Source organism: Pseudoalteromonas sp. SMS1 (genome assembly GCF_021530565.1).
In the GTDB taxonomy this organism is placed as follows: Bacteria; Pseudomonadota; Gammaproteobacteria; order Enterobacterales; family Alteromonadaceae; genus Pseudoalteromonas.
The window spans coordinates 1-57,671 of sequence record NZ_JAKGBI010000023.1 but is presented as its reverse complement, the minus strand read 5'-3'; the positions used below and the strand labels follow the sequence as shown (position 1 = coordinate 57,671).

39 protein-coding genes (1 of these 39 running past the window's edge) are annotated in these 57,671 nt (G+C 42.6%); 17 read left to right on the top strand and 22 right to left on the bottom strand.

Annotation, left to right across the window (positions count from 1 at the left end):
- From L1286_RS20490 to L1286_RS20475, 4 genes are all read right to left on the bottom strand, one after another.
- A protein-coding gene (locus tag L1286_RS20490; protein ID WP_235408879.1) for a TonB-dependent receptor crosses the window boundary here: on the bottom strand, positions 1-616 show its beginning. 1,946 nt of this gene lie to the left of the window's left edge; the window shows 616 of its 2,562 coding nt (coding positions 1-616); it begins with the start codon at positions 614-616; its stop codon lies beyond the left edge, outside the window.
- 578 nt (positions 617-1,194) lie between these two features.
- Entirely contained in the window at positions 1,195-2,421 is a 1,227-nt protein-coding gene (locus tag L1286_RS20485) for a threonine/serine ThrE exporter family protein (protein ID WP_235408878.1), read from the bottom strand.
- A gap of 288 nt (positions 2,422-2,709) precedes the next feature.
- Complete coding sequence (locus L1286_RS20480; RefSeq protein ID WP_235408877.1) at positions 2,710-3,945, bottom strand: glycosyltransferase family 4 protein; 1,236 nt, start codon at positions 3,943-3,945, stop codon at positions 2,710-2,712.
- Positions 3,946-4,959 (bottom strand): LacI family DNA-binding transcriptional regulator, encoded by a 1,014-nt coding sequence (locus L1286_RS20475; protein WP_235408876.1) that lies wholly within the window; start codon positions 4,957-4,959, stop codon positions 3,946-3,948.
- Positions 4,960-5,234: 275 nt separating this feature from the next.
- Here L1286_RS20475 and L1286_RS20470 point away from each other — a divergent pair, with 275 nt between their 5' ends.
- On the top strand, positions 5,235-7,658 hold the full coding sequence (locus L1286_RS20470; RefSeq protein ID WP_235408875.1) for a S9 family peptidase: 2,424 nt from the start codon (positions 5,235-5,237) through the stop codon (positions 7,656-7,658).
- A gap of 56 nt (positions 7,659-7,714) precedes the next feature.
- On the opposite strand, the gene L1286_RS20465 is transcribed toward L1286_RS20470, so the two are convergent.
- The 5 genes from L1286_RS20465 to L1286_RS20445 all read right to left on the bottom strand — a co-directional run bounded on the left by L1286_RS20465 (position 7,715) and on the right by L1286_RS20445 (position 12,525).
- The gene (locus tag L1286_RS20465; RefSeq protein ID WP_235408874.1) at positions 7,715-8,563 is read right to left on the bottom strand and encodes an EamA family transporter; all 849 of its coding nucleotides are present in this window, start codon (positions 8,561-8,563) and stop codon (positions 7,715-7,717) included.
- A 213-nt stretch (positions 8,564-8,776) separates the two neighbouring features.
- Positions 8,777-9,568 carry a class I SAM-dependent methyltransferase gene (locus L1286_RS20460; RefSeq protein WP_235408873.1) on the bottom strand — a complete coding sequence of 264 codons (792 nt, stop codon included), beginning with the start codon at positions 9,566-9,568 and terminating at the stop codon, positions 8,777-8,779.
- A gap of 99 nt (positions 9,569-9,667) precedes the next feature.
- A complete protein-coding gene (locus tag L1286_RS20455; RefSeq protein WP_235408872.1) occupies positions 9,668-10,753 on the bottom strand; it encodes a methyl-accepting chemotaxis protein in 1,086 nt (361 codons plus the stop codon).
- Between the two features lie 208 nt (positions 10,754-10,961).
- Positions 10,962-11,804 carry a GGDEF domain-containing protein gene (locus tag L1286_RS20450; RefSeq protein ID WP_235408871.1) on the bottom strand — a complete coding sequence of 281 codons (843 nt, stop codon included), beginning with the start codon at positions 11,802-11,804 and terminating at the stop codon, positions 10,962-10,964.
- 298 nt (positions 11,805-12,102) lie between these two features.
- Complete coding sequence (locus tag L1286_RS20445; RefSeq protein WP_235408870.1) at positions 12,103-12,525, bottom strand: DUF3429 domain-containing protein; 423 nt, start codon at positions 12,523-12,525, stop codon at positions 12,103-12,105.
- A 268-nt stretch (positions 12,526-12,793) separates the two neighbouring features.
- Between L1286_RS20445 and ahpC the strand changes: the two genes are divergently transcribed.
- Together ahpC and ahpF are read left to right on the top strand one after the other, a co-directional pair.
- A complete protein-coding gene (ahpC, locus tag L1286_RS20440; RefSeq protein WP_235408869.1) occupies positions 12,794-13,363 on the top strand; it encodes an alkyl hydroperoxide reductase subunit C in 570 nt (189 codons plus the stop codon).
- 108 nt (positions 13,364-13,471) lie between these two features.
- Positions 13,472-15,043, top strand: a complete 1,572-nt coding sequence (gene ahpF / locus L1286_RS20435) for an alkyl hydroperoxide reductase subunit F (protein ID WP_235408868.1) — start codon at positions 13,472-13,474, stop codon at positions 15,041-15,043.
- Positions 15,044-15,391: 348 nt separating this feature from the next.
- Here the strand turns inward: ahpF and L1286_RS20430 are convergent, their stop codons facing one another.
- Positions 15,392-15,859, bottom strand: a complete 468-nt coding sequence (locus L1286_RS20430; RefSeq protein ID WP_235408867.1) for a DM13 domain-containing protein — start codon at positions 15,857-15,859, stop codon at positions 15,392-15,394.
- A 662-nt stretch (positions 15,860-16,521) separates the two neighbouring features.
- Between L1286_RS20430 and L1286_RS20425 the strand changes: the two genes are divergently transcribed.
- The 4 genes from L1286_RS20425 (at position 16,522) to L1286_RS20410 (ending at position 26,889) form a co-directional block, all read left to right on the top strand.
- Positions 16,522-19,692 carry a glycosyl hydrolase family 18 protein gene (locus tag L1286_RS20425; RefSeq protein WP_235408866.1) on the top strand — a complete coding sequence of 1,057 codons (3,171 nt, stop codon included), beginning with the start codon at positions 16,522-16,524 and terminating at the stop codon, positions 19,690-19,692.
- A gap of 66 nt (positions 19,693-19,758) precedes the next feature.
- Positions 19,759-21,369 carry a lytic polysaccharide monooxygenase gene (locus L1286_RS20420; RefSeq protein WP_235408865.1) on the top strand — a complete coding sequence of 537 codons (1,611 nt, stop codon included), beginning with the start codon at positions 19,759-19,761 and terminating at the stop codon, positions 21,367-21,369.
- Between the two features lie 24 nt (positions 21,370-21,393).
- Positions 21,394-24,036 carry a glycosyl hydrolase family 18 protein gene (locus L1286_RS20415; RefSeq protein ID WP_235408864.1) on the top strand — a complete coding sequence of 881 codons (2,643 nt, stop codon included), beginning with the start codon at positions 21,394-21,396 and terminating at the stop codon, positions 24,034-24,036.
- Between the two features lie 84 nt (positions 24,037-24,120).
- Positions 24,121-26,889: an Ig-like domain-containing protein gene (locus L1286_RS20410; protein WP_235408863.1), complete on the top strand. Its 2,769-nt coding sequence runs from the start codon at positions 24,121-24,123 to the stop codon at positions 26,887-26,889.
- 75 nt (positions 26,890-26,964) lie between these two features.
- Here L1286_RS20410 and L1286_RS20405 read toward each other — a convergent pair whose 3' ends face one another.
- Entirely contained in the window at positions 26,965-28,155 is a 1,191-nt protein-coding gene (locus L1286_RS20405; protein ID WP_235408862.1) for a DUF418 domain-containing protein, read from the bottom strand.
- 611 nt (positions 28,156-28,766) lie between these two features.
- Here L1286_RS20405 and L1286_RS20400 point away from each other — a divergent pair.
- Entirely contained in the window at positions 28,767-29,162 is a 396-nt protein-coding gene (locus tag L1286_RS20400; RefSeq protein WP_235408861.1) for a hypothetical protein, read from the top strand.
- Entirely contained in the window at positions 29,162-29,449 is a 288-nt protein-coding gene (locus tag L1286_RS20395) for a hypothetical protein (RefSeq protein ID WP_235408860.1), read from the top strand. The genes L1286_RS20400 and L1286_RS20395 overlap by 1 nt, the downstream gene beginning before the upstream one ends.
- Before the next feature lie 84 nt (positions 29,450-29,533).
- Here the strand turns inward: L1286_RS20395 and L1286_RS20390 are convergent, their stop codons facing one another.
- Positions 29,534-30,484: a LysR family transcriptional regulator gene (locus L1286_RS20390; RefSeq protein WP_235408859.1), complete on the bottom strand. Its 951-nt coding sequence runs from the start codon at positions 30,482-30,484 to the stop codon at positions 29,534-29,536.
- A gap of 126 nt (positions 30,485-30,610) precedes the next feature.
- Between L1286_RS20390 and L1286_RS20385 the strand changes: the two genes are divergently transcribed.
- The 4 genes from L1286_RS20385 to L1286_RS20370 are packed head-to-tail and all read left to right on the top strand — an operon-like array spanning position 30,611 to position 37,388.
- Positions 30,611-31,783: an efflux RND transporter periplasmic adaptor subunit gene (locus tag L1286_RS20385; RefSeq protein WP_235408858.1), complete on the top strand. Its 1,173-nt coding sequence runs from the start codon at positions 30,611-30,613 to the stop codon at positions 31,781-31,783.
- 9 nt (positions 31,784-31,792) lie between these two features.
- Entirely contained in the window at positions 31,793-34,921 is a 3,129-nt protein-coding gene (locus L1286_RS20380; RefSeq protein WP_235408857.1) for an efflux RND transporter permease subunit, read from the top strand.
- A gap of 1 nt (position 34,922) precedes the next feature.
- Positions 34,923-36,341, top strand: a complete 1,419-nt coding sequence (locus tag L1286_RS20375; protein WP_235408856.1) for a TolC family protein — start codon at positions 34,923-34,925, stop codon at positions 36,339-36,341.
- A gap of 39 nt (positions 36,342-36,380) precedes the next feature.
- A complete protein-coding gene (locus L1286_RS20370; RefSeq protein WP_235408855.1) occupies positions 36,381-37,388 on the top strand; it encodes a zinc-binding dehydrogenase in 1,008 nt (335 codons plus the stop codon).
- 720 nt (positions 37,389-38,108) lie between these two features.
- On the opposite strand, the gene L1286_RS20365 is transcribed toward L1286_RS20370, so the two are convergent.
- Complete coding sequence (locus L1286_RS20365) at positions 38,109-38,630, bottom strand: acyloxyacyl hydrolase (RefSeq protein WP_235408854.1); 522 nt, start codon at positions 38,628-38,630, stop codon at positions 38,109-38,111.
- Positions 38,631-38,864: 234 nt separating this feature from the next.
- On the opposite strand from L1286_RS20365, the gene L1286_RS20360 reads away from it, so the two are divergent.
- Positions 38,865-39,503 (top strand): MlaC/ttg2D family ABC transporter substrate-binding protein, encoded by a 639-nt coding sequence (locus L1286_RS20360; protein WP_235408853.1) that lies wholly within the window; start codon positions 38,865-38,867, stop codon positions 39,501-39,503.
- A 59-nt stretch (positions 39,504-39,562) separates the two neighbouring features.
- On the opposite strand, the gene L1286_RS20355 is transcribed toward L1286_RS20360, so the two are convergent.
- Together L1286_RS20355 and L1286_RS20350 are read right to left on the bottom strand one after the other, a co-directional pair.
- Positions 39,563-39,745 (bottom strand): hypothetical protein, encoded by a 183-nt coding sequence (locus L1286_RS20355; protein WP_235408852.1) that lies wholly within the window; start codon positions 39,743-39,745, stop codon positions 39,563-39,565.
- A gap of 162 nt (positions 39,746-39,907) precedes the next feature.
- A complete protein-coding gene (locus tag L1286_RS20350) occupies positions 39,908-40,903 on the bottom strand; it encodes a GGDEF domain-containing protein (RefSeq protein ID WP_235408851.1) in 996 nt (331 codons plus the stop codon).
- 523 nt (positions 40,904-41,426) lie between these two features.
- On the opposite strand from L1286_RS20350, the gene L1286_RS20345 reads away from it, so the two are divergent.
- On the top strand, positions 41,427-42,164 hold the full coding sequence (locus tag L1286_RS20345; protein WP_235408850.1) for a hypothetical protein: 738 nt from the start codon (positions 41,427-41,429) through the stop codon (positions 42,162-42,164).
- A gap of 103 nt (positions 42,165-42,267) precedes the next feature.
- On the opposite strand, the gene L1286_RS20340 is transcribed toward L1286_RS20345, so the two are convergent.
- From L1286_RS20340 to L1286_RS20325, 4 genes are all read right to left on the bottom strand, one after another.
- On the bottom strand, positions 42,268-42,903 hold the full coding sequence (locus L1286_RS20340) for a hypothetical protein (protein ID WP_235408849.1): 636 nt from the start codon (positions 42,901-42,903) through the stop codon (positions 42,268-42,270).
- Positions 42,904-43,258: 355 nt separating this feature from the next.
- On the bottom strand, positions 43,259-45,274 hold the full coding sequence (locus L1286_RS20335; protein ID WP_235408848.1) for a TonB-dependent receptor domain-containing protein: 2,016 nt from the start codon (positions 45,272-45,274) through the stop codon (positions 43,259-43,261).
- A gap of 251 nt (positions 45,275-45,525) precedes the next feature.
- Positions 45,526-46,863 (bottom strand): HAMP domain-containing sensor histidine kinase, encoded by a 1,338-nt coding sequence (locus L1286_RS20330; RefSeq protein WP_235408847.1) that lies wholly within the window; start codon positions 46,861-46,863, stop codon positions 45,526-45,528.
- Complete coding sequence (locus L1286_RS20325) at positions 46,850-47,590, bottom strand: response regulator transcription factor (RefSeq protein ID WP_235408846.1); 741 nt, start codon at positions 47,588-47,590, stop codon at positions 46,850-46,852. Before L1286_RS20325 ends, L1286_RS20330 begins: the two co-directional genes overlap by 14 nt.
- A gap of 190 nt (positions 47,591-47,780) precedes the next feature.
- On the opposite strand from L1286_RS20325, the gene L1286_RS20320 reads away from it, so the two are divergent.
- Complete coding sequence (locus L1286_RS20320) at positions 47,781-48,887, top strand: SGNH/GDSL hydrolase family protein (RefSeq protein ID WP_235408845.1); 1,107 nt, start codon at positions 47,781-47,783, stop codon at positions 48,885-48,887.
- 112 nt (positions 48,888-48,999) lie between these two features.
- Here L1286_RS20320 and L1286_RS20315 read toward each other — a convergent pair whose 3' ends face one another.
- The 3 genes from L1286_RS20315 to L1286_RS20305 form a co-directional block, all read right to left on the bottom strand.
- Positions 49,000-50,034 carry a hypothetical protein gene (locus L1286_RS20315; protein ID WP_235408844.1) on the bottom strand — a complete coding sequence of 345 codons (1,035 nt, stop codon included), beginning with the start codon at positions 50,032-50,034 and terminating at the stop codon, positions 49,000-49,002.
- Positions 50,035-50,104: 70 nt separating this feature from the next.
- Entirely contained in the window at positions 50,105-51,832 is a 1,728-nt protein-coding gene (locus tag L1286_RS20310; RefSeq protein ID WP_235408843.1) for a cyclic peptide export ABC transporter, read from the bottom strand.
- A 5-nt stretch (positions 51,833-51,837) separates the two neighbouring features.
- Positions 51,838-54,291 (bottom strand): penicillin acylase family protein, encoded by a 2,454-nt coding sequence (locus tag L1286_RS20305; protein WP_235408842.1) that lies wholly within the window; start codon positions 54,289-54,291, stop codon positions 51,838-51,840.
- Positions 54,292-54,758: 467 nt separating this feature from the next.
- Here L1286_RS20305 and L1286_RS20300 point away from each other — a divergent pair.
- A partial coding sequence (locus L1286_RS20300; RefSeq protein WP_235408841.1) for an amino acid adenylation domain-containing protein occupies positions 54,759-57,671 on the top strand: 2,913 nt, incomplete at its 3' end.

Genomic DNA, 57,671 nt, shown 5'->3' with positions numbered 1-57,671 from the left:
TAATGGAAGCTTGCGGATCGGTCTCTCCAGAAACTTCACTGTATTGCGCTAAGAGGGAGCCCGCAATTTTGTTTGCTTCTACATCCAGAGGCTTTCTTGTTTTGACAATGATAGTGCCACCAATTGAACCTTCATCAATATCAGCTTCAGGAGATTTATATACTTCTAATCCTGCAACAATCTCTGAAGGTAGCATGGTATAGTTAAAACCTCGGCTAGCAGCTGAATTTGTCCACCAATCAGCAGAGCCAACGGCTTGGCCATTTAGCAGCGTTCTGTTTTGGCTTTCGCTGGTCCCACGAATGCTGACTCGTTCACCTTCTCCAAAGTTTCGAGTCAAGGAGACGCCAGTGATACGTTGAAGTGATTCTGCCACATTTTGATCAGGGAATTTTCCGATATCTTCAGCGGTTACAGCGTCAACAATGGCATCGGCATACCGCTTGGTGTTAAGAGATTTTACAACACTGCCTCTAATGCCTCTGACTTGAATCACTTCAACTTCTTTTTGTGATGCGGTGCTTTCTTCTGCATACACGATTGTCGGTGTGTATAAGGTTGAACCAAGCAGTGCCGAGCCAATGGCAGCTGCTAATTTATTTTTATGTGTGAACATCTTACATTCCCCTTGGATGTTATTTCTGCGTAATCGCCTTTAGTGCAGTAAAGATTTAACATCAGAGGAGAGTGTTAAATCTTGAATTACAGTGAAAAAATATGAAAGATTGAAATATTGTTTTTTTAATTTTTAATTAGTTGAAAAATATCGATATATTTTTACATAGTACCTTTTTTGTTCTTTTTAAATAACCTTATTTATTACTTTTTAATTATCTTTGTATTTACATTCACAACTATAAATACAATGTGGTGACTCAATGTATGCAATTAAACGGGTTAACGAAAGAATACTAGGCTTGAGGGCGGAGCAAAGAGCCACAGAAATATGACGTGTGCTTGATTGGTAGAGGGGTCGGTCTAAAGTAACGATACAGCAGATTACGGTGTTGCGAAGCGTCATGTACCAAGTTCAACAAAGCGTCGGTGATTGGTACATTCGACCAAGCGGCTACGGGGTTATATGCTGCTTTTAAAAAACAAGCGCATTGGTAAAGAGACGAGTGAAGAAAGGAAGTATAGAGGTTAAAGGGATAAAAGAGAGCAGAGCCTGCAAAAAACACAGGCTCTTACGGTTTACAAGCTTTTTTTCGGTGGGAGCGCAACATTCGCAAATATTAAACCCGCGACAAGAGACATAAAAATAAGAAACGTTTGTTGGCCAATGTGATCCGCCATGACAAAGCTTTGCCCTTCGATCAGGGAGTTTAGTCCAATGTAAGTCTTGGAGCCTGGAACTAAGACTATCAACCCTTTCATTGTCACGATTGATGCCGGTGCATTTTCTACTCTGTTAAAGATATTGCTAAATATGCCCACCGCGAAGGCGCCGGCAAATGTACCAAGTGCATAGTCAAAGTAAATGGCTGCGCTCACAGATACTGCGTAAGCAATAAACCCCGAGGTTATACACCATGGAATGTGTTTTAACTTGGTTTTAAAGATGACAACCAAGCTTAGACACAGTAAAAACACGGCTAACCAAGCTGTCCATTTGGGAATGGGCGCTGGTTGTACAAAGTCTGCTTGGCCAAAGAAATAAAACCCGATACTAATCCCTAAAAATGCTCCAAAATAAAGTTTAAATAACAACATAAATGCGTCCATGACGCGTGCAGTACCTGATACTAAGTGCCTTGCAGATAGCTCTGCAAATCCCAGGGCGAGCGCGAGCCCAGGAATAAACACGATGATTGCAGATAATACGACCAAGCGAATGTTAAGTTGGGGTTCGATATAAGCTGAAACAGCACACGCTGCCACGGCGGATGCGATTGCAACCATTGGCTCTAACATGTGTGTGACGCGTTTAGAATGCTCCGACCATAAAATAAAGAGATAAACTAAAATCGAGATAATGCCAGACCAAACCACATCACTCCAACTTGTGCCCATAAGCATAGCAAATGCACCACCCGAGATAGCAAAAGCCACTGCCATTTGCCACTTGGAATAGGGGGACTCAGCGGTTTGAATTTGATCGAGGCTCTCATCTGCTTGAGTGACAGTCAATTCGCCTGCCAGCATTTTATTAACCACATCGTCCGTATTAGCGAGAGACCCCAAGTCATGATCGCCTGGTTCAACCCTTGCCACATGAGTGTATTCCTCTTCATGGCCATCGGTCCAAATCACAAAGGTCACCGAAGTTGGAGACATGACAAACGAGGATTTTAGCCCTAGATGTGTGGCAACTTCCATCAAGTGTGCTTCTAAACGAAAAGCTGGAGTACCGTATTGGTGAAGCATTTTACCAAGTTTAACAATAAACTTGCGCTTTTGAGTAAACGTCGCTGAGTTCAACTGTGCAATACCTAATAGTTGAGTAGTTAAGGACAAAGTCCAAAAGTTTGAGCACAATACTGCTCAAACCCCAATTACACTAAAATACTATAACTTTAATGATGCAATGTTACTGCTCAATTATGTTGCAATTTTGAACAATGGAACAGCTTTAAAAACACTATTCCGGCATGTATGAATGAGCAGCGTACATTATTCTATGAAAAGTGTCCTAGGGTGACCCAGTCTCAATTACCATAAAATCAATAATAAGTTACGCCGCGCATTCTAACCAGTTTTGCTGTATTTTCAACGCATTTTATTTGCGTTTTTTTCTTCAATCCATTGTGACATATATTGGGTACTGCGCAATGTGTGGTGTTTGAGCATTTGGCCGTAAAAGTTTTGGGTTCTATGCTGTGGCAAAGCTGCTCTGATCGCTGTAATTTTGCCTTTTAAACGTGCACTTAAACTAACTTGATCATGGCGAGCATGCAATAATGCCAGCCCATTCGACTGTGCCGTATGAAAATGCTCTGCATCGGTGTACAAAGAAACCGCAGCATCAATAAAGGCCTCATCATCGTGTGCTACGCAGCCGTGCCAGGGCAATGGCCCATGCATTCCTTCTGCCCCAATTGGCGTGGTAACGCAGGGAGTTTGCGTGAGCATAGCTTCTAAAAACTTACCCTTAATCCCTGCTCCAAATCGTATCGGTGAGAGGCACACTCGGCTTTGTTTCATTACCTCAATGGCGTCATCAGCCCAGCCTTTAATTAAAAAGCCTGTTTTTGGGTTATTGAGCGCTGTCGCTTTTTTTGGTGGGTAAGAACCATAGATATGTAATTCTGCATTCGGTAAACGCTTTTTGATTGCTGGCCACAGTCTTTGCAAATACAGGACAGAATCCCAATTAGGGGCATGCCTAAAGTTACCGATAGTCATAAAGTGTTGTCGCTCGTCAAAACTTGGTAAATCATCGGGAAGCCTTGATAAATCCACCAAAAACGGCAGATGTACGAGCAGTTCTTCGCTAATATTGAAAGTGTTGCGCAACAGGTCTAGCTCGAAGTCTGACACGATAAGTGACAAATCACAGCGTAAAATTGCGGCGATTTCTCGTTTAGCAAGTTCTGAGTCTAGCAACTTTGATATTTCAAAGTCCTTGTTAGCTTTGACGGCTTCATGTCGGACCCCCCGTAAACTTTGCAAATCTTCGGTATCTAATATCTTCATGGCATTTGGAGCGTATTTATCGACACGCCAGCCAAACTGTTCTTCCATCATAAAGCGGTCGAACATCACAATATCAGGTGCAAGCTTTTGGATATATTCATCAAAGGAGGTGCAGTTGAGCGTTATCTGCTTACTTGTTACACCATACTCGCCTAAATCAACCATATGTTCGGTTGTTTGTGCTGGGCTGGCAAATTCTACTTGCCAACCTTGAGATTTATAAAACTTGAGTAAGGACAGCATATGTACGCCAGCTGCCGAAGAATTGGGCTCTGGCCATACATATCCAATAACTAAAATTTTGGTCATTTATAAAGATGATTCTCTAATTTGTAATGTGATATCTACCAGTGTCCTAACCGGCGGTTGTGATTTATTCAGAATTTCGCTAAGGGCCTGACACGTGCGTTTCCCGATATCATCGGCATCAATACGAACGGATGAGAGCGCAGGGCGCATAAGTCTTGAATCAGCTAAATCATCAAAGCCAATGACTTTAATGTCTTTTCCAGGCACCAGATTATGTTCACGCATCGCCTCAATTGCACCATATGCAATTACGTCGCTAAAACATACGATCGCCTGTGTGTTGGGTGCGACCTTGTACAACTGATTAAATGCATCTCTACCGCCTTGGCGGTTAGTTGGGGCGGTAATTTCGTATGTCTGTGACGTAGAGTTGCGTGCAGAAATGGCGGAGCGAAAACCTGCAACACGTTCATGGTAGTCAGAGATTTCGGTTGTCCCCCCTAAAAATGCCAGCTTATCTAGCCCTTTTTCTAGTAAGTGCTCAGTTGCCAAGTGCGTGCCTTTTTGGTTGTCAGGCAGAATACAGGGGGCATCGGCAAACTGTATTTCACGCATTATATTGATTACGGGGAAACCAGAATGGACTAGCTGATTGACCCACTCTTTGGTAGTGCCAGGAGCAGGGACCATGACAAATGCGGAGACGTTATACTCTTTTAATGTGTTGACAACTTGCTGTTGGCGTTGAAAGTCTTCGCCTGTATTCACCAGCATAGGGACCATACCAAGGGCATAGATGTGTTTTTCTAAACCAACAGCCAATTGTGCTGAATATGGGTTTGTTAAGTCATTGATTACCACAGCAACTAAGTTTGATTTCTTACTTCTGAGCGCTGCTGCGTCTCGATTATAAACGTATCCCAGCTTTTCAATTGCTTTTAATACTTTTTCTTTGCTTTTGTCGCTTACTTTATCGGAGTGAGTGAGTACGAGTGAAACGGTAGACTTTGAGACTTGTGCTTCTTTGGCAACATCAAAAATTGTTATTTTTTCTGGCTTTTTGTCGTTGTTCATAAGTGCCTGATCGCATACTATTGTGCTGATGACGGTTGCATAGTTTAAACTTTTAGTCTTCGACTCTGCAACTTCCAATTCAAATGTGTCCAGTTTCTCTAAAACAATAGTCTAAAAATCAGATTTTTGAACGCCAAATGTCTCTAAAATACTGCACTTAGTGCAAAATCATTATATCATGGTCTGCTATAAGAGTTAGATTAGGGTTTTCAGTAGTGATAAATTCCAGCGGTTCATCCCTGTTTGCAGCAACATTTTGTGTATGTGTACTTTTGATGTTTCAATGCTTTGATGCACAAGCATCTGGCTATAAACAACCATCAGAGTCAATCGCTGAATTCGTAAACGTGTATGATGTACCGGATGCTTTGGTTAGCCCTAAAGGCCGCTGGATGGCATTGCTCGATAATAAAGACGCTGCGCAGTTCGGCGCCGTGCAAAATCAGCATCTTCTGGGCATTGATTTCATTCCAGCTAGCAGCATGCATGCTGATATCCCACGTTACCTAGGTCTAACTTTCAAACATATCGACACCGGTGCGGTTATTAGACCCAGTGCAATCCCTGAAGGCAATATCTTACACCCGTCATGGAGTGCTAATGGCCGATACTTGGCATTTGTCTTAGAAACAGAGCAAGCCGCACACTTATGGGTGTATGATATCAAGCAGAAAAAGACCCGAATATTGTCTCAGTTTCCGTTAAATGGGTTTACGATGAATAAACCTTTTGAGTGGCTTGCGGATAGTTCGGGTCTCATTGCCAATTTCCAAGTGAATAAGCGGTTTACTACATCGCCTCGCCAAACGCAAAATTCGAAGCAACAACCCCTGGTTGTATCGGCTTCTGCTAATTTAAATCGCGTGACAGGCTCTGAGTTTGGCCCCGTGCAACAAGATGAATTCAAAGCATTTGCCCTTGGCCAGTTATACAAAGTGCCGCTGCAAGGTCGAGCAAACGCCATTGGGGAGCCTGCCTATTTTAGCGATTTTAGTGCATCGCCAGATGCGACAAATTTACTTGTTGCGATGATTGATATTGCGCAATTGCCAAACATGAATAATGCGGCATTGACTCGACAAAAGTACAGTGTATGGCAAATATGGGGAATGCGCGGAGTGCCCTTATATGAAGTCTACCGCCCACAAGAAACATTGAATATTGCAGATGTCCTCTCTAAACCATTTTCACAATCGATCATCAAAAGGGTGTTTCAATGGCGTGCTGACAAGGGGGCAACCCTCGTCTGGGCCGAATCTTCAGATGGTGATGACAGCGAAAGTTTGTACAGCATTTCGGCCCCTTTTAAACGCGCGCCGAGGTTATACGCAGAGACGGAAGGGCGTGTTTCTCATATCTTATGGGGAGATAGTCAACTTGCAATTCTAGCTATGAGGGAAGACGCGGATACGTTGTCATACCATGCATTTTCGCCACTGACGCCAGATCGCAAACGCGTGAAGTTATCTCTTTTTAATGATTTGCCTCATGACTCGACCCGCGAACTTATCTTCACAAAAAATGATATGGGTGTGGATGTGCTAAAAGTTGCTGGAGGCCGTTACTTATTTCTAAAAGGAAGTAATCGGGAGAATGGGGGGGATATTCCTTATTTGTCGAGGTTTGATACAAGAGGTAACTTATTTACATCGATTTGGCAATCCAGTGCGCCATACTTTGAGCAAGTTGTTGATGTCATATCAGATGACGGTATGCGATTTGTGACTCAAAAGCAGTCAAAAAATAACCCTGCAAACTATTTTTCTCGAAATTTAACCTTCGATACGGTGGAGCAACTGACGAAAAATAGCCACCCATATCCAAGTATGCAGAATATCAGCAAAGAACAAATGAGCTTTAACGTCGGTGGCCGTGTTATAGAGGGGGACTTTTATTTACCTAACAGCTTTAACCCTAGTAATGGTCGGATCCCAGTATTAGTGTGGTTAAATGCGCAACAGCCTCAATCAGATAGGAAGATGAAGTCTCCATTCTTGTTCACTGAATTTAATGCATTTGATGGGGCTGCGTTTGTGCATGATGGTTATGCCGTGCTAAATATCAATAACTTAGATTTACTCAGTCAGCAAGTGCACGGGGAGGCATTGACGGCGCATTTGCGCGATAGCGCACAGACCATCGTGTCTACCTTAGTTGCACAAGGTATTGCCGACAAAGATAAAATCGCTATCGGTGGTCATGGTCTTGCTGCGACAAATGTCGTCAAATTACTCGCAGAAACTGACTTATTTGTAACGGGGATTGCAAGAAGCGGCACTTACAATTTGACACTCACCCCCTTTTTCTTTGGTGAGCGTGAGCACAGCTTATGGTCAAGCCAATCTCAATACGTAGATAACTCTGTCGTTTTTCAAGCGAATGAGGTGACTGCATCTTTGCTCTTGATCCACGGTTATCAAGACAGAGAAAAAGGGAGTTACCCTGTGCAGTCTGAGCGACTATTTAGTGCAATGAATGATCTTGGTAAGTCGGTAAGGCTTGTAGTGTTACCACAGAGTGGTCATTTATACAGTGAGCAAGACGAGGTGTTGCATATGCTTTACGAGCAATCTCAGTGGCTAAAATTACATTTTGAACCGTTACCCGAAGTGGAAGTGTCGGATTCAATTCCGCAGCTGCTCAGATTTGAGTTACCTGCGCCCCAAAAGACAGTGACATACCCGTCACCTTGGGGTTAAAAAGCTGAAAGGCCAAGACAGGATAGGCCCTTCAAATCAAATTTCGGTGTATAAGGTTACTCTTTTTGTGTGATTGAGCTGCCCAGTGAAGCTGCAATCACCATAAAAATTGCAAACCACTGCCACAGTGTGAGCAACTCACCGAGTATCATGAGCCCAGCTAACGCTGCAATTGCTGGTTCTAGACTCATCATGATGCTAAAGCCTTGCGCGGGCATGTTACGCAATGCGACCATTTCTAAGCTGTAGGGCAGGGCGCTGGAAAGTAAGCCAATGGCTAAGCCTAGCGGGATCAGCTGCCAGTCAAGCAGTGCCATACCTTGTGAAATAACGCCAAAAGGTACTACCGCAAATGCCGCAACGCTCATTCCCAAGGCAACAGTGATACCACCTGACCCTTGGCCGCCACTTTTTTTACCAAAGATAATGTATCCAGCCCAACAGGCGCCCGCAATCAAAGCCAAGACTACTCCGATAGGATCTAATCCATCTACCTCGCTCATATCTGGTAAAAGCAGCAAGATGCCCGCGATGGCAAGTAACACCCATAAGTAATCTCGTTTGCGTTTTGAGGAGAATAACGCAACAGCCAAAGGGCCTGTAAACTCTAATGCAACGCCTATCCCTAGCGGAATACGCTCAATGGCGTAATAAAAGGTGAGGTTCATAATTCCTAGGGACAAGCCATAGAGTATGACTGGTCGCCAGTTTGCAGGTAGCTTTCGCCAAGGTCTAAAAACGAGGCACAGAATCAGCGCCGAAAACCCTAGGCGATAAGCCGTAGTCCCTTCCGGGCCAACATAAGGAAACAGTTGCTTTGCGATTGATGCGCCAGACTGAATAGTCACCATGGCTAAAAGGAGACAAGCAATCGCATACAAAAAGCGCTTATCTAGAATTTGCATTGATATACCTACTAGCTAAAAGAGGGCGCTAGTCTATAGCTTTCACCCTACTCACTCAATCATTTTGTATACATTATTCCTTTATTGCGGTTTTTTCATTTTTTAATGTGTACCTAATGTGTTTTTTGTACTTCTTAAGTAAAGGGCTGTTGTTTTTTTTGTGAGCTTGACTTAAACAACATAATATAGAGTAAAGATACAAGACATACGATGTTACAACGTGTTTTGATTCAAAAAGTCTTGCCACGCATTTTCGTGATTCAACATTTGCTTATGCTTTTTAGAAGAGCTGTGCGCTTGTCGATCTCGCTGTGTTAAGAATGGCCCTGCTCGGCACATACTGCAATGAGTATCGGACAAGTAATCTGGGAGTTGAAGTTCTGTTGAATGACAAGGCTGCGCCTTAGATGACCAAAAATAGCTTATGCCTTTGGTATCTTTAACATGTTTATCTCTGTCGACATTCCTTATTTTATATTCTGGAAACTGGGTAATATCAAACTCAGTTTGTCCCAGGTAAGCAATATTAAGCCCCTGATGTAAGGTTTGCTCTAAATTCCATTCGCAGTAGGGTTTCACGTCTTTAGATGTGATAATGCTTAACATTGGTCCTTGGTCATCTAGTGCCTGGGCTTGTGAATGTGCTAAAAAGCAGCGTAATAGTCGGCGGTTTAATGTATTGACCGTCAATTTGTTTTGCTTGAATGCTTGGTGTGAGGCAAATGCTGGGATCAAAGGGAATTGGAAAATTACAACATCAAACTGCTGTTGATTGAGTCTTTTCCAAGATGATGGCTTTGTGACATCAAACTCAGTCAATACTTGAGTATTAGCCTCTAAAAGTTTATCGAGAGCGTGCGCTTGATACTTTTCTCTTAAAGCCTGCTCGCTATCGTAGATACTCGCGACCAAGGCTTTAGGTTTAAGATATTTCTGGATGGAATGGGAGAAACTTAAATCACCATCTCCCACTGTTAAAATTCGCCACTCTGGATTCAGTTTCATAACATGCTACGGGTATTTCAAAATACGCGATTATACCAAACAGAACTGGTTGGTGAAGCGCAGTTTGTAGAAACTGAAAACAAATTTTTCCTCAATGAATTAGGCGCTTTTCAGTTCATCCAACAGATGCATCACATCAATACTTGCTTGTTCCATACGATTGAGCTGTTGCACTGCACCTTGTTTATCGCCCTTTTGAAATTTTGTAACCGCTTCAACGCCAGCTTTGTGAACTTCACGGTGTGGTTGTTCTAAGCGTTTATATGCCGAGTTGTCAGCATAGAGTTTGGCCCCATCACCCGCAATCCATTTACCTAATCGACAAGATGTATGATCAGCAAAGTCTGTAACTGCTTTATGGCTACTGCCAGTAATGACGTTGTAAACTTCACTTTTCCAAACCACGTGGTCTAGCTTAACCGTTTGAATAAATGTTTGGTTGGTTGCGTTTGAGATAGTATTTCTCATCGCGCCACAGCTTGTGACGATTTGCCCATATTCGTCGTTCAAATGCTCGATACTGCTAGAGAGTACTTTGTTGGACTCTTGAATGACAGACACATCTTTGACAGTTAATTGTGTTGTGTCGATAATTTTAGTAACCAGATCAGACACTTCGTTGGCTGATGCATTGGTATTGTTAGCCAAAGCACGGACTTCATCTGCAACAACACTAAACCCTCGACCAGCTTCACCAGCCCTTGCTGCTTCTATCGCCGCATTTAATGCAAGCAGGTTAGTTTGATCGGATATTTTAGAAATCGTCGTTACAAACGTGTGGATATTATCTGCCATATGCGACAACCCAGAGATGTTGTCAGTCATGCTAGACATGTTCTCAGATAACTTGCCCATACCTGTCAGGATTTTAGCCAATGATTCTTCAGAAGTTTCAAATGATTGGTTTACTTCTGCAATCGCGGCACTGTCTTGCTCAATATTTAAAAAGCTTTGTAGTACCGTTTCTCTTATCCCTTGGATCTGATTCATCCCCGACAACGCGCATTGTAGTAGCTGGTTATCGGTGTTGTCGTTCAATTGTGCTTGTGCCTCGACAAGTTGTGCTTGAAGTCGTTGGTTTTCATCTGCCAACCTTTGATTTTCTTGAACTTGTTCCGTTAGTTCTATTTTAGTGCGACGTAGCTCTTCCTTAAAATCGGTGTTAGAGAATAAGTTATTAAACACTGATTTAATCCCCTTTAAATGTGCGCTTATTATGTATAAGTGTGTGATAACACGATTCGTTGTAATGAGTAAACAATGTAGACATTGCATTGTTCGCTATTGTGACACAAATTTTTTATGAAGTATTTTATAAGCGTAAATGATTGACTATTTTTCTCGAAAATAAGACATATCAAGAAGTAAGCGTTAAGAAAAGAGGCTTTGTACTTTAGCCTTGTCTCGGTCTCGATCGTACAGATTTAAAGCTTTTATTATTATACATAGCGGCATCCGCCAAATGCAGTAATTTGTCAGGCGCTGTGTCGGTATCTGTGTCCGTGTGACCAATACTCATACCCACACCATATTCGAACACTTCTTCAAGAAGCTTGTGTCTGAGCTTCTCGTCATCATTCTGTGTTTGTGATCCAAAAGCAACAAACTCGTCCCCCCCGATTCTAAAGCAATTATCAGCACCAAATACGTCGCTTAATGCTGTTGCAATTTTTTTTAAAATCGCATCGCCGCAGTTGTGACCATATTTATCATTGGCATTTTTAAAGTCATCTAAGTCAAAATAGAAAAGCGTAGGGTGTTGCTCGCACAGTTTGGTAAATTGTGTAAAACAGGCCCTACGGTTGCCAATCTGGGTTAACTCGTCATGCGTTGCATCAAACTTTAACTTTTGTTCCAGTTTTTTTCGCTGCTGAATTTCATCGTTAAGCCGAGTGATGGTTTCCCTTTTACGCACAATCATAGTGTAAAGTGCATAACATATGAGCAAGAAGCCGATTTGTTTTAAAGAAGTATCAAAAGCAATGACTGGGAAGATATCCACCGCAATAAAGTCATCTAAAAGATCAAGTAGCAAGCCAAAACAATAAATTACCCAAGCGCAAATTAAAAAGGTGTTCTTAAGGTGTGGGGCCGAGTACACTATCATGGTTGAAGCAATACTAAACCAAAACAGCTCTTCCAGAGAATCCAGCAAATCACCTGGTTGCTCTCTCATCCAAAGATAAAATCCCAACACAAAAATCCAAATTGCCCCGTAAAGCAGCTTTTGATACATAAATTGTACTCCCCACGCTACTCTTTAATGTATAGCATCTATCGTTTTGCTTTGCTCACCTGCAAACAAATTTACCAAAATTATTCAGTCGCTTGAAATCGTTGCTCTTTAGTTTTCTAAGCACCTTGTGTATGTGTACAAGGTTATTTCAAGGCTATGGGGTGACTCAATGAGCAGAGTCACCGGTTCGCTATTGTTTCGTAATGGTAATCTATCAAATCGACAACGTGTAGCTTTTTTACATTTGATTAAACGAATAGTTAGGGGCCCGCGGCTTCATAACGCAGTAAAGTTTATTCTATCTAGTTAATTCAATTGCTTGCGAAAGCATAAATAGGTGAGAGACAAATACAACGGACGTTAAAATAAAGCGCATTTGCTTATAATCTTTGTGTGTTTCTTGCCATTTTGGCATTGCTTTTTCAGTCCACAGTACCACCCAAAAGCAAACCGCCAAATAACAAAGCATGAGTGATGGCGTCAAAAGCGATAACAGTGGAAATGGGATGACGGTGGCAACAGCCAGCATGGCATGGGATTTTGGTTGTTCTCCAGCTCTCCATAATGTACCAGCCATAAAGGCTAAAATACCCATACTGTAATAGCTAAATACCTCGATTAAGGCTATCGAGCTACCCAGCATAAGGGTTGCGGCAATACAAAGTAAAAACGGTACGAAACCTAAGTAGCCCAATTGGATATGGTTAAAATATGGATGCATAAGTACTCTTTTTAGTCATTTATTGGTGTTAGTCGGCAGTGAAATAACAAACTGTTGTGCTATATACTGGAGTTTTTACAACTTCCTATACCTACGTGTCGATTATACCTAAGGTTTAATACACTGTTCAGTTTATTCAATCAAATTATTCGATAGCAATGATAGTTTTAATCAATTTTATTTAATTCGCTCAAGCTTATATCTTTGTAACCAAGCAACGCAACGTAGGTTGCAAACAAAAAATATATACTTCTTAAAGAGGATAGTTATGAGCACTTCATTGATTAATACAAAACTGCTACCTTTCAACGCGACTGCATACCACAAAGGCGATTTTGTTGATGTTTCTGAACAAAACCTATTAGGCAAGTGGAGCATTGTTTTCTTTTACCCAGCAGATTTTACCTTCGTTTGTCCGACAGAGCTTGGTGACTTAGCTGACTACTATAGCCAGTTACAAGAAATGGGTGTTGAAGTTTTCTCAGTATCGACTGATACACATTTCACACACAAAGCTTGGCACGATGCTTCTGACACCATTAAGAAAATTGAATTCCCAATGATTGGGGACCCAACGGGCAGAATTACTCGTAATTTTGGTGTGATGATTGAAGAAGAAGGCTTGGCATTGCGTGGCACATTTGTAATCAACCCTGAAGGTGAAATTAAAGTGGTTGAAACGCACGATTTAGGAATTGGTCGCAGTGCAAAAGAGCTTGTTCGCAAAGTACAGGCTGCACAGTACATCGCAACACATGATGGTGAAGTTTGCCCAGCTTCTTGGCAGCCAGGTGAAGAGACATTAGCACCTTCACTAGATCTAGTTGGTAAAATCTAAACACGGTCTACCAACAACCTACCGGATGAATCCGGTAGGTAACCATTTGATTGCATATTGTTTAACAAGCAAGCTATATGCATTGCGTTTCAATGAGGAATTAAAAATATGTTAGATGCGCAAATGAAAAGCCAATTAGAAGAGCACTTTAAACAAATAACGTCACCTGTTGAGCTTAAAGTGGCATTGGATAATAGCAATAAATCCAACGAGTTAAACTCATTGGTTCAAGATCTTGCTTCGTTGAGCTCGCATATCACTGTGGTTGAAAACTATGATATGAACGCTAGACGTCCTTCTTTGGTTGTGTGTGCTTCAAACAGTAATACCCAGCTTGGTTTTGCTGGCGTCCCTATGGGGCACGAATTTACCAGTTTAATTCTTGCGTTACTGCACAGTGGTGGCCATCCGAGTAAACTCAGTAGTGATGAACTTGAAATCATTCAATCAATTGATAGGCCTTTAGAATTTGAAGTTTACGTGTCATTGAGTTGCCAAACCTGTCCGCAGGTTGTTCAAGCACTCAATGTGTTGGCAGCAAACAACGCGCATGTTAAATCAACCATGATTGATGGTGCTCTATTTCCAAAAGAAGTGGAAGAGCGAGACATTATGGCTGTACCCAGTGTTTATCTAAACGGCAAGTTATTTAGCCAAGGTGCCATTAGTCTATCTGATATATTGAAAAAGCTAGATAGTAACTCTACGCAAAAGGCGGTAGAGAAACTCAATAAAAAAGCCCCATTTGATGTGCTTGTGATCGGCGGAGGGCCTGCGGGTGCATCATCGGCAGTGTACGCAGCAAGGAAAGGACTAATTACTGGCGTTGTTGCTGAGCGTTTCGGTGGGCAGGTAGCGGATACCATGAGCATTGAAAACTTTATTTCTGTCAAAGAGACTCAGGGGCCTAAATTAGTTGCACAATTGGAGCAACATGTAAATGAATACAATGTAGATATCATGGCAAGCAACAAAGTCACGAATATCGTGCGTAATGAATATCTAGATATTGAGTTGGAAAACGGTGCCCAGCTGCAAGCTAAATCGGTTGTTATTTCCACTGGTGCGCGTTGGCGAAACGTAAATGTGCCAGGTGAGGCTGAATACAAAGGTCGCGGTGTCGCATACTGCCCTCATTGCGATGGCCCACTTTTCAAAGGGAAACCTGTCGCTGTTATAGGCGGTGGTAACTCCGGTATAGAAGCCGCAATTGACCTAGCGAATATTGTCGAGCATGTCACAGTATTAGAGTTTGCCAATGATCTCAAGGCAGACCAAGTATTAATCGATAAGGCAAAGAGTATGCCTAACATAGTGATTCATACCCATGTACAAACGACAGAAATTATCGGGGATGGGAAAAAAGTGACCGGCTTGAAGTACCTAGAACGAACCTCTGGTGACGAGCAATTATTGTCTATTGCTGGCGTTTTTGTCCAAATCGGGTTAGTGCCAAATTCAGAGTGGCTTAAAGAGAGTGAAGTGGCATTAAATCAATTTGGTGAAATAGAAATTGATAGTAAAGGGTCTACTAGTATGCAAGGTGTTTTCGCCGCTGGAGATGTGACCACAACGCCATTTAAACAAATCGTAATTGCTATGGGCAGTGGCGCATCTGCAAGTTTAGCTGCATTTGAGTATTTAATTCGTTCTGATAACTCAGGCAGTAAAGCTGCTTAGTTTTTCCCTTTGGTAGGTCTATGTCCCTACTAGACTTTTTATCATTGCAATACACCCATGCAATGTGTCTCCAGCCACGCGAAAGCGTGGCTTTTTTTGTTTCGAGTGATAGTAATCAATACCAAACTTTTAGTCGTTGGCGTATTGAGCTCAAAGTAAGACGCGATTAACGATTGTCTCACCCATTGTTATGGAGAATAACTCAGCCCACATGCGCATCTTAATAGCAGAAGTGCAGTCGCGTGCATGTCAAATTTGGAACAAATAAGTGCCCACAATTAGCGTCTTTTTTCTGCGGTTTTCACTAGTATGTTTCATCTTTTGAATCGCTTTGATACGAGGAGGCATTTATCGATAATTCGCCGCTGTTATAAACTCTCCAAACGATTCACACCAAATAACCACGGTAGTAAACTCATTTAAATTCACACTTTTCGGCATTTCTACAATAAAGCCATTGAAGCTTGAAACAGCAGCGACGTACTGCATTGTACTTTTGTGTTGTTCAAACTCAGCTTCGGTTTCCACAAAGGTCGGTGACAAGTAAAGACGGTAATCAGGGCCAGGTGCAAGCCTTCCTTCAAACCCAATTTTATGATCTCCGAGGAAGATGTCGCCCTCGCCAAAGTGCAAAAAGTCAGAGCCCTTAAGGTCCTTTTTAAACTGTGCTGTAAATTTGGCTTGGTTGGCTACATCCGACAGTGCGGTTTGAGTCGGTGCTGGCGGTGCCATCATTATCGGTAAAGAGTAGACTCCCGCGGCAAAGCCAAAACAAAAAACCAACACAGTAAACAATAAATTAAATAAAAAACGCATGTAGTGTTTATCTCATATTTGAAACGATTTTCTAACCTTAGCGTGATAGTAACCGGTGTCAACTTTAGAATGTTTTATTTTTGTTAAAAAAATATCGTAAAAAACAAATGTTAATACTTTTTGCTTCTCTGGCTGGTGAAAAGCGGTGTTGACAATTTTAATTTCTATTTTTGCAATTTTTTTGGCGCTGGCTTTACAAATAACACCCTGTAATTACTAGTTTATTCTTTGTTTAATACATTTGGTTCATGTTTTTATTTTTATTTTTATGGGTGGCTTTCACGTGATTCTCAAGTTATTTAAACTAAAAAAGTATTAGCAGCTAAAAAATAACCAGTTATAAAGGGTGTTTTTTCTGGTATGACCTTGTTATTTTGTAAATAAAGGTAAACAAAGGGGAGGTTAATTTTGTTAATTTTTTTGAATGTGCTTTTATTGTGATTTAATCAACATGGGTATAGGTATCAAGGGCTTATAATTTTTATGTATTTCTAATTTTGGTGATTTTCATGGTTATTTAGTGTGTGTTTTTTATTTTTAACTCATCCCTTGTGGTGATTGATTGGATCGGTACAATCGCTTTCGCTCAGTATTGCATTAGGTACATATGTTACCGAATGTAATTTTGTGAATATAAAATTAATCAAGTTAGGAAAATAATAATGAGCGTGTCCGTTTTACCCAATAAGGCACTCACGTTAAGTGCTATTACAATGGGGTTATTCAGTGCAACCGCACTGGCAAATGTTGATTGTCGTAATCTTGCCCAGTGGCAATCAGGAAAAATATACGTTGGCGGCAATAAGGTGCAACAAGATAACGTTGCATATCGTGCTAATTGGTGGAACCGGTCTTCGCCACAAACCCGTTCTGGACAATGGCAAGAATGGAGTAAGCTTGGGGAGTGTCAGGGTGCAGAGCCGATTAACTTAGCACCGTCAATTAAGCTACTTAAACCAATTGCAGATATTACTGTTATCGAAAACGAAGCCGTGATTATTGATTTTTCGGCACAAGACAGTGATGGTGAAGTGAAACATGTTGCAATTTATCATAACGATGAATTAGTTAAAGTTTTGAGCGAAGCGCCTTATCGATTCACTTGGCAAGCGAAACAAGGAAGCCATCAATTCCATGGTGTTGCACTTGACGACGATGGTGCTACCGCAAAATCAGTAAGCAGAAAAGTGCGTGTGGAAGCCCTTCCTCCTGTAGATAATAACACCGCGCCGATTGCTCGTTTAGCAGCACAGTTACCGAGTGAATTGGAAGTTGGTAGCCAAATTATATTTACGTTGATAGCCAACGACAAAGACTCTGATCAGCTTACGCAATCACTCTCTTTGAATGGCACTGAATTGGTCTCTACCTCACAAAATGAATACGAATTTGTATGGACTGCAAAAACGAAAGGTCAGCAAATATTCTCGTTGGTGGCAAAGGATGAACACGGTTTAGAGTCTGAAACAATCACACGCACATTTACAGTGAAGGCGACAGACGACACGCAAACGAGCCATGAAGATTGTCGGCCTGCGGGGTTATACCAAACGCCAGATGTGACACCGGCATACTGTGACATTTACGATAATGAAGGTCGTGAAAAAATGGGCGCTGATCACCCAAGGCGCGTAATCGGTTACTTTACCAGCTGGCGTCATGGTAAAAATGACCAACCCAGTTATTTAGTTAAAGATATTCCTTGGGACAAAATTACCCACATCAACTATGCATTTGCCCATGTAAATAGTCAAAATGAGATCAGTATTGGAAATCCGAAAGCTGAGGGTAACGCAGCGACAAATATGACATGGCCAGGTGTTGCTGGTGCAGAGATGGACCCCAATTTACCTTACAAAGGTCACTTCAACTTACTGAATAAATACAAAAAACAGTATCCACATGTAAAAACCATGATTTCTGTGGGGGGCTGGGCTGAAACCGGTGGCTACTTTGATGAGCATGGTAAACGTGTAAACAGTGGCGGTTTTTATACTATGACCACAAATGCGGATGGCACGGTTAATCAAGCTGGCATCGATCAGTTTGTTAAAAGCTCCGTGGAATTTTTAAGAACTTATGGATTTGATGGCTTGGATGTTGACTATGAATATCCTTCTTCAATGAAAGATTCTGGGCACCCAGAAGACTTCCCTGTGAGTAATGCAAGACGTGCAGGTTTAAACAAATCGTACCAAGTCTTAATGAAAAACCTGCGCGAGGCGCTTGATAAGGCGGGTGAAGAAGATGATAAGCACTACATGCTGACAATCGCGTCTCCGTCATCGGGCTACTTGCTGCGTGGTATGGAAACCTTCCAAACTGCTCAGTACTTAGATTTTGTGAATATTATGTCGTATGACTTGCACGGAGCGTGGAACGATCACGTTGGCCACAATGCGCCACTCTACGACACCGGAAAAGATACCGAACTGAAAGTTTGGAATGTCTACGGGACTAAAGAGTTCGGTGGCATTGGTTATTTGAATACAGACTGGGCGGTGAACTATTTCCGCGGCGCACTACCAGCAGGGCGTATCAACATTGGTATTCCATATTACACGCGTGGTTTCAAAGATGTACGTGGTGGTGAAAATGGTTTATGGGGTCGTGCACCTTTGCCAAACCAAAGCGATTGTCCAAAAGGCACAGGTATTGGCGAGAAGAACAAGTGCGGTAACGGCGCAATTGGTATTGATAACCTATGGCATGACATCGAAAACGGTCAAGAAGTGGCTGCTGGTTCCAACCCACTTTGGCATGCGAAAAATCTTGAGCATGGGATCAACCCAAGCTACTTAGAAGTATACGGTTTAACCCCTGAAACCGATGCAGACGACGTACTTCGCGGTGACTATGTTCGACACTACGATGAAGTTGCTGTCGCGCCTTGGTTATATAACGCCGAGAAAAAGGTTTTTCTATCAATGGAAGATACCGAGTCTATGAAAACCAAGTTGAATTATGTGGTGGATAAGGGACTTGGCGGTGTGATGTTCTGGGAGCTTGCGGGTGATTTTGACTATCACGCAGATAAAGGCGAGTACTTTATGGGCTCAACAATGACAGCGCTGGCATACAACACCTTCAACCAAAGTGGTGTCGAGTATGATTCTCATATTGGTGATGGCGAATTTGCAACACCAAGTGAAGCCGTTGATGTAGCGTTCGACGTAAAAGACTTTCCAGTGGGTGACCAAAACTACCCAATCCGCCCAACATTTGCCTTTACCAATAATTCGGAGATTGATCTGACTGGCGCCACGATCACGTTCAATGTACCAACGTCAACGTCTGCCATCTTCAAGTCAAATTGGAACGCACGTAAAAAGCTCGGTATGAAAGTGGCACATGATGCTTCTAACAGTGCTGGCAATAATATTGGTGGCTTCGAGAATGAATTTCACCGTTTCTCTATCACCTTCAAGAATGAGTGGGGCGGTCAGCTTGAGTCATTTAAGCCTGGTGAAACCATCAATGCGCAAGTGATGTACTACATGCCGATCACAGGCCCAGTCAACTTTGTCGTTGAAAAAGACGGCAAAGCGTATGCGTTTACGTCTGAATATCCTGAACTACCCGTGGCTAAAAAACACGTTCCAACCCCTGGTGATGGTGACAAAACCCCGCCAAGCGATACGCAGTGTGAGGGTGTAAAAATTGAAAACATCAACACTTATCCAAATTGGCCACGCACTAACTGGGCTGGCGACCCTAGCCATGCTGTCGGTGGCGATATGCTGATCCACAATGGTGCGGTTTACAAGGCTAAGTGGTGGACCAATGGCACTCCGAGTGACGGTGGTGCATGGCAAAAGGTATGTAGCCTGTAACTAGGTTCAATATTCCCAACCAGAGTGATCTGCGGATCACTCGTACAATCAATAAATGAGAAAACTATGAGACAACAAGTAACCTTATGCGCGTTGGGCGTAGCCATAGGCGTGGGCGTCATTGGCAAAGTAAACGCACATGGATACATGGATTTTCCAAAGGCGAGGCAGACAATTTGTCAGGAGCAGGGTGGGTTTTGGTGGCCAAAAGATGGTTCGAAAATCCCGAATGCTGCGTGCCGTGCTGCTTATGTACTATCTGAACATGTTCAGTTTATTCAAAAACATGAGTTTGCAACTAATACCGCAGACTTTCGCAATCAAGCAGCGGTAGAAGCAAATATTCCAAATGGCACATTATGTGGTGCAGGCGACAGTCAAAAAGCAGGTATGAACATACCTTCCAAAGATTGGCAAAAAACGGAAATCACGCCAAATGCCGATGGTAAAGTGAAAATCCGTTATCGTGCAACCACGCCACACAACCCGAGTTTTTGGCAGTTTTATTTAACTAAACCGGGTGTGGATTTCGAACAAAACCCACTTGCTTGGCATGATCTAGAGCTTGTGCAAGAGCATGGCAACATTCCATTTTTTATGGCTCCAGATGGCAAGCGCTACTATGAAATGGAAGTCGCAATTCCTGAAAAGTTCAACGGCGACGCTATATTATATAGCCGTTGGCAGCGTGATGATGTGGTCGGCGAAGGGTTTTATAACTGTAGCGATGTGACAATTGTACGTAGCACAGATCCAGCTCCTACGCCTGATACATGGCACTCATCTGGGTACTTTGTTAAGCAAGGACAAGATGCCAAAACGGGTGACACAGTTTGGGTACGTGTCTTTAATGGCAATGGTAATGAAATTATCCAAGAGAAGCTGGATATTACTGATAGTAATGTATCACATTGGCAGTCTCTATTTGCCTCTAGACTCAACGAACAATTTACAGAAACGGTGCGAATTGGGATTAAAGATGCGCAGGGCAATATTACTTTTAATCCTGATTCGATAAGCAGTAATCAGGTGTTTTTGTCTGATAAAGCCAATAGTTACAACTTAACGGTCATTTCTAAACCTAAAAACACGGCGCCAACTGTTCACACGCCAGTGCCGCTCACAATGGATGAAGGCCAGAGTCAACATTTACACGTACATGCCTTTGATGATGAGCAAGCAACACTGGAATTTGATTGGCAATTACCCAGTGCGCTGAGCTTCTCTGGCGTGGGTTCCACCATCACAATTACCGCGCCTCAAGTGGATGGCGATACTCGCTTTGACGGTAAGGTAACAGTCTCTGACGGCAGTCTGAGCAAAACTGTGCCATTGGTTGTCAATGTGAAAAACATTGAGACAGATCCTGGTACTCCCGACACACCAAAAGATGATACTTGGAAACCTAGCAAAGTATACACAGCAGGCGACACTGTCGTGTATCAAGGCAAAACGTATCGTGCCAAGTGGTGGGTACGTGGTCAATTGCCGACATCAAGTCATGCTTGGGAGCTTGTAAAAACAGGCGATGATTCAGATGCAGGTAACACATCATGGCAGGCAAACAAAGCTTATCGAGGCGGTGAGATCGTGACGTTTAATGGCGCGCGATATCAAGCGCGCTGGTGGACACGTAATCAACAACCAGACCAACACTCGGTTTGGAAAAAACTATAAATAAATCCAAGAGGTAATCTAATCATGTTTAAGTATTTAACAACTGCTGCAGCGGTAGGTGCTGCACTTGCAAGTGTCGCTGCGGTCGCAGCGCCTTCAACACCGAGTATTAACTGGAAACCGCAAAACTACTCGTTTGTAGACGTGAATATTTATGGTCGAGGTTCATACAAACAGTTAATTCAGGCTAAAGACGTTGTAGACATTCAAATTGAGTGGAACGCATGGTCAGGAAAAGGCGGTAATCGCTATAAAGTGTATTTTGACAATGAAGTCGTCAATGAGGGCACACTGGCAGAAGGTACCACTGGTGGCACAATCCACTTTCCATATCACAAATCTGGGCGCCACGAGTTAAAAATAGCCTTGTGTGACGCGTCAGGTTGCGCAATGTCAGCCTCTAAACCAATTGTAATTGCAGATACGGATGGCGGTCATTTAGAGCCACTCAAACTGAACGTAGATCCAAACAATAAAAAGTTTGAAACAGACCCAAATACAGTGGTTGGTGCTTATTTTGTTGAGTGGGGCATTTACGGTCGTAAGTTCGATGTAACCCAGATCCCCGCAGATAATCTAACGCATTTACTATACGGTTTCATCCCAGTATGTGGCCCTAATGACTCGCTTGCTGAGATAGAGAACGGCAATAGCTTGCGCGCGCTTAAATTGGCGTGTGGTAGCTCAAAAGATTATGAAGTTGTGATACATGACCCGTGGGCAGCCGTGCAAAAAGCACTACCTGGGATCAGCGCTAAAGACCCAATTCGTGGTACTTACGCACAGCTAATGGCACTTAAACAGCGTAATCCAGATCTTAAAATACTGCCTTCAGTGGGTGGTTGGACTTTGTCAGATCCGTTTTTTGACTTTGATGTAAAAGAGAACCGTGACACGTTTGTAAATTCAATGCGTGAGTTTTTAAAGACTTGGAAGTTTTACGATGGCATTGATATTGACTGGGAATTCCCAGGTGGTGATGGTGCAAATCCAAACTTGGGCTCAGACAAAGATGGTGAAGTTTATATCATTCTAATGAAAGAGCTCCGCACGATGCTAGACGAGCTTGAAATTGAAATGGGTCGAGAGTTTGAGCTGACATCAGCGATTGGAACAGGCTACGACAAAATAGAAGACGTTGATTACCAGCAAGCAGCTCAGTACATGGATTACATCTTTGCCATGACCTATGATTTTGCTGGCGGCTGGAACAATGTAACAGGGCACCAAACGGCAATTTACTGTGGCACGCATATGTCTACAGATGAATGCAACGGAACAGGTATTGACGCAAATGGTGAGGCGAGAAAAGGGCCTGCCTATACGCTCGATAATGCAATCAAATTGCTCCTCGCACAGGGTGTACCAAGTGAAAAACTCGTTGTTGGTACTGCAATGTACGGTCGAGGTTGGGAAGGCGTTTATCCACAAGACGCACAAATTGCGGACAACCCAATGACGGCTCCAGCCAATGGTAAGTTACGCGGGTCAACGTCTCAAGGTGTTTGGGAAGCAGGCGTTATCGACTACAAGGGGCTTAAAGCTCATATGATAGGTCATGATGAGCAAGGCATTAACGGTTTTGAAGTAGGCTACGATGAACAAGCTGAAGCTGCATATGTTTGGAATCGCCAAAAAGGCACCTTGGTTACCTACGATAGCCCTCGTTCTGTGCGTGCAAAAGGTCGTTATGTACGTGAGCATAATTTAGCTGGTCTATTCGCATGGGAAATTGACGCGGATAATGGCGATATTCTCAATGCAATGCACGAAGGATTGGCGGGCAAAGTGACACCTCCTAAGCCAGTTGATAAGGCACCTGTGGTATCTCTCACGAGTGAGATTACGTTAAATGCAGGAGATATCCATGTTTTAACGGCGCAAGCATCTGATCCTGAAGGGAAAGCGCTTGTATTTGCATGGCAAGGTGATGCGGCTCTAAATCTCCAAAGTGAAAATGACAGCGTTATCGTCACTGCCCCTAGTGTGACAAATGATGCTGTTTATACCGTAAACCTTGCGGTAAGCGACGGTGTGAATACCGTAAATCGCGCAGTTAAAGTGATTGTCAAAGCACCTGTTGTTGAAAACAAAGCGCCAGTGGTTGGTAGTATTTCAGCGATTTCACTAGACGAAAACACCAGTCAATCAGTCAGCATTTCAGCGACCGACCCTGAAGGAAAAACACTGAGTTTTGAATGGAAAGTGCCTGGCCACACAGTGGTTGGCAGCGGCAGTACGGTGACTATTAAAGCGACAGAGGTGAACAAGACAGAAACGATTACAGGTACCGTTGTGGTTTCTGATGGCGAGCACAGCGTCACACGTCAATTTAATGTCACGGTGAACAATGTCGAGACGACTCCGGAGCCTACCCCTGGTGATGGCAAAACAACATGGGATGCCAATAAGGTTTACACCGGTGGCAATACCGTTTGGTACAAGGGTGTTCAATACAAAGCGCGTTGGTGGACCCGTGGTGCTATTCCAAGTAATGGCGGTGTGTGGGCTGAGATCATTCCAGATGATGGCAAGGTACGCGATTGGCGCAGTGACTTAGTTTACACCGGTGGTGACAAAGTCGTGCATAACGGTGAAACGTATCAAGCCCGCTGGTGGACGCGTGGCCAAGCACCGGGCAGCAGCTCTGTGTGGCGCAAGCTATAACAAACTGAATCAAAAACGTTCAAATCAGGTGCATGGATGCACCTTTCTAACAACGAAAAAACAACAAGTACAGAGTAAATATCCATGTTAAAAGCAAAAAAAATCGCTGTATTGGTCGCAGCAAGTGTTGGTGTGTTTTCGAGTATTGCAGCTTTGGCACAAGAACCGGTGAGTTTGCATAACAACGCACAACTCAAGGCGACAATTAAATCACAGCTGTCTCAAAATCAAAGTATTTTCAGGTCTACTGCTACTGACGCGCAGTCAGAACTGGAGTTTAGGACGCACCATAAAACTGAAGATGGTAGGCATATGCGTCGTAGCCAATTTTATAAAGGTGTGCGCGTGTATGGCGGTGAAATCGTCACGCATCATGACGAGCAGAGTATTTTGAGTGTCTGGTTTCAACCAGAAGGAGAAATAACCTCAATTAGTGGCTCGGTCGTACCCAACTTATCTTTGGATACGGTAACGCCAAGTTTTTCTGAGATAAAAGCCATCGAATTTGCAAAAGAGCAAATCGCTGAGCTGCGCTCATCGTCAGATGAGCACGTTGAACTTGTGGTTTTTCCACATAATGGTACCCCGAAGTTGGCCTATTTGGTCACGCTGTTTGCCGAAACTGAGCATGCACCACTTCGTCCGGAATTTGCTATCGATGCACATACGGGTGAGGTGCTTTCACGCGTAGAAACACTTAACCACTCGAAAATAGGGATGGGCCCAGGTGGCAACGAGAAAATAGGTAAGCACTATTATGGTGAGGACATGCCAAAGTTTCATGCAAAGGAGCTGGGCAATGGCAATTGCGAAATGTCACATACAGATATTCGTGTGATTGATATGGAACATGGCACGACAAACACCCACACGTATCAGTTTCCATGTCACGAGAATACACATAAACATGTGAATGGTGCTTATTCGCCGCTCAATGATGCGATGTTCTATGGTCAAGCGACGATAGATATGTTCAATGATTGGTTTGATAGCCGCGCGTTGTCTGGCGACTTAGTCATGCGAATTCACTACCGAAAAGACTACTTAAATGCCTTTTGGAATGGTAAAGAAGTCACGTTTGGCGATGGTGATCTCGATAAATACGGTGTTTACCCGTTCACTTCACTGGGCGTTGTCGCCCACGAAATCGGTCATGGTGTTACGCATCAAAACTCAAAGTTAGTGTACAGCAACATGTCGGGTGGTGTGAACGAGTCATTTTCAGATATGACTTCAGAGGCGCTCGAGTGTTTCATGAATCAAAAGCCAGACGGCACTTGTGAAGTCGACTGGTTAATCGGCGCGAGCATTTTTAAAAATCGAACAGCACTTCGCTACATGGAAAACCCAGAGCGAGATGGACGCTCGATTGGTCATGCAAGCAAGTTTGAAATCGGTATGGGTGTACACCACAGTTCTGGTGTATTTAACCGGGCTTTTTATACACTAGCTAATACCGAAGGCTGGGGTGTAAAAAAAGCCTATGAAGTCATGCTTCACGCCAATAAAAACTTTTGGGTATACAACGGAAAATTTGAATCATTGGCATGTGGTGTGACAGATGCGGCTGCGGATTTAGGCTATGATACCAAAGCTGTTGGTGAGGCATTCAAAGTCGTCGGGGTATTTGCGTGTACTGAAAACAAAGCACCAACGATTTCGATTACCAGCCCAGACAATAACGGCCGTTATATGATTGGCACAGACATTACCCTTAAAGCGAATGCACAAGATGAATATGGCGCCGTCGAAAAGGTCGAATTTTTCATCAATGACAAGCTGCATGATACTGTGTTAGCAGCGCCTTTTGAAGCTAGATTTAATAGCAAAAATGCTGGCAAATACACAGTGACTGCACGTGTTACTGATAATGAAGGCGTATCAACAGATGCGTCGGCGATATCTTTTAATCTTATAGATCCGAGCCAGTGTCAAACAGCGCCATGGCAGGGTGGTAAGGTTTACACCCAAGGTAACAAGGTGGCATTTGACGGGTTTGAATATGAAGCCAAATGGTGGAACAGAGATCAAAGCCCGGCAAGCAACTCGGACGCTTGGGGTGTATGGAAAAAAGGGCTTGAGTGTGGTGGTGCCAGTGATAAGCCAAATCAAGCACCGACTTTGAGTATGCTCGCTCCAACTAACAATGTTTCGATTGAACTTGGACAACCAGTATCTGTGAGGTTTGTTGCTAATGACAGTGACGGTGAGATTGCCAAGGTTAATGTGAGTGTTAATGGTAAGTCTCTAACAGAATTAACGCGCACACCGTATGCATTCAATTATCAGCCATTAGAAGTTGGAACGTATCACTTGAGCGCGGTTGCAACTGATAATGACGGTGCACAATCAGCCAAAGTGAGTCGTACGATCACCGTGAGTGAGCGACAGCCGCAGCCTAAACCTGAAGCACCGAGCGTGAATTTAACCAGCCCAGCGAATGGCAGTAGTTTTAGTAGCGGTGATAAAATAACGCTTTCAGTGATCGCCAGTGATAAAGACAATGATCTGAAACAGGTGGCGTATTTCGTCAATGGTAAACAAGTCGCTGTTTCGAGCTCTGCCCCTTATAGTGCCTCTTATACAGCTAAAAGCGGTAACTATAGTATCTTTGCAATAGCAACAGATGCAGAAGGTTTGAGCACACAATCACAAACTCACAGCTTCACAGTGACTGCTAGTAAGCCAAGTTGTGACGTAGCAGCGTGGCAGGCAAGTCGCGTGTATACAGCTGGTAAGCAGGCGAGCCTTGACGGTCAGTTATACCAGGCAAAATGGTGGACTCGCAATCAAAACCCTGCGCAATACTCTAGCCGCTGGGCTGTGTGGAAGCACCTTGGTGAGTGTAAATAAACGCCCTAGAAACAAAAGCAAAGAGCCAATTTTCTGGCTCTTTTTTATATTCATGAGTAAATAAATTACCGATAATTATAATGTTTTTCTCCATAGAATCTCGGCAGGCCCCTGTCTACGGAAGCACAGCCACCACTTCCCAAAAGTCACCTGAATAGCCAAAATACCGATGCCGAAAATAGGAATAAAGTAAAAGGGTAAGGTATTCATTAGAGCAAGCCCATATCCATAAAAGAGTATTGCGCACAGCGTTGTTTGCATTAAGTACATAGAGAGCGACATCCGACCTAGGACATTAAACCATCCTGCTATTCGCCCTTGATAATAATTGAACAACTTTACCATTACAGACATATAGCCAAGTGCTAATAAAATGGCGCCAAGGTGATAACAAAACCCTTGCATTAACCCGATTTGATTAAACGATATTGGGCTACCTGTTTTGGCCTTGATAATTGCGTAAACCAAATTGAGTATTAACCCACTGATTATCAGCATTAAGGTGGTTTGATTGGAGACAGAGCGAGGCAAGTTCCCATGATGTATGAACTTTTTGGCAAGGTAGATCCCCAATACAAACTGTCCTAAGACTTGAAAAGGGCGTCCAGAAATAAAATAGGACATCGGCCTAGGAATTGTGCTGTACAAATTTGCGATAAAAACATCTATAGAGCTATTGGAGGTGCGCATCTCTAGTAAGGTGAAGTCCGCATATCCTAAACTTACTTTAAAAAGCGTTGCTTGTGTTTTTAAAGATGACCAAATGGTGGCATCATTGGTTAACGTTGCTAATGCATGTATGACTAAAGGGGCTGTTAATAAGAGCAATATGGCAGCCAAGAGTCTGTGATCAGACAATCGAGTAAACCAAGGCAAAGCAAGCGCCATTAGGCTATACAATACAAGAGTATCTCCGTGCCAGATTACCAGCATATGGCAAAGACCGATACATAATAAAAAGCGCATGCGTCTGCGCCAATAAGTGGCAAACCTACTGTTGTTATGCTTAGAAAATAATAGCGTAAATCCAGCACCAAAAAGAATGGCAAATAGGGTGTAAAACTTTCCCTCAATTAACCAGTCTATGATAAACAAAGTAGCTCGGTCTAGAAAAGGGAGGGCATGAATTTGCTGGTAATCTAATGAATAAAAACCAAAAAAACTCATTAAGTTCGCAAATACAATACCACACAAGGCAAAGCCTCTAATTGAGTCAACTGTCGCAATTCGTTTTGAGTAAGGTGTATATTCTTGCTGCTCTACCAAGATAATATCCTTTATCTAATAGGAGGTTTGTTATGTTATATCAAAAGTGGCTTTATGCATATTTGACGTAAAAATACGCCGATTGTTTAGCAGGAAATTAAATTAGGTAGTGTGGGGCGTTTAACATGCTGTCTTGTTTAATGTGTGTTTTTATGCACTTTCAAGTATTTTTAGTCATCAAAGCAATACAAATAGGATGTTTCCAATTAAGGTTCAATATTGAAAAGGAGATAATCATTAAACGTCAGTTCAACCAAAAAAGTGTTAAAACCTATCTGAATACGTAAATATACTTAACCAAAAAACACGCTAAATCGCTGGTGGTTTTTCAGCCTATGAGTGCGGCGTGAATGCATGAGCCTGACTATGCCAACCTGAACTTTGTCAATGGTTTTACCTGCTTGTTATTAGGTAAAACGGGATGTTCATACATAGGTCTTTTCGATATACTGCGCGGCTGAAATTTATGCAGTATGCCCGTTGCCTGAATTGGCTTAAGTAGAATTTTAATAACCTTTAATATGTATGACAGTTTATGTCGCAAAGCTTATTTAAATCGCCTTGTCGGCCGAAAGCTTACGAAAGTATTTAATTTTGTAGTAGAAGATTATATGAACAAACTTGCCGTAATGACGATTGTACCACTGTGTTTTTGGCTATACACAGCCTGGCCTTTTATCTTATCAGCGTTTTCACTTTGGTTGTCAGACGATAAATCAACACCAGCAGTATCAACCATGCTATGGGGCTGTGCCACGATTGCGCAGATATATGCGATGATTCTAATTTTTAGAAGGAAAACCAAAGGATTACATATCTTTTTTAGTGTCATGGCGTTACATGTTCTTCTGTGGTTAAGCGATGTATTTTTCTCTTATTTTGAGGGGGAAGTGCTGTTGCTCTCATCGTCAGTTGTGTTCGATAAGATTGTGTTCCCGTTACTTGTTGCTTGGAGTATGTATATGAGTGACATTAAATATTTTTTTAATAATGTTGAGAGTAAATAATGAGTAAGTGTAGTAAATGCGATGCAGACATCACATTCATGTCTGTGCTGAATTCTCCCAATCCCTTGAGGCTTAAATGCAGCAACTGTAAAGAAGGTATCAAAGTTCATAGTGCGACGGGTGGGGTTGCCGTAGCCATCATATTCGCATTGATAGGCATGGTATTGTATGCATTTTATGGGATTGAAGGATTCTGGTTAAAAGTTGTATTACCACTTATTTTGGTAAGTGAAGTAGGATACTTTTTACTCATTAAGTTAGGCGTCGTAAAGATTTCGAGCAGCTAAAGAGACACGCGGTGTTTGGTTTATCACCAGCCACAGGCATAGCGTCATTTTTTTAAACGCTTCAAGGTAACGGAACTATACCTTTTAGCGTTTAGGCTGATAAATGTCATTAATTCCTGGAATATTATGCTCCCACCTCGGGACTGATTCGCCAATGTAATGTCTGGCAGCATCTAAAAATAACCTTGTTCTAACTGGCAAATCTCTATGTGGATAAACGGCATACATGGCGCTGTAGTCAGGCAGGTTGACGTGTGTCAGCAGCGGCACAAGTTGTGTATGGTCGACATGATCGGCAAAGAAAAATGCCGGTGATGTGCAAAATGCAGTATGCGAGAGTACTTTTTCGAGTAATGCTTCCCCATCATTTGACTTAAATACCGGATTAATAGGCTGCTCTTGATGCTTGCCTTTACCATCAATGTAACTGATTGACTCAAAACGAATATGATTGCTTGTATAAGCCGCAGCAGGTAGTTCAGCAAGATCAGCCATTGTTTTGGGTTCACCATAGGTTTCTATAAATTGTGGTGTTGCTAGAATGAGCATTCGGTTACGTGCAATTTTGCGCGCAATAAGCGAAGAATCTCTTGGTTCACCAACCCGAAACGCTAGATCGAACCCTTCCGAGACCATGTCTATGACCCTGTCATCTAATCTCAATTCAATATTGACCTGTGGAAATCGTTTTTGAAAATCATTGATCACGGGCAGCAAATAGTATTTACCAATGTAACTAGAGGATGTGATCCTCAATAGACCTCTTGGTTCTTGGTGATAATTCTCAGCCATTTGCACTGTGTCTTGAAGTAACAGTCTCAGCTCTGCTGCTTTCTTAACCATTTCGGCACCGGCCGCTGTCAGAGAAAAAGAGCGCGTGGTTCGGTTTAATAACCTCACACCAAGCTCTTCTTCTAATTTACTGATCTGCTTAGAAATAACTGAACGATCTATGTTTCTCAGCTCAGCGGCTTTGGAAAAAGAGCCTTGTTCAACTACTTCTAAAAGCATGATTAAGCGACTAGTTGTATCCATGAATTAGCATTAAGTTATATTTTATTGGTGCCATATTGGCATTAATGTTTTTAAAAAACCACTATTTTTCGACATTAATTACCGCTGTAGGATCCTTGCATACCAAATTTCCAGCGGAGCAAAAAAATGAAAAAGTTAGGTTTTACTTTAAGTGCAGTGGCCCTCGCACTTGTGTTGAGTGGTTGTGGTCAATCTAATGCACAGCAAGGACAGCAGCCGCCACCGCTAACCATTGACGTTGCCAATGTCCAATTGGAACAAGTTCAATCTTGGCATACGTTTACTACACGTTTAGAAGCACCAGAGCGTGTTGTCTTAAAGCCACGTGTATCTGGTCAAATCGAGAAAATGGCGTTCACCGAAGGTGAAAGAGTCAGCAAAGGCCAACTATTATTTAGTCTAGACGCAAGACCTTTTGAAGCGCAAATTGACACGCTCAAAGCGCAGCTTGGCAGCGCAGAAGCAACGTTAGAGCAGGCGCACGGTGAAGCGCAGCGTGCCAATCGACTTGTCACTAAAAACGCAATTTCAACGGAAGAAGCTGAGCAACGCAATGCAACACTGCGCAGTGCAATTGCCAACAAAAATGCCATTGAAGCACAGTTGCAAAACGCGTTGCTTGATTTAGAGTTCAGTCAGGTGTCAGCACCCATCACGGGTAAAATTTCGCGCGCAGCCGTGACTAAGGGTAACTATGTAAAAGGCGGAGAGACTGAGTTAACGACGATTGTTTCTGATGAAGAAATCTATGCCTATTTTGATGTTGATGAGCGCACTTGGAGTCGTCAGTTTGCTAGTGTAACTGCCCAAGATGAAGTCACCGTTCAGCTGCAACGCCTAGGTGAAACACAGCAAATTGCTGGTAAGTTAGATTTCATCGATAACGAAATAAACCCAACAACAGGCACGCTGCGCGTGCGAGCGGTTTTCGATGCACAGCTGCACAATCTAAAGCCTGGTGCGTTTGCGCGTATTTCAATGGGTGCACAAGACCCACAAATTATGGCAATTGTGCCAGAGCGCGCAATAGGTACTGACCTTAAAAATCGTTTTGTATTGACCATTGATGAAAACAATGTATTGCAATATCGCTTAGTGGAACTTGGCGAACGATATGGTGCATATCGTGCTATTAAAGCTGGCTTAGAAGAAGGCGATCGCATTGCCGTAAATGGCCCTGCGAGAGTCGGACCAGGTATGCCGATCACGCCAAATTCTGTGAACTTAGCATTTGAAAATACGCAATTTGTACTGAAGCAGTCTGAGTCTTCACCGGTTTTATTAAGCGCTGCAAACTAAGAGAACGTCATGAAATTTTCCCATTTTTTTATAAATAGACCGATATTCGCAGCTATGCTGTCGATGATATTTATCATCACTGGCGCGATTTCACTGTTTCAACTCCCAATCAGTGAATACCCAGAAGTTGTGCCACCCACGGTTGTTGTGAATGCAACATACCCTGGTGCAAACCCGAAAGTCATAGCGCAAACTGTAGCAACTCCGCTTGAGCAAGAGCTTAATGGGCTGGAAAACATGTTGTACCATGGTTCGCAAGCCACCAGTGATGGTCGTTTAACGCTGACCGTTACATTCGCGTTAGGAACAGACCTTGACCAAGCTCAGGTACAGGTTCAAAACCGTGTAAATAACGCTTTGCCTCGTTTACCACAAGAGGTGCAACGTTTAGGTGTAACCGCCCAAAAGTCCTCTCCAAACTTAGCGCTTGTTGTGCATTTGGTATCCCCAAATGGTGAGCAAGACACGGCGTATATGGCGAACTACGCTGATCTGTATATCAAAGATGAGTTGAAGCGCTTGCCTGGCGTTGGTGATTTACAGCTATTTGGTGGTGCGAAGTATTCCATGCGTGTTTGGCTTGACCCAGATGCACTGGCTGCGCGCAACTTAACAGCGTCAGACGTAGTAAACGCATTACGCACTCAAAACCAACAGGTGGCAGCTGGCTCACTAGGCGCGCAACCTACGCCAGAAGAAAATCAATTCCAGATTTTACTCAATGTAAAAGGACGTTTAGAAAGCATCGAAGAATTTGAAAAAGTCATCATTAAAGTCGGTACTAATGGCGCTTTAACCCGCTTGAAAGACATTGCACGTGTTGAACTTGGGCAAGAAAATTATGCGCTGCGTGCGATGTTAGACAATCAACCCGCACTTGCAATGCCGGTATTTCAGCGCCCGGGTACGAATGCCATTGAACTTTCAGACGATGTGCGTGAAACAATGCAACGCCTTGAAAAAAGCTTCCCGGCAGGTATGACGTATGAGATAGCTTACGATCCGACGGTATTTGTACGCGGTTCAATTGATGCGGTAATTAAAACGCTGCTTGAGGCCATTTTGCTTGTCGTTGTGGTTGTTGTTGTATTCTTACAAACATGGCGTGCGTCTATCATTCCATTAATTGCGGTACCTGTTTCTTTGGTTGGTACTTTTGCCGTGATGCAACTCCTTGGTGTATCTATTAATACACTATCTCTGTTTGGCTTAGTACTCGCAATCGGTATTGTCGTTGATGATGCCATCGTTGTCGTTGAAAACGTTGAGCGTAATATTGCCGATGGCCACAGTCCTTATGAGGCGACCAAAATTGCCATGACTGAAGTAACGGGTCCAATCATTGCCATTGCGTTTGTGTTGTGTGCGGTATTTATTCCAACGGCATTTATCACCGGTTTATCTGGCCAGTTTTACAAGCAATTTGCTTTAACAATTACGATTTCAACGTTAATTTCTGCCTTTAATTCATTGACGTTATCTCCTGCGCTGTCAGCTATATTACTTAAGTCGCACGATGCGCCAAAAGACCGACTTACACGTGTCCTAGACAAACTGTTTGGTGCTTGGTTATTTAAGCCTTTCAATCGCATGTTTGATAAAGGTGCCAAAGGCTATGAAGCGCTTGTTAAAAAGCTCATCCGCATGAGTGTTGTAGTCGGTGTGGTATATCTAGGGCTTGTTGGCTCAACAATTGGCTTGTTTAACTCGGTTCCGGGTGGATTTATTCCGCAGCAAGATAAGCAGTATTTGGTCGCAGTTGCCCAGCTTCCTGATGCAGCAAGTTTAGACAGAACCGAAGAAGTGATACGTCAAATGCAAGAAATTGCACTTGAAGTACCGGGTGTTGCAAATACAGTGGCATTCCCTGGGCTATCAGTAAATGGTTTCACAAACAGTACGAATAGCGGCATTGTGTTTACCCCATTGGATGATTTTGCGTTACGTAATGATCCAAGCTTGTCGGCACAGGCGATTGCAATGCAGTTAAACATGCGCTTTGCGGCCATTGACGAAGCATTTGTTGCCGTATTCCCACCACCGCCAATTCTAGGTCTGGGTACAACGGGTGGATTTAAACTGCAAATTCAAGACCGTGCAAATCAAGGATTCGAAGCGCTATTTGCTGCGTTACAAGCGACCATTGGTGCTGCGCAACAAGACCCCGCATTAACAGGTATTTACTCAAGCTTTAGAGTTCAAGTACCACAAATGGACATTAATATTGATCGTGAACAAGCGCTGATACAAGGCATACCATTGCAAGAAGTCTTTGATGCATTGCAAGTATATCTTGGTTCGGTTTATGTGAATGATTTTAACCTTTTTGGTAGAACCTATCAGGTCAAAGCGCAGGCTGACGCGGAGTTTAGAGCTAAGAAAGAGCAAATTAACAACCTCAAGGTACGTAATGCAGCAGGTAATATGGTGCCACTTGGCTCCGTGGTGACAGTTGAAGCGACAACGGGTCCTGATCGTGTTATGCACTACAACGGCTATGTGACGGCTGAATTAAACGGCAGCCCAGCGCCAGGATACAGTTCAGATCAAGCACAGCAGGCGATCGAAAAAGTACTTGCTAAAACACTACCTGAAGGGATGGCGTTTGAATGGACAGAAGTAACCTATCAGCAGATCTTAGCTGGCAATACAATGGTTTATGTATTCCCTCTGGTTGTGGTCCTGGTATTTATGGTGTTGGCGGCACAGTACGAGAGTATGCGTTTGCCACTGGCGATCATTTTGATTGTACCGATGACTATTTTCTCAGCACTAGCAGGTGTTTACATGTTAGGTGGCGACAACAATATTTTTACACAAATTGCATTGATTGTACTGGTCGCATTGGCGTCAAAGAATGCAATTTTGATGGTGGAGTTTGCAAGAGATAAACATGTACAAGGCGCCACACACCTTGAAGCGATTATTGAAGCCTGTCGTCTTAGGTTACGCCCAATTCTCATGACATCTATTGCATTCACTGCGGGGGTTGTACCGCTAGTGTTAGCATCGGGCGCTGGTGCAGAAATGCGTCAAGCAATGGGTAACGCCGTGTTCTTTGGCATGATTGGGGTGACAGTATTCGGTCTGCTGTTTACACCTGTTTTTTATCGCCTCGTCACACCTAAGGAGCAATAACATGCAACAGATTAAAATCTCAATGCTCAGTTTAGCAATGGTAAGTGTAATAGGGTGTACAGCGACCCCATATGAGCAGCAAGTCGCACTAAGCCAAGATTCGTTTAACAACCAAGTAATCAACATGGCCCGTTTAACGTCCGTAGCAAAAGCAGATGAAGCCCAATGGTGGCAGCAGCTTGAGGACGTTGCGCTTAACAAGTTGGTTCAAGGAGTGCTTACCGAGAATCAAAATTTAAAAGCTTCAGCGGCGCGTTTGCGCGCCGCTGCTGCTGGGTTATCGGAAGCACAGCGATCACGATTGCCACAAGGTAGCTTAAATGTAAGTGCTCAGCGCACAAATGCTCCGAGCTTAGTATCCACTCAGGGGGAGGTGCAGGAATCAATCACTGCAGGCGGCGAGCTGAGTTGGCAGGTTGATTTGTCGGGGCGCATTGCCAAGCTAGCAGATGCCGCTGCTGCCAGTGCAGAGTCTAGCCAAGCTCAATACCAAGCATTGGTAGGTGAGCTTGTGACTACCAGTATTCAAAGTTACTTAAACTGGCAAGCACTAAAACAAACATATCAACTTACGCTCGAGCAGCTAAATGCACTCGCAGAGTCGATAGAGATTATTGAAGTGCGAGTGGCCGAAGGTGTGGCGACTGAGCTAGAACTTAACCGAACTAAATCTCAGTACTTTGAACATAAACAAAGGCTGCCAGAAATTGCGACTGAAATTGCGGCCGTGGAGCAAACCATTGCGGTGTTAGTTAACAAGCAAGTTGATGCGTTAGAATTAGTCGCACTGACTAAGCAGCAGTTTGAAGCGTTATCTATATCAGTCAGTGTAAGTTCCGCCTCTGATGCGTTGATGCAACGAGGTGATGTTAAAAGTGCGGTAGCGAGCTTAAAACAGCAGAGCTTGTTAACACAAAGTGCTGAGCGCGCCTTATATCCAGACATCAACTTTTCTGCATTTGCTGGTGTGCTTAACCCGACAGGTGCGAATTTCAATGATACGCAGTCTAACTGGCAAGTTACACCAAGCTTAAACTGGTCTTTGTTTAGCTATCCTCAGCTGTTAGCGCAACTGGACAGACAAGAAGCGATAACGGAAGCAAATTATTATACGTACCGCCAGACTGTGACAAAGGTGCTTGCCCAGACCGAATACTCCCTTCGCGCGTTGGCACAAACGAAGTTACAACTTAGGTATGTTGACGCTCAAGTAAATGCAGCAAATAAGGCGTATGCACAAGCGAACGCGGGTTATCAAGAGGGGCAGTTAGGGTATCTTGAGTTGTTGGATGCGCGTCAAGATGTTTTAATAGCGCAACAGTCACAAATGGCTATTCGAAATAAGCTACTGAACGCATCGGTTGATGTGTATGGTGAGCTTAACGGTCAATGGTCACAGGCACTTATTGCGAGTATTTAATACTCGCTCGTTGCGCCAATTGCGGAGAAACGTGTAATTATGTCTATTGAAAAGGCGACTATGAACGCAATAGAGTTACTAAAACCGGGTGTTGAGTTTGACTTAGTCATGACGCAGCATGCTATGCCCGAGCCAAGCAATAACGAATTGCTTGTGGCTATTGAGTATGTTGCATTGAATCATTTAGATGCACGTATGGCCAGAGATGGTTTTAGTCAGTGGGAATATCCACATATTCTTGGCCTCGATGCAGTTGGCACGGTTATGAAAGCGGGCAAGGGGGTATTTCCTAAAGCGGGCAGTCGAGTACTTTTTAATGCTAATTTGGCGCAAAAAGGCATGCTAAAAGAATTCGCGGTAGTACCAAACCATGCCGTCTGCGAATTGCCTGATGATATTGCGCCAGAAGTCGCCGTGATTTTGCCTAATGCAGGCATGGCCGCGCTCTTAGCAATAGAAAAATTGAAACTCGAAGAGGGCGATTCGCTGGCGATCAACAGTGCGCAAGGTGCTGTTGCCCATTTTGCTATTCAATATGCAAAGCAAAAAGGAGCGCAAGTATTTGCTTTTGCTCAAAAGCAGCATCACAAAAGGCTGCGTAAACTTGGCGCAGACTTCGCGTTTGATTGTGAGTCGGACAACGTGTGTGACCAAGTGAAACGTGAAATTGGTGCAGGGGGCTTTGATTGCATGTTAAATACCCCTGGCGGTGAGTCATTCATTGAAGATTTGAAACACCTAAGGTTTTGCGGGCGAATGGCGTGCTTAAATGGTTTTGGCCATATCCCAGAAGATCTGTTATTTGAAAAGGCGCCAAACATTGGAGTCGTTTCAATTGGGGGGGCATGGCTAGCCAACAGTTTATGTGCTCAGCAACATTTAAGCTTTATGGGACAAAAATTGTTGGCGGATGTTACCTCAGGACACATTAAAGTCCCTGAAATAGAGTTGATAGAGTTTAGTGCAGAGTGTGTCAAAGAGGCCTTAGCTTCACTGTTAACAAGTGCAAGGCAAAAGCGACCAGTTATCAAAATAGAGCATATCTAACCTGTTGCTTTGAAAGCCACACATCAATGTGGCTTTTTAACCCCAAACTACCTGTTTTGGCTATTTTATATCGCCCTCTAATTATGTAGGTCGTTAAGGTTAACCGCTCTCACTGTGTGAACTATCCTTGTTCACGGTGGCTTCATTATCTATCGCTAAAGCCCCAAAATTCCTTGTAGTATGTCGCTTTACAAAGGGATTTTTAAGATTTTGGTATTGTACTTTGCCATACTCTTTTAAGCTTGGTGATGAAGGTGTTAAATATTATTATCGCGACATCGAAGTTTTGTCTGACATTCACGCGCGCGAATGCCTAATAAGATTTCTTCTTTCGTATATGATGCTTTGTCGCCATAAGTGCTGAGCCAAGGCGTTAACTCTCTTGCGATTTTTTAGCTTTTCTGATTACCAAAAAATGTTTAAACAACTCGATCAAGGCTACAGCTCCCAAAAAAGTGTAAGTTATTGCTTAATACTCAAACCAGTATGTACAAAGGTGCTCAGTTGAGCTCGGTATTTTAACTAGCTCACAAGGGCCTTAGTGTGAGTAAGGCGTTTATAGACAGTTTGAGACAAAGCTGTAATTGATATCGCAAAATGGAGTTCAAACCCACATTTATGTGGGCTAAGGTAGGTAGCGTCCTCTGATATTTAAACTTGATAGCGCAAATAGATAAGGAAGCGAATATCTGTTACGTTCATTTTATTCCAACATTTATATTAGAACTTGGAAGAGTATGAGAGGGATAAAAAATCTAGCCCTGGGTTTGGGCTTTTAAACCCTGCATTAGAGTAGTGGATATACCTAATTGCCACATTAGCCTGACCAAGGTCATAAACCAGCCCTAACCTGTCCTCAAACTGATAATGGGTGCTGACATTTTTTCCTGCAAACTGAGTGTCTTCAAGTAAAGCAACGCCGATGCCAAATTCAACTTGTAGCGGTTTATTGCGATAAGTTGCGATTGGATATCTGAACACGGGCGACATGGCCAGCACTAGGTTTTGGTCATAGTCACCACTGTCACCAAACCGCCAGAAATTTATGCTTGATTCAAAGTAAACACTCATATGACGCCAGCTTTCAGGCATTAACGCTTTGGCGTGATATTCATAGGCGAGTTTAACGCCGCGAACATCTCCTTCACCGTGAATATAATGTATACCGTAACCATGATTTTTTGATGCCACTGCAGAAGCAGACAGTAACAGTGAAAGAGCAAATACAGAGAACTTTTTCATAATGGATTATACCTTGTGCTTTTTACATATGTTCCCTCGTTTTCTTGTTGATATATGTATGAAAAAACTCAATTCATTGATGTTGATTTTGCACATATAAGGTAATTATCTGATTTTAAATGTAAAATCAATTGGTGCTTTTATAGCATCAATAATGTGCTAATTGATGTCTTTTTAGCGTTTAAATTAGGTGTAAAATTTAAGCTATCAAGTTTGTTCATTTGGAATGCGAGTATGAAAAGCCAGTTCACTATCATTGTCTTGTTACTGCTGAGCATCGTTACCACGACTAAGGTGCTCGCTCAAACAGGCTCCGAAACCAGTACGCAAGAGCCATTTACAGTGCTCGCCCAAAAATTGAGTACGAAATTAATACAAGGCATAGAAAATTTAAATTCCGCTCCTAAAGTTGAGCGGGAAGCGTTGGCTCAGCATATCGTGAACAGTGAGCTAATCCCGCACTTAGATCTACGATTCTCATCTCTAAAGGTGCTGGGTAAACACGTACGTCACCTAGATCAACAACAAATGACAGAATTTACAGGCTTGATAGAAAATCAGCTTATCAAGATGTATGCAAAAGTACTGATTGAGTATCAAGACTCAGAGATAGCACTTCATACTTTACAAATTAATAAAGGACGTAAATTTGCAGAAGCAGCGATTCAAATCAATAGGGCCAGTCAAAGTGATGCGCAATTGATCCTGAAATTTAGACAAAGTGAAACTGGTCAGTGGCGTATGTATGACGTAGTGTCAAGGCAGGTGTCACAGTTAAGTGTAAAACGTGAAAGTTTGGTACTTAAAATAAGTGAAGTTGGTTTCAAGCAGCTAAACCAAGAACTGCGCCTAAAGAAGCAAAATCAAATTTAGCATCCAAAAGCGCAGGAATCACGGTTATAAAGGCGAACGCCTATAGAAGCGTTGGTGTATTATTTCGGAACACAACCTTGCCAACCGCCTTCGGTGTAGCAGATAACCGGATTTGATGGTCTGCATTGTGGAAATACAGAGTACTCTGTACCGCCGCCCGCAACTTGTGGTGTTGCTTGGTTAGCGAGTTTATTGCTTTCATTAAGTGTTTTTAGATTTTTCTTTTTTAATTGTACTTTCATTTTTTATTTCCTTATTTGAGATAAACTGCCTTTACAGGTTAGGGCTGTGTTTTTTAAAAGTAAACTAAAAGTTTCCAATTAATTTTCTATTTTTGTAATTTTAATTCCATTTTAGATATTATAAGTATACATTTCATGTTCTTATGTTTTCCCATCGTATTTTTACTTTGATTGTTTTCTTTGATGTTTATTTTCGTAAAGTGCTTTATCAGCTTTTTCGAGTAACGATTCTACTGAAATATTTGCAGTAATTTCACAAACACCAAAACTCATACCCAATGAGACGGAGTCCATTGTTAACTTATTTGGTACTAAGTTTTGGATTCTTGCCACAAATATATTGGCGTTTTCTTCATTCATGCCTGGAAGTAACAACATAAATTCATCGCCGCCCAAACGAAACAGCTTATCATTGCGACGCGTGTATTCATTTATGAGAGAGACAAAACCAACCAGCATTTCATCTCCTACGCCATGGCCAAGTTTATCGTTGAGTGTTTTGAAATTATCTAGGTCTATCATGATAATAGAACAAACTTGCGAATAACGACTGACGCGTTCAGACTCAAGCTCTACTTGCTCTACCAGAGTTCTTCTATTGAGTGCGCCTGTCAGTGGATCTTTGACTGCCACACTTTCTGCAACCATGATGGCGTCATTGTAGGTTTTGACAATAACAGCACAGAGCATCATTACTAAGCATGATGACATCGCTGATCTGAGAGCGAGTTCAACGTCTAATTGTAAAAAGCCGAGGTAAGTCAGTGTTATCCAAAACCCCGTTGTGATGACACATGCCATCTTAAATGGAAACATCATAAACATTCCGACTAAAAAAGCGGGCAGCCATATGACAGAGATAAGCGGGGATTGTATGGACAGATATATCAACATGGCACCTTCAATGGCACATATCAAAAAACACTTCCACACACTCAGTTTGCCTTGAATTAATCTTGCCGAAGTGAGAACCAGCACTGCTATCACGATTACAACTGCGATGCCTAGTGCATACTTTTGTTGCATCATGTAGTGGATTGGGTAGTAACATAAAAAAGCCGAAGTCAGTAGCAGTAAATATGCTGCATACATTGGATAGCGGTTTATCAAAATGGGTTGTGCTTTAGTTAAAGCACCAAATCGTTCTTTTAGTTTCAAGGTATAGATTGGCCGTATTGTTTTGAATTAATTGCTTAGTCTAATTGTAAGACACAATAATAATTACTCAACCATGCAGATTTATCACTGAATTAAATATTTAAGATTGAAGCGCTTTTTAGCCGGAGTAAGGCACAAGCTTTTGGATGGTAAATGACGTGCTCAACTCTGTTCGCCCATGCGGTGGCTTGAACTGTCATAGAGGTAAGAAAGTTTGTGCTGGTAGTCTAACTGCATTATTTAACCTGTTTTTGGAGTAAACGCGATTTTGTTTGGGCTGCAAAGAAAAGGTGGCAGTGTTGTTTTTGACCTCGTATACGTGGCCGTTACAGTCGAAGAATCGTGTATGTGCTAACAGAACTGTTCATTTTTGGGGTGATGAACGGCCGTTCGTTTAAATGTGTTGGCAAGCTTGAATGTATACATAGGCAACAATATGCAGGCAAAGAATTTAATTGGCGCACTTAACTTTATTGTGTACGTGTCGATAATATTCTCTAACTTGACTCAAAAAGGATTATGTATGAAAGTCAACTCTCATGTTGCTGCTGTAGAAGTCGCGCCACCAAACAACACATTGGTTTCGTTGAAGAACACCGCTCGTAAAGAAGCCCATCACAAAGCGCCATCTACACTTGAGTCGGATGTTTATTATGGTGCCGGGCCTAACGAAGCACCTTCAACCTACGAACGGCCATTCTATATTGGTGAATCTATAGAGCAGATAGAGACCATTGAACAAACCATGGATAGGCTTTTTGAAGCATCTTCAGAATTATACCTCAACGGGGACATGTTCAACGCAGCAGACGCGATGGCTGCAGAATATGCCAGCTTTATGTCTGGTTTAAGTAAATCCCATCCTCAATTAGCCGAAAAGGAGTGGGGGTTTTCGGTCGATGCAAATTCTGAGATAACCGTGACTGGATCTCTAAATGAACAAGAACGTAAATGGTTGACCGAGCAATTAAATGACAATGAGATACTCGTGAACACGGCAAATGCAGTTAAAGACAATTTTCTAAAATATACGGCATTGGAGCGCGGACCAAACGGTGAGGGAAGCAGTAAGTATTGGGGAAAGTATGATGTCACCAACGAGAATTTTAGCGATATTATCAATATGCGGCTTCTGATAGAGCAAGGTCAAGAGATCGGGCCAAAAACCGTACAAATAGGACATACATTAACGCCTTTCAATTTTGTTCAGAGTATGGGCGAGCAGTTGAAAAACAATGCACACGTCACGTATGCAGTTTAGCTTTGTGAAAAGTGTAAGGGCGCCGATTTCACTATGGACACTGAGAAAATCAGTCTAGTGTTATTGTAATTGAAAAAGCGCCCATGCTTTTGCCCATGATGAATTATAGAGAACTCGCCTCTTCCACAGACCTATGTGGCTGAGTTTGCCAAGAAAATCTGCCATCATAGGTTTGACAATTCATGACAGCCTCATCCGCATTGGCTAAATAAAGCTGGTTCACCTGTGATGCGGGGTAAGTGAAATAGTCACTGCATTTTGCACTTTGTCCAGGTCCAACGACGACCTGCGTCCCGGCTTTTAGTGTGCAGCTAACAAGCATGTCGAGTGGTGAATAACTGGGACATATCACATTTTCTCGACGGTATTGAGAGATAGACCCCAATGGCTTGTCAAAAGTCCACCACTTACCTAGTTTAGAGCCGCTGTATTCGCTGTTCCAAGCTCGCCATATTGTTATGTCTTTTGCCGCAATAAAAACTTGCCCTTTACATAGCCCACCTTTATCAGCTGGTAGAATGACGCCGTTTGGGACTTGCGCGTTTGGCTGCAGTACTAATCCATTATGATGAGCTATTTCACCGACACAGTGAGTCGCTGAAGTCAGCGTATTGGTGACAGGGGAGCGCACCATTGAGGAGGTACAGGCAGACAGGGCAGAGATAGTCAACACCAAAAGCGGCAGCTTAAGTGCACTGTGCTGTTGATTCGAAATAGAGAGGTGGTGAAAGTGAGGCATGGACTGTTCCTTTGTTTGCTGTATTTAACAGGGATTTTAGTATGCCAAAGCAAAAAAGTATCTTTCAAGGCATTACACTTAACGTAACCCCATTAACTGCAACTTGACTGTTCGTTGCACTGTTATTGGCGTGTAACGTGCTTCCTGCATGGCGTCATTGATTGTGATCTCAAAACAATGTGCGTGAAGGAAGTTGTTATGCCGTATGCGGTCTAGATTACTTTTGAAGTGATGATGTCGAGCATCGCGCGTGATTATGCGATAGCTAGCGGCGTATTTCTGAGTTCGTTATCTGGCTTTTCTTGTTTTGGTGGCTGTTAAAAGGGAGTCAATTTAATGGCTCCCTGCAATAAGTTTATAGTTGCCAAGTAATGGTTGCACGGATATCTCTACCCGGCTCGGCTACTCCCGTATCGATGGGGCCAAGAGCAGCATAAGTGGCATGGTCATAGTAGAACTTGTCAAAAATATTTTTAACAGCAATATCAAGTTTCACTTTTTCGTTTTCTGTAACGTACCAGGTTGCCTTCAAATCATGTACGCTGTAGCCGGCTTTTTCTGGCAGTTGTGTGTTGTCCCACACGTAAGTACCCGCATTATCTAATCGCTCTACAAAGCGAGCTTGCCATGCAAGTTCCAAGTTATCGGTAAGTGAATAGTCGACGCCTAAAGTCAGTGTATCGCCTACAGAGGTACCGATTGACCAATCCTGATCTGAGATTGGTGTGCCTACTAGGGCGGGATTAACGTGCGTTTTCCATTCAGGTCTACTGCTATTAAAGGCAAAAGAAACGGATGCGCGTTCAAAGCTATAGCGGCCATTAATATTAAAACCTTTGTTCTCAAGATCACCAACATTGCTGAACAAATAAGGTGATTGTGTGTCTAGGTTCTTAGCTGTAGAAACCGCATCATCGATGGTTGACTGAAATACATCGGCTTGGATTACGAGGTTATCACCAAGGTACTTAAAGCCGATCTCAACGTTTTGGGCTACTTCCTTGCGCATATTTTTGTCATTGTCGTAATAGCCTAACACGAATAGCTCTTTGACTTTTTGACCTCGAATTGCCTTGGCGTATCCTGTGTTGACTGAGAACTCAGGTGTGATTTCATAGGTTAGGTTAAGGTTCGGGCTAAAACCGCTTGAATCAAAGTCTTGTTGGTCGTCATCAGTGAGTTCATATTTATCATATCGAACCCCAGCGCTAATTTGAAATTGTTCTGTAACCTGAAAGTAGTCCTGGATGTATATGCCATACACTTTGCCTTCTTCAATACCTGACAATTCATAGACCAGCCCTTGGTCTTCTAACATGGCCTCATCACGTCGGTAGTCTAAACCCGCTACAACTTTATGGTTGTCAAAAGTGGCCGTATTGCGCGCATCAAAGCCAGCAGAATCATACTCAGCAAAGTAGGTGTTTTGTGCGACGTTACCCGCTCTATCCTTGCCTTGAGGGTGTGTATGAGTGATGGAGTTTTGGGTTCTGTAGGCGCTTACTTCAAGGTCGATAAGGTTGCTTGTTGGCGCATAAAAATAATTGAGTGTACTTGTTTTACGTTCACTCTCTTGAGCCAGAGGAAAGTTTTTCTTGCTCGGGTGCCAGTGTGCACGCAATAGACGAGTACCATCATCATGACGTACATCATGGCTAAAGCTAAAAGATTGGGTATTGGTTAAATCACCACTGATCTTGGCAAAACCAACTTCTTGTTCCGATGCAGAGTAGGGAATATCTTGACCTTGCCCATCTTCCATATCTTTAGTATCGCGTTTAATCAAGGAAAGCAAAACATCAATGTCGTCAGTTGCTCTGCCATATAAAGTCGAACTGGCCTTGAATCCCTCACTGTTACCATAGTATCCCAGCTTAAAAAGTGCGCCGAAGCGCTCTTCAGGGGATAGCAGATCGTCTGCGCGCTTAGTTTTAAATCTCAGTGCACCACCTAACGCGCCTGAGCCAGAGGTTGCATCACCTGCACCTGCAACGACATCAACTTGTTTCAACAGTTCTGGTTCGATAGATAAACGTCCTTGGTGATGAAATAAATATCCCGCTTGAAGGGCGCCATCAATGCTGACATTGAGCATTGTATCCTCAAGGCCACGAACGTAAATCTTTTGTGCAATCGGGTTTGAGCCACCGACAGAAACTTGTGGAAGCGACCTAAAAATATCCGCTAAATCGTTTGCTTGCAGCTGCGTAAGATCAGTTTGGTCGATGATCATATCCGCGTCAGAAACTTTACCATGTACTTCTATGACTTCGATTTTTTGCTGTTTATCGTCTGCAAAAACGACAGGAGAACTAACAGTAGCGCATGTAATAGCAAGCGCGAGCGCTGAGCGAGAGAAACCAAACTGCATTGGTGTGTTCCTTTATCTTAAATGAAAATAGTTATCAATACGATGCGTATTATTCACGAAATCAAGGGAAACCAAAGTACTTTTACAACTGTTACATTTGCAGTGACAATGCATGCGAGACATCATCTCGCTTTTCATACTTCAGTGAGCACAAGTAAATGGTAAATAAGTCGCAAAAAACAGGGCCTGCTATTTTGTGGTAGTGTTTTTTATCACAAAAGCAATGTGCCTGCTAAAAGAGGCTGCGGCGCCTAAAGTTTGATGTATATACCCAGCCCTGAATCAGGTACATTTTGGGCAAAGATATTGCCATGGATCCGCTCCATCTGTCTTTTACACAAAGCTAAACCGAGGCCAAATGAATGGCTGTCTGGTTGAGTGTGCGAATAACCATGGCTTCGATAAAATGGTTGAAAAATACACTCAAGTTCATTTTCTGGAACGCCTGGGCCATCATCCCATATCTTGATTTCCCTGTTTTGATACACCACGTTGATGCAGTGCTGTGCATACCGACTCGCATTGCGAAGTACATTTTCGATGACTTGCCCCAGTACTCTGGCATTTGAATCGATTTCTTCAGAGTCAGGAAGCTGTATGTTAAATTGGATATGAGGAGTCTCAAACTTGACTTCATCTACAATGCACTCAATTAAATCAACCAAATCAAAGCAGCCTTTGTCTTGATCGGTATTGGCACAGAGCCTTTCGTTTTCGAGCCAAGTCAAAGTAAGAGTATTTTCTGCAAGTTCTCTCATGGTTGCAGTGTTTTTGGCAACGCGTTCAAGCATCTCCGTTTCTGAAAGGCCAGATTTATGGCAGTCGATGGCCGTTTCTATACGCGCGATTGGTGTGCGTATTTCATGAGAAAAGTCAGCGATAAATTGTCTTTGGGCGCGAATGGTATTTGCTGTGCAGTCAGCCATTTTGTCAAAAGTTGCAGCAATCTGTTGAAATTCGGCATCTTTGCTTGAAATACGTTGCCCGATTCTGCTGTCTAAGTTTCCTTCGGCAAAGGCGCGTGTTGTTTGTTCTAATTGTTTTAGTGGTTTCATAATGGCGCGATATAAGACCAAACAAATACCTGCTAATACGACCAAGGGGATGCCGAACTGCAGTAATAGATAGGTGAGTTGCCAGTAACTACCTGGTCGCATACTGTTAGGAAGCTGAATGATGAAATGTGTGCCGTCTTGGGCAAACGGAATATCCATCACTGGGTTTCTTGGAAAGTACAAGTGGATTTTCCAACTCACGTCTCGTCCCAAACTGAATTCATCGAGGTAATACTGTTTGATTTGGGTGCCTGCTAACGGTGTTAAATCGCGCTGCACTATCGCGGCCCAAGTATCGTATTGGTATTCGATTTGGTTAATGAACTCTGCAAGCGCGACCATATCGCCTTGGATATATAGTTGTTCAGCTTGTGCCCCGATTTCAAGAAGTGCCTGTTGATCTTCTACCTTTATTTGGCTCATTCGAAACTCAGCATGATTGACTAAATAGTCGATGACGCCAAATAAGATGATAGAGCCTAAAATCACCAGCGCGCACAAGCGCAAAAAGTACGAAGCATTAATGTGGAACATATAGTTTGTAACCTTTACCGTGAACGGTACTGATAGACTCCGCGCTTAACCCAACCGCGACAAGCTTTTTCCGTAAACGACTCAAATGCATATCTAAACTACGGTCGTAACGGCTAAATTGGCGCTCCAGCACACATTGGTATAAAAAGGCTTTGCTCAGAGTTTCATTGTGATTGTGTGCCAATTGCCAAAGTAATTTGAATTGAATAGCTGTGATGTCTAACAGTTCTGATTTAAAAAAGGCCTGTTGCTGTTGTCTGTCTAAATGAAGTTCCGATAACGTAATTTTAAACGGCGTTCTAGCGTGTGTATGTAGTGCATGTACACGCCTTAATATCGCCTCAATGCGCAACACCAACTCATCAAGATTAAAGGGTTTGGACAAGTAATCGTCTGCACCTAAACTCAGGCCTTTTATACGTTCTTGTTCCGCGCCACATGCAGACAGGATCAGCACAGGTGTTTGTTTTACCTTCCTTAACTGCGCTAAAATTTCATACCCTTCCATTGAAGGCAGTCTGATATCTAAGATTATCAAATCATAGTTAACGGCTAATGCTTGGCTAAGTCCTTGTTCTCCATCATGAATGCAATCAACATCATAACCTCTATTGCTAAGGAGCGCACATACTTGTTGATTGAGCGTAATGTCATCTTCTACGACTAATATACGGTTGTTCACTGGCAGGGGTCTTCTAAAATGAGAATGATTGTATTTTATAGCCATTGTTCTTGTCTTTACAATAGTGACACGGTAATGGAGTGAGTAGATTTACGTAGTATGAAAATATTTCAAACCGTAGGGTGACTGTGGTTGTTATGGATAGTGTTGTAGCGGTATGTGAGCGGGTAGCGCATTACGACATACTGGCGTTTAAAAATACGGTCTCGGATACAACAACATTAAGGAATGACACATGTTAAGGTTACTTTCACTGAAGTTTTCTGCGTTGATACTGTTTCTCAGCATCTGCGGTATTTTCATATCTCCCACAGCCTTTGGAAAGAACTATCAAGCGACGCACCATGCAATTATTTATGAAGGCAGGGTGAGTAAAGATTATGGAAAAGGACAAGTTGAGTTCAATTGGCCAGGTACGCAGCTAAAAACAAAATTGATTGGTAAGTCTCTAAGAGTGACAATGGCTGGGTTTGGTGATCAGTTTGACGTCCTAGTAGACGGGGAATTGCATAAGCGCTTATTCACCAATCCGAATGGTAATTTTGAGGAGCACCTTGTTTACGAGCAAAGTGACTCAAAGCCGGTGATAATTGAAATTGTCAAACGTTGGGAAAACTACAGCAACAATACAAAGGTATTGAGCTTTAGCTCTGAGGGACGTATAGAGGGGATTTGGCAGCAACAACCACACATTTTGTTTATTGGGGACTCTATTAGCGCGGGTTTTGGCAGCGAGTCAACCAAGCGTCAATGTACTTGGCGTGAAATTGTTGATAGCAGCAATGCACGTATGGCGTTTCCATATTTGACAGCTGCTCAGCTTGATACGAGCTTCACTCAAGTGTCGTATTCTGGGCTTGGACTCATTCGCAATTGGAGCGGTAATGACAGCCATCACGACTTACGTACATACTATGACAAAGTGTCAGCGGTGTTTGGTGATGACAAAGGCTTTGAAGATACGCACCCTGATTTAATAGTGCTAGAAGTTGGGACCAATGACTTTAGTACCGACCCTCAGCCTCATGAACCTTGGGATGATATCCAAGCGGTAAAAACCGACTGGATAGATACAATGGTAGAGTTTACAAATACGCTCCGTTATCGCTACCCAAATGCACCAATTGTGTTTATGCCAAGGCCTGCATATCCCTATGACTTTATTATTCCAGCGACCTTAGAAGCAAAAACTAGATTAGAAGCGCTTGGCGTTGAAAAACTGTATTCACATACCTTTATTTCACCACTTGAAGGGTGCATTTGGCACCCAACAAGTGCGGAACATCTCGATATTGCGACTAAACTGAGTCAGTTTATCAGTCAGCATCAGCTACTGAATTAAGCACTTTAAATATATGGCCGCCGTATCACAAAGTTCATTGGGGCGGCTGGCCATATTTCGACAGATAAAAATGCAAACTCTTTGCCTACATTGAAACCGGGTAGCTGTGACTTTACAGTGTAGTAGCCGAATTATTGATTGAAGCCAGCTGCTTTTTAGCATTCGTTTTTAACTTTACATCGTCAGTGCTTTCAATAATGTGTTGAAGTAAAGGCTTAACACGTGCGACTTCACTTGGCTCGGCCAAAGATATGTACAACGTGATCAATTCATAATTGGACTCGGTGGGCAACTGATATTCTTCAAATAGTTTCAAAAGGGCCTGCACACCTAATTGCTTATTCTGTGCTTCTTCCGCAGCAAAAATAGCAACTTGATAGCAAGCATTTATCCACCTAACCGTGTGATACCAAGCTGCGGTCATTGGTTTTTTATCACATGCTCTGGCAAAAAACGCTTGCGCCAGTTGGTCATTATCTGTGGTCCATTGTAACTGAGCAGCGCGCTCTAAGATATCAAAGTCATTTGGCAGTTCATCCAGAGCGAGCCGTGCAATTTGATGCGCTAAGCCAAACTCGTCATTATTTTGTGCTAAGTTGATACGCGCGATATAGCCCCACTTTTTGCTGATTTTAACGATCTTTTCGACTACTTCTGCCTGTTTTTTAGCGTCTCCCCCATAGGATTTGCTCTGGCCGAATGCCGAAGCTTGCATCGTTAAATACCTGCCTGATTCTGGTGCTAATATCCCAGCTTTAATTTTCGATTGGACTGCTTTTTTATAATATTGCCGTTTTGAAAAGATGTTCGATTGGTGCCCTATCGTGCGCCATGCTTCTGAAGAAAATGAAAAAGTGGCGGCGCGTTGTGAAAATCGCTTTTCGAAAGCGGTTAATTTTGCAATGGCCTCGGAAGTTTTTTCTAATTCGAGTAAATAGAGTATTTCTAAGATATGAAACTCATATAGTTCTGAACTACCCACTTTACTTATGAGGGCATGGGCTAGACTTGGCTCGCCTTGAATTAAGGCCTGTTGAGCAGTGCTTACTTTATTTTCGAGTTCTAAATGGGGACTTGATACACTTTTAAACGCAGTTAACATGGCCAAACCACATAGGGCCCAATGTCTAATTTTAGTCTGCTGCATACTCTTTCCTTGTGAATAATAGGGGCAAAACGGGGCTGCTGTGTGGTTCGCCCCATAAGTTGATAAAGGCCTAAACCAAGTTTTCGGTCAACACCTTCTTTTGGCTGTCGTAAAGGTAGTTTTTCTGCGCGTTAGCTTGTTCAATGTTGCTGATATTACCATTTTCGATAACAACCAATTTGTCCGCTTCATTAAAGTATCTGTCATCATGAGATATCACGATCACAGCCTTCCCTTGATGTTTTAGCTCAGGCAGAATGTTGACATAAAACTCGTGTTTAAACTCAGGATCTTGATCTGCGGCCCACTCGTCAAATAGATATAATTGTGTGTCTTCGATTAAAGCAGCAATCAATGCCATACGCTTTCTTTGCCCATCAGATAGGGAAAGTGTCGAAAACTGTCCATCTGAGTAAGTCACCTTTTTATCTAGTTTAAAGGCGCGCAGTAAGCTATTTACTTTTTCTTCGGAGATTTGACTGTCGCAACTTAATAGTCGGTCAAACAAATAATAGTCAGTATAAATTGCTGAAATTGATTTTCTAAAGCCAATGAGGTTGGTGTCATCAACAGCTTCATCATCAAATATAAATTGGCCCGAAGAGGCGGGGTAGTGCAACGACAATAATTTAGCCATGGTGGATTTCCCAGACCCATTTCCACCGATAATAAACGTAATTTCTCCTCGGTTAATCGTCAGGTTCAATGGACCTACTGAAAACTGTCGGTCATTCTTTTTTGTCTGCTGCGCATACTCAAAGGTGACGTCCTTTAATGTTAAACACTGCCAGTCTCTTTTGGCTGGCGCGTCTTGATATGGCTCTTGTGGAATAACATTAAATAGTGATTCTACTTTGTTCAAAGCTATTTTAGCACTGGCGAATTGAGGCGCAAAGTTTAGTAAGGTACTAACAGGGCCTGAAATATATAATAGCACCATGACAACAGCGATTAATTCATGATTAGATATAGCATAGTGGTTTACAAATATAAATGACACTGCACCAATAACAAGCAACGAAATTAAATCACCATAGTTAACCGCCGCGCGCATAATCGTTTGTCCCGTTTTACTGGCATCTCTTACATTATATTCATCCGGATCAAGGCTCAATTGAAAGTAATTTTCACATTTCTTAGGGCTCAATTTGAGCTCTTTTGAACCATAAACCAGGCCTTTAATTGACTCATGCAAATCGTCCAAATATGCGCGAGCTTTCACCAAAAAATGCCGACCTATTAGCATCGGTACTTGGTAAGTAATAACACCAAAAATAATGCTGATAATCACAAATTTAAATACATCGCTATTTAAGTAGTATAAATAAAAAAGCATGCCACACAGTGTAACAAGTGTCGTTAAAACATCAGTGATCAATCTCGCTCCTGCAACGATTAGCCTCACATCAGAGGTGATGGTGGCAATTAATTTAGAGTGACCCACTTTTTCTATTGATTGCAAAGGGGCATTGGCGATTCGGTGATAAATTTTCCTGCGCAGATCTGTGGTAATGTCTAATGAGATACGCGTCAAGATAATTTGTGATAGTGTTTTGGCAAACAAGATAAATACACATAAACCAATGAAAATAAGTGCATGGCGCAAGTGGGAAATTTGCCAAGAGAACAATGTACCGAATTCACTTTGTTGTTTAGAAAACTGCCCTGTTTCAGGTGTCAAAACAGAAATTACGAGTGGGATGATCATCGCATAAGCCACCCCTGACAGCGCGCCTAAAACGATGGCAAGAAATACTCGGTTGGGTGCTTTTTGTGCAAATAGGCCAATGAAGTTCATAGCTTTTAACCCTCAGTTTGCTGTTTTGTCGAGATTAGAGTCAATACTTCAAAGTCAGAAGTTTCGGCACTCGGCATGTTTTGGTAAACGGCTGAATGAAATGGTTCGAGCAAGTCATCATAGTGATCGCTGGCGATGTTGCCTGACTGTCCCGGGGCCAGCATAAATAAATGTTGCTGATGTTGCCCCATATCGAATAGCTGCTTAAAGGTTGCCCCAAAGTACTGTTCGTAGCCTGACGATTTCTTGTAGTGATAATCAGCAACACTGATTGAATCGGGTGAGCCCTCACTGTTAATCTGCGGTGTGAAGTAATCTTTTAGGAAATTAACCTCGCTAAAGGGTTTATGTTTGTACACGGCATGATGTAGCGTTCCCCATTTCCATTGAGACAAATCACTCTCACCTGTTATTTTATATACTTCCCACAGGGCGTCATTTAACGAGGCGTCTATGATATCCGAACAGCTTTCAATATATTCAGTGGCAATGTCGTCACACCAAGCAGAGTGAATTGAAGTGAGTAGAGTGTAGAGTGTGTCTTCATGAATATTTTGTGCAATGTATTTCAAGGATTGCTTTTCGGCAACATCATTCCAGCTTTCTTTGAGTTCATCGCGTACAAGCGCTTTTCTAAGTTTGTTGATCCAGATATTCAATATTGTGGGAGCTGCCGAGTGTGCACTCATGTTGCCGTTCCACTGCGACAATATGCGATGAGCCTGACGTTGTTGGTCGTTTGAGGGCGTTTGCTTAAGCAACACATCCAGCAATCGAATGGCGGAGTTGTTATAGGTATCATGCTGCATTGATTCAAAATCAGATAAATCGATCTTTTGGCCTGACGCCACAGTGTTTTGTATCAATTGGGAAATACGTTCACTCCGCGTGGGGGGAGCAAAATCATGGGAGATAAAATGAGGGTAAGTATCATCGGTGGGTTTATTATTTGCCGATACCAAATAACCGGACGCTGGATTAAAAGTGGATGGGAGTGCAGGACCCGGTATATAGCCTGTCCAGCGATACGCCTTTTGCCACCCAGGCACAGGGAGTAGTCCATCCCAACCAGAACGAATGGGTATTTTACCTGCGACACGATAGCCAATGTTACCTTTGTAATCTGCGTACAAAAAATTAAGAGCGGGTGCAACTAACAAATCAAGAGCTCGACTGAACTCTGTTCTATTTTGCGCATAGTTCAACTTTAAAAGTGACTCGAAGCTGGTGTCATTTTTGTGCAGTGCCGTCCAGCTTAAGCTCGCCGGTGAATCTGTCGCATTTAATATATCATTGATAATAGGTCCGTTGACAGATTCTCTAACCTTGACCTTCACCGGTTTTAAAGCGCCATGAATAAATTCAGGAAAGTCTTGACGCACTTCGATGTATTCAGTCCTTTCTTTAAAGCTGAGCCATTGGCCTTGATGTAAATACTTGGTTTTGTCATCAGCTTTGACCTGTTCAAAAAATAAATCTTGAACATCGGCCATCAGATTAGTCGCGGACCACGCGATATGTTCATTTTTCCCAAAGACGATAACTGGTAAACCTACAAGGGTTGCGCCAGAAGCATGTATGTTGTCGCCCTTTATCGTCGCCATATACCAAGGAGAGGGGGACTGGAGGCCCAAGTGGGGGTCCGTCGCCAGAAGCGCGCCGCCGGATTTACTATGCAATGGAGCAACTGCCCACGCATTACTGCCGACAAATTTGCCACCAATGTTAAGCTCGGCTTCTAATTGGTGGTTGAGTGCAGATACGTGGTCAAGCGTTTGCGTATCTATTGTGTGTTGTGCGATAGATGTATAACCATCTACAGGATAATTTGGTAGAAGTTGAGCTATTTGCTGCTGTGAAAGATACTGCGATATGACTAGGCGGTTTATTTCGTCTCGATAATTTCCACCCAAATTAAGAGCAAAAGCTTTGACCCATGCTAAAGAGTCTGCAGGTTCCCATGGTGTAGGTTTAATGCCCAACAATCTAAATTCGATCGGCAATGTATCTACGTTTGCAATGAAATCATTGATGCCATTTGAATAAGCGCTTAGTGCCATTTGAGCTTGTTCACTGAGCAGCGAGAGATCCTCTTGTGCTCTAAACTTGAGGTTTAAGGTCCGAAAGAAAGCATCCATACTCACAGAGCGTTTACCAAATACTTCACTCAAGCGCCCAGAAATTAAACGTTTTTGAACCTCCAATTGCCAAAGACGATCCTGAGCATGCGCATACCCTACCGCATAAAATGCATCTTCGTCTTCTTTACTCACTATGACCGGAACACCCATACTATCTCTGCTAATCGTAACGTTAGAAGAGATATTATTAGATGGAACTGACCCCGACGTGAGCGGCAGGCTTTTATGAAAGTGATAAGTAAAAAAGCCATAGGCAATAATACAAGGAAGTAAAATTAATAGCAGTAACCTAACTACGAGTGGTGTAATCCCTCTCATATGGATAATTCCTTCCAAAAAAAGTTAAATTTAATAAGTCATTTTTATGTGTTTTGCTAATTGTCGTATGCGATGACTCTGTTACTGCTTCGAATTAAGCCCGCATAAATTTCATCTCGCTTATTTTTTTAAGTTATTGTTTTAATGAAAAAAATCATACCCCTTTAGTTGTAGCTAAAAAATATACAATTCAGCGAGCTTTTCGATGTTATCAAAACAAAAAATAAATTGGTATTTTTTAATTGTAATGTAATTTTTCTGGGTTTATTTTGTTGATTATGTAAATATTTATATTGCAACTTGAGAAGTTCTAATGTAGGTTATTCCCTGTAATAAGGACGGTATTCGTGTTAGGTTGTCGCAGCGTCTCGATCACTTTATAAAATAATGAAAACAATTAAGTGATTGTTTTTAAATATGTTTGTTCCGGTTTTTAATCGGTTTGAATATTATGGGGCGACAATAAGATGCAGTGTAAGGATAAGCACCCTCTGGCTTTGGCTCAGCAGGATATCTATTTACATCAGATACAAAATGGCAACAATCCGATGTATAACATCGGTGGACTTTTAAAACTCACCAATATAGAACCTGACAAGTTAAAAAAAGCCCATGAATGCTTAATTGAAAACCATGAAAGTTTTGGGTTGCGCATTGAAGAGGGGAGTACAGGCCCGCGACAGTATATTTCTGCCAAAAGAACCAAAGCGCTGAATGAGTTAGACTTTTCCTCACATTCAAAGGGTCCAGAAACAGCTTTAAACTGGGTCAATAGCGAATTTCAAACGAGTTTTTCATTGTATGACTGTGAACTCTATAAAGCCTACCTAATAAGAATCTCAGAAAATAATTATTGGTATTGCTTCATTGCTCATCATCTTATGATTGATGGTTGGGGGTTTGCCAAACTCATCGAATCATTAGGTGAGTATTATTGTGGACGAGAGCCACAGGGAAATACGCACTGGAAAAAAGTGATCGCCAATGACTTTTCTTATTTAGAAGGGAGTCAGTACCTTAAAGATAAAGCGTATTGGGAGCAGCAAATAACGGCTTTGCCAGAACCTTTGTTAACCCCTTACTATCGCAGTTATTTCGCAGATCCTAAATGTATTCCAAGTGGCCGCAAGTCGATGACGATTCCGTCCGACAAGTACACTGCACTCAACGCTTTGGCTAAGCATTGTGGTGTTGGGCTTGCGCAAGTTTTTCTTGGATTGTTAGCGACTTGCCTTTGTCGTAGCTATGAAAAAGCGCAATTGCTTGTTGGCATGCCGGTACACAATCGTAAACGGTACGATGACAAACAGCATATCGGTCTGTTTACGAGTGTGTCTCCCATGCTCGTTGACATTGACAAGGATGCACGCTTTATCGACTTGTTGAAACAACTCAATGATAGGCAAAGGCGGAATTTCCGACATCAAAAATATCCATTTGGAGAGTTAGTTAGGCGGTTAGGGGGAGTCGGACATTCGGGGGCAGCGCTTGAAGTAGAATACAATTACTTAAAGCTAAAAAGTAATTTTGAAATAGGAAATGGAAGCGCCAGTGTTCACTATTTAAGCCATCATCATAACCCAATTCCATTGAGCTTAACGGTATGGGAGTTCGGTGATTCGCAACCCACCGAGTTACACATGGATTTTAACAAAGCATTTTTTAACGATAAAGAAGCGTCTTTACTGCTGAATCGTTTTTACGAAATGACTTTGCAATTTATGGCTGACGTTGAACTCAAGGTGCGTGACTTTTCAATCATTTCGTCATCAGAACAAGCGCTCATCAGTGAGATGAGTATTGGGCCTAAAGTTGACCTGAGTGAACAGCTGATACACGACGCATTTGTACAACGTGCAACTGACACGCCTGAAAAAACGGCTTTGATCTTTAACAATAAAACCATGTCGTATGGTGAATTAAATGCCGTAACGAATCAGCTCGCTAACTATTTAAGTGAAACCTATAAAAACAGTGAAGTGCCCGTTATCGGTGTGAGCTTAGCGCGTTCATTTGAGTTAGTCATTTCTATTTTGGCGACGCTAAAAGCGGGTTTTACCTACGTACCCTTAGACCCTTCTTTACCAAAAACTAGACTGGATCATATTGTTAATGATACACAGCTCTGTTGTATTTTGACTCAGCGAAATTTGCAACCCTGTTTTGAGGGTAGTCATGCCGATATTACTTTACTTGATGCGCCAGAGTTGAAGCAGCGCTTGGCACAATTCTCAACTGTTCCAGCTCTTTGCCGTGCCTCTGCTGATGGGCTCGCGTATATTTTCTATACCTCTGGCACTACCGGAAAGCCAAAAGGCGTTGCCGTTGAACACCACTCTGTCGTGAATCGCTTAGAATGGGGGCAAAAGCAATATCAACTCAATAGCGACGATATTGTTTTGCAAAAAACACCATTTAACTTTGATGTTTCAGTGTGGGAGATATTTTGGCCGTTGCGACAAGGTGCAACGATGTTGCTGGCAAAGCCAGAAGGGCATAAAGACCCTGATTATATATGCGCATTAATGAATGAATTTGAAGTGAGCGTAGTCCAATTTGTCCCGTCTATGCTGCACGCCTATATTCAAATTAACCCCGGTATGATGCCGGCATCATTGCGGTATGTATTCTGCTCGGGCGAAGCGTTAGGAGTTGAAGAAGTACAATATCTAGCTAAGCATTCGCCACACTTACAAGTGTTCAATTTGTACGGACCGACGGAAGCGTCAATTGAAGTCAGTCATTTTGCCTGCGCAGATCTTGGTAAAAGACACAGTGTACCAATAGGTAAACCAATCCAAAATGTGTCTTTGCATGTCTTAAATACGCAAAGAGAGGTGTGCCCTATTGGCGTAGCAGGAGAGCTGTTTATTGGTGGTATTTGTCTCGCGCGTGAGTATCTCAATCTGGCGCACTTAACCTCCGAACACTTTCAGCTGATTAATGTGTCAGATAGCACAGCATTGAGACTCTATAAAACCGGTGATTTAGCGCGGTACTCAGTCGATGGAAACATTGAATATTTAGGACGCAACGATCATCAGGTAAAAATACGGGGTTTGCGCGTTGAACTGACGGAGATTGAAGCAGTACTCAATAGTAGCGACCAAGTAAACTCTAGCCTTGTATTGCCATCCGCACAAAACTCTCTGATTGCATATGTTTTATGCGCGCACGTCAATTCGCAGCTGAGTGACGTTGAGTTAATCGCGACTTTGAAAGAGACACTTCATAGCAAACTACCAAGCTATATGGTGCCTGAGCACTTTGTATTTGTGACCGCATGGCCGATGACGGCCAATGGTAAAATTGATAAGAAGGCCTTACCTGCGCCGCAGTTACAGAGCAGTACTTGTTTTGAAGCACCCACCACTCAGACA

Coding starts and splice junctions, on each gene's coding strand:
- L1286_RS20480 (WP_235408877.1), bottom strand. CDS start 3,945: ATGACCAAAATTTTAGTTATTGGATATGTATGGCCAGAGCCCAATTCT.
- L1286_RS20475 (WP_235408876.1), bottom strand. CDS start 4,959: ATGAACAACGACAAAAAGCCAGAAAAAATAACAATTTTTGATGTTGCC.
- L1286_RS20470 (WP_235408875.1), top strand. CDS start 5,235: ATGTTTCAATGCTTTGATGCACAAGCATCTGGCTATAAACAACCATCA.
- L1286_RS20465 (WP_235408874.1), bottom strand. CDS start 8,563: ATGCAAATTCTAGATAAGCGCTTTTTGTATGCGATTGCTTGTCTCCTT.
- L1286_RS20460 (WP_235408873.1), bottom strand. CDS start 9,568: ATGAAACTGAATCCAGAGTGGCGAATTTTAACAGTGGGAGATGGTGAT.
- L1286_RS20450 (WP_235408871.1), bottom strand. CDS start 11,804: ATGTATCAAAAGCTGCTTTACGGGGCAATTTGGATTTTTGTGTTGGGA.
- L1286_RS20445 (WP_235408870.1), bottom strand. CDS start 12,525: ATGCATCCATATTTTAACCATATCCAATTGGGCTACTTAGGTTTCGTA.
- ahpC (WP_235408869.1), top strand. CDS start 12,794: ATGAGCACTTCATTGATTAATACAAAACTGCTACCTTTCAACGCGACT.
- ahpF (WP_235408868.1), top strand. CDS start 13,472: ATGTTAGATGCGCAAATGAAAAGCCAATTAGAAGAGCACTTTAAACAA.
- L1286_RS20430 (WP_235408867.1), bottom strand. CDS start 15,859: ATGCGTTTTTTATTTAATTTATTGTTTACTGTGTTGGTTTTTTGTTTT.
- L1286_RS20425 (WP_235408866.1), top strand. CDS start 16,522: ATGAGCGTGTCCGTTTTACCCAATAAGGCACTCACGTTAAGTGCTATT.
- L1286_RS20420 (WP_235408865.1), top strand. CDS start 19,759: ATGAGACAACAAGTAACCTTATGCGCGTTGGGCGTAGCCATAGGCGTG.
- L1286_RS20415 (WP_235408864.1), top strand. CDS start 21,394: ATGTTTAAGTATTTAACAACTGCTGCAGCGGTAGGTGCTGCACTTGCA.
- L1286_RS20410 (WP_235408863.1), top strand. CDS start 24,121: ATGTTAAAAGCAAAAAAAATCGCTGTATTGGTCGCAGCAAGTGTTGGT.
- L1286_RS20400 (WP_235408861.1), top strand. CDS start 28,767: ATGAACAAACTTGCCGTAATGACGATTGTACCACTGTGTTTTTGGCTA.
- L1286_RS20395 (WP_235408860.1), top strand. CDS start 29,162: ATGAGTAAGTGTAGTAAATGCGATGCAGACATCACATTCATGTCTGTG.
- L1286_RS20390 (WP_235408859.1), bottom strand. CDS start 30,484: ATGGATACAACTAGTCGCTTAATCATGCTTTTAGAAGTAGTTGAACAA.
- L1286_RS20385 (WP_235408858.1), top strand. CDS start 30,611: ATGAAAAAGTTAGGTTTTACTTTAAGTGCAGTGGCCCTCGCACTTGTG.
- L1286_RS20380 (WP_235408857.1), top strand. CDS start 31,793: ATGAAATTTTCCCATTTTTTTATAAATAGACCGATATTCGCAGCTATG.
- L1286_RS20375 (WP_235408856.1), top strand. CDS start 34,923: ATGCAACAGATTAAAATCTCAATGCTCAGTTTAGCAATGGTAAGTGTA.
- L1286_RS20370 (WP_235408855.1), top strand. CDS start 36,381: ATGTCTATTGAAAAGGCGACTATGAACGCAATAGAGTTACTAAAACCG.
- L1286_RS20365 (WP_235408854.1), bottom strand. CDS start 38,630: ATGAAAAAGTTCTCTGTATTTGCTCTTTCACTGTTACTGTCTGCTTCT.
- L1286_RS20360 (WP_235408853.1), top strand. CDS start 38,865: ATGAAAAGCCAGTTCACTATCATTGTCTTGTTACTGCTGAGCATCGTT.
- L1286_RS20355 (WP_235408852.1), bottom strand. CDS start 39,745: ATGAAAGTACAATTAAAAAAGAAAAATCTAAAAACACTTAATGAAAGC.
- L1286_RS20345 (WP_235408850.1), top strand. CDS start 41,427: ATGAAAGTCAACTCTCATGTTGCTGCTGTAGAAGTCGCGCCACCAAAC.
- L1286_RS20340 (WP_235408849.1), bottom strand. CDS start 42,903: ATGCCTCACTTTCACCACCTCTCTATTTCGAATCAACAGCACAGTGCA.
- L1286_RS20335 (WP_235408848.1), bottom strand. CDS start 45,274: ATGCAGTTTGGTTTCTCTCGCTCAGCGCTCGCGCTTGCTATTACATGC.
- L1286_RS20330 (WP_235408847.1), bottom strand. CDS start 46,863: ATGTTCCACATTAATGCTTCGTACTTTTTGCGCTTGTGCGCGCTGGTG.
- L1286_RS20325 (WP_235408846.1), bottom strand. CDS start 47,590: ATGGCTATAAAATACAATCATTCTCATTTTAGAAGACCCCTGCCAGTG.
- L1286_RS20320 (WP_235408845.1), top strand. CDS start 47,781: ATGTTAAGGTTACTTTCACTGAAGTTTTCTGCGTTGATACTGTTTCTC.
- L1286_RS20315 (WP_235408844.1), bottom strand. CDS start 50,034: ATGCAGCAGACTAAAATTAGACATTGGGCCCTATGTGGTTTGGCCATG.
- L1286_RS20310 (WP_235408843.1), bottom strand. CDS start 51,832: ATGAACTTCATTGGCCTATTTGCACAAAAAGCACCCAACCGAGTATTT.
- L1286_RS20305 (WP_235408842.1), bottom strand. CDS start 54,291: ATGAGAGGGATTACACCACTCGTAGTTAGGTTACTGCTATTAATTTTA.